Annotated in this window: 47 protein-coding genes, 1 tRNA gene and 1 pseudogene (1 of these 49 running past the window's edge); 39 read left to right on the forward strand and 10 right to left on the reverse strand. The window is 62.7% G+C overall.

Going from position 1 to position 57,671, the window contains the following annotated elements; genetic code table 11:
- The 3 genes from ASN89_RS12515 to dsbD all read left to right on the forward strand — a co-directional run.
- Positions 1–669 (forward strand): DNA-directed RNA polymerase subunit alpha (locus ASN89_RS12515; RefSeq protein WP_058049472.1); only part of this gene is annotated, 669 nt, incomplete at its 5' end.
- A gap of 142 nt (positions 670–811) precedes the next feature.
- Entirely contained in the window at positions 812–1,204 is a 393-nt protein-coding gene (rplQ, locus tag ASN89_RS12520; protein WP_034753219.1) for a 50S ribosomal protein L17, read from the forward strand.
- A 170-nt stretch (positions 1,205–1,374) separates the two neighbouring features.
- Positions 1,375–3,318: a protein-disulfide reductase DsbD gene (dsbD, locus tag ASN89_RS12525; protein ID WP_058049473.1), complete on the forward strand. Its 1,944-nt coding sequence runs from the start codon at positions 1,375–1,377 to the stop codon at positions 3,316–3,318.
- Between the two features lie 113 nt (positions 3,319–3,431).
- Here the strand turns inward: dsbD and ASN89_RS12530 are convergent, their stop codons facing one another.
- Positions 3,432–3,953, reverse strand: a complete 522-nt coding sequence (locus tag ASN89_RS12530; protein WP_161911768.1) for a Spy/CpxP family protein refolding chaperone — start codon at positions 3,951–3,953, stop codon at positions 3,432–3,434.
- A gap of 186 nt (positions 3,954–4,139) precedes the next feature.
- On the opposite strand from ASN89_RS12530, the gene ASN89_RS12535 reads away from it, so the two are divergent.
- The 5 genes from ASN89_RS12535 (at position 4,140) to ASN89_RS12555 (ending at position 11,761) form a co-directional block, all read left to right on the forward strand.
- Positions 4,140–4,868 (forward strand): response regulator, encoded by a 729-nt coding sequence (locus ASN89_RS12535; RefSeq protein ID WP_034753223.1) that lies wholly within the window; start codon positions 4,140–4,142, stop codon positions 4,866–4,868.
- Positions 4,865–6,223, forward strand: a complete 1,359-nt coding sequence (locus ASN89_RS12540) for an ATP-binding protein (protein WP_046681669.1) — start codon at positions 4,865–4,867, stop codon at positions 6,221–6,223. Before ASN89_RS12535 ends, ASN89_RS12540 begins: the two co-directional genes overlap by 4 nt.
- Before the next feature lie 90 nt (positions 6,224–6,313).
- Positions 6,314–7,486 carry an efflux RND transporter periplasmic adaptor subunit gene (locus tag ASN89_RS12545; protein ID WP_058049475.1) on the forward strand — a complete coding sequence of 391 codons (1,173 nt, stop codon included), beginning with the start codon at positions 6,314–6,316 and terminating at the stop codon, positions 7,484–7,486.
- Positions 7,483–10,593 carry an efflux RND transporter permease subunit gene (locus ASN89_RS12550; RefSeq protein ID WP_058049476.1) on the forward strand — a complete coding sequence of 1,037 codons (3,111 nt, stop codon included), beginning with the start codon at positions 7,483–7,485 and terminating at the stop codon, positions 10,591–10,593. Before ASN89_RS12545 ends, ASN89_RS12550 begins: the two co-directional genes overlap by 4 nt.
- 259 nt (positions 10,594–10,852) lie before the next feature.
- Positions 10,853–11,761, forward strand: coding sequence for a hypothetical protein (locus ASN89_RS12555; protein WP_058049477.1), 909 nt, complete (start codon positions 10,853–10,855; stop codon positions 11,759–11,761).
- Positions 11,762–11,837: 76 nt separating this feature from the next.
- Here the strand turns inward: ASN89_RS12555 and yihA are convergent, their stop codons facing one another.
- Positions 11,838–12,581: a ribosome biogenesis GTP-binding protein YihA/YsxC gene (gene yihA, locus ASN89_RS12560; RefSeq protein WP_058049478.1), complete on the reverse strand. Its 744-nt coding sequence runs from the start codon at positions 12,579–12,581 to the stop codon at positions 11,838–11,840.
- Positions 12,582–12,767: 186 nt separating this feature from the next.
- Between yihA and ASN89_RS12565 the strand changes: the two genes are divergently transcribed.
- The 5 genes from ASN89_RS12565 to ASN89_RS12585 all read left to right on the forward strand — a co-directional run bounded on the left by ASN89_RS12565 (position 12,768) and on the right by ASN89_RS12585 (position 18,648).
- Positions 12,768–13,439: a c-type cytochrome gene (locus ASN89_RS12565; RefSeq protein ID WP_046681673.1), complete on the forward strand. Its 672-nt coding sequence runs from the start codon at positions 12,768–12,770 to the stop codon at positions 13,437–13,439.
- Positions 13,440–13,622: 183 nt separating this feature from the next.
- Positions 13,623–15,719: a cytochrome c biogenesis protein ResB gene (locus tag ASN89_RS12570; protein WP_058049479.1), complete on the forward strand. Its 2,097-nt coding sequence runs from the start codon at positions 13,623–13,625 to the stop codon at positions 15,717–15,719.
- 64 nt (positions 15,720–15,783) lie between these two features.
- Complete coding sequence (ccsB, locus tag ASN89_RS12575) at positions 15,784–16,935, forward strand: c-type cytochrome biogenesis protein CcsB (RefSeq protein ID WP_034753239.1); 1,152 nt, start codon at positions 15,784–15,786, stop codon at positions 16,933–16,935.
- A gap of 72 nt (positions 16,936–17,007) precedes the next feature.
- Positions 17,008–17,985, forward strand: a complete 978-nt coding sequence (gene msrP / locus ASN89_RS12580; RefSeq protein WP_058049480.1) for a protein-methionine-sulfoxide reductase catalytic subunit MsrP — start codon at positions 17,008–17,010, stop codon at positions 17,983–17,985.
- Between the two features lie 9 nt (positions 17,986–17,994).
- On the forward strand, positions 17,995–18,648 hold the full coding sequence (locus tag ASN89_RS12585) for a sulfite oxidase heme-binding subunit YedZ (RefSeq protein ID WP_058049481.1): 654 nt from the start codon (positions 17,995–17,997) through the stop codon (positions 18,646–18,648).
- Here the strand turns inward: ASN89_RS12585 and lptM are convergent.
- A complete protein-coding gene (gene lptM / locus ASN89_RS12590; RefSeq protein ID WP_034778304.1) occupies positions 18,645–18,827 on the reverse strand; it encodes an LPS translocon maturation chaperone LptM in 183 nt (60 codons plus the stop codon). The two genes, ASN89_RS12585 and lptM, sit on opposite strands and share 4 nt — an antisense overlap.
- Positions 18,828–18,867: 40 nt before the next feature.
- Between lptM and cyaY the strand changes: the two genes are divergently transcribed.
- A complete protein-coding gene (gene cyaY, locus ASN89_RS12595) occupies positions 18,868–19,197 on the forward strand; it encodes an iron donor protein CyaY (protein WP_035824041.1) in 330 nt (109 codons plus the stop codon).
- 66 nt (positions 19,198–19,263) lie between these two features.
- On the opposite strand, the gene ASN89_RS12600 is transcribed toward cyaY, so the two are convergent.
- On the reverse strand, positions 19,264–21,609 hold the full coding sequence (locus ASN89_RS12600; protein WP_046681678.1) for a penicillin-binding protein 1A: 2,346 nt from the start codon (positions 21,607–21,609) through the stop codon (positions 19,264–19,266).
- A 300-nt stretch (positions 21,610–21,909) separates the two neighbouring features.
- On the opposite strand from ASN89_RS12600, the gene pilM reads away from it, so the two are divergent.
- The 10 genes and pseudogenes from pilM (at position 21,910) to ASN89_RS12650 (ending at position 36,079) form a co-directional block, all read left to right on the forward strand.
- Positions 21,910–22,542 (forward strand): pilus assembly protein PilM, encoded by a 633-nt coding sequence (pilM, locus tag ASN89_RS12605; RefSeq protein ID WP_058049482.1) that lies wholly within the window; start codon positions 21,910–21,912, stop codon positions 22,540–22,542.
- Entirely contained in the window at positions 22,539–23,099 is a 561-nt protein-coding gene (locus ASN89_RS12610; protein ID WP_058049483.1) for a PilN domain-containing protein, read from the forward strand. Before pilM ends, ASN89_RS12610 begins: the two co-directional genes overlap by 4 nt.
- Positions 23,100–23,114: 15 nt before the next feature.
- Positions 23,115–24,149 carry a pilus assembly protein PilP gene (locus tag ASN89_RS12615; protein WP_058049484.1) on the forward strand — a complete coding sequence of 345 codons (1,035 nt, stop codon included), beginning with the start codon at positions 23,115–23,117 and terminating at the stop codon, positions 24,147–24,149.
- Between the two features lie 92 nt (positions 24,150–24,241).
- Positions 24,242–25,567, forward strand: a pseudogene (locus ASN89_RS12620) (type IV pilus secretin PilQ); the annotation flags it as partial.
- 46 nt (positions 25,568–25,613) lie between these two features.
- Complete coding sequence (locus tag ASN89_RS12625) at positions 25,614–27,890, forward strand: Ig-like domain-containing protein (RefSeq protein WP_082654545.1); 2,277 nt, start codon at positions 25,614–25,616, stop codon at positions 27,888–27,890.
- Between the two features lie 61 nt (positions 27,891–27,951).
- On the forward strand, positions 27,952–29,613 hold the full coding sequence (gene aroKB / locus ASN89_RS12630) for a bifunctional shikimate kinase/3-dehydroquinate synthase AroKB (protein WP_321166331.1): 1,662 nt from the start codon (positions 27,952–27,954) through the stop codon (positions 29,611–29,613).
- Between the two features lies 1 nt (position 29,614).
- Positions 29,615–30,763, forward strand: a complete 1,149-nt coding sequence (locus ASN89_RS12635) for a deoxyguanosinetriphosphate triphosphohydrolase (protein WP_058049487.1) — start codon at positions 29,615–29,617, stop codon at positions 30,761–30,763.
- Positions 30,764–31,026: 263 nt separating this feature from the next.
- Complete coding sequence (gene dsrO / locus ASN89_RS12640) at positions 31,027–31,737, forward strand: sulfate reduction electron transfer complex DsrMKJOP subunit DsrO (protein ID WP_058049488.1); 711 nt, start codon at positions 31,027–31,029, stop codon at positions 31,735–31,737.
- Between the two features lie 3 nt (positions 31,738–31,740).
- Positions 31,741–32,847 carry an NrfD/PsrC family molybdoenzyme membrane anchor subunit gene (gene nrfD / locus ASN89_RS12645; protein ID WP_058049489.1) on the forward strand — a complete coding sequence of 369 codons (1,107 nt, stop codon included), beginning with the start codon at positions 31,741–31,743 and terminating at the stop codon, positions 32,845–32,847.
- Positions 32,848–32,857: 10 nt separating this feature from the next.
- Positions 32,858–36,079, forward strand: a complete 3,222-nt coding sequence (locus ASN89_RS12650) for a molybdopterin dinucleotide binding domain-containing protein (protein WP_058049490.1) — start codon at positions 32,858–32,860, stop codon at positions 36,077–36,079.
- A gap of 53 nt (positions 36,080–36,132) precedes the next feature.
- Here the strand turns inward: ASN89_RS12650 and ASN89_RS12655 are convergent, their stop codons facing one another.
- The 5 genes from ASN89_RS12655 to mutM are packed head-to-tail and all read right to left on the reverse strand — an operon-like array spanning position 36,133 to position 42,469.
- A complete protein-coding gene (locus ASN89_RS12655) occupies positions 36,133–36,747 on the reverse strand; it encodes a response regulator transcription factor (protein WP_058049491.1) in 615 nt (204 codons plus the stop codon).
- On the reverse strand, positions 36,744–38,534 hold the full coding sequence (locus ASN89_RS12660; RefSeq protein WP_058049492.1) for a sensor histidine kinase: 1,791 nt from the start codon (positions 38,532–38,534) through the stop codon (positions 36,744–36,746). Before ASN89_RS12660 ends, ASN89_RS12655 begins: the two co-directional genes overlap by 4 nt.
- Positions 38,534–39,697: an A/G-specific adenine glycosylase gene (gene mutY, locus ASN89_RS12665; RefSeq protein WP_058049493.1), complete on the reverse strand. Its 1,164-nt coding sequence runs from the start codon at positions 39,695–39,697 to the stop codon at positions 38,534–38,536. Before mutY ends, ASN89_RS12660 begins: the two co-directional genes overlap by 1 nt.
- A gap of 23 nt (positions 39,698–39,720) precedes the next feature.
- Positions 39,721–41,622: a dynamin family protein gene (locus ASN89_RS12670; protein ID WP_058049494.1), complete on the reverse strand. Its 1,902-nt coding sequence runs from the start codon at positions 41,620–41,622 to the stop codon at positions 39,721–39,723.
- A 10-nt stretch (positions 41,623–41,632) separates the two neighbouring features.
- A complete protein-coding gene (gene mutM, locus ASN89_RS12675; protein WP_058049495.1) occupies positions 41,633–42,469 on the reverse strand; it encodes a bifunctional DNA-formamidopyrimidine glycosylase/DNA-(apurinic or apyrimidinic site) lyase in 837 nt (278 codons plus the stop codon).
- Between the two features lie 167 nt (positions 42,470–42,636).
- Between mutM and ASN89_RS12680 the strand changes: the two genes are divergently transcribed.
- The 7 genes from ASN89_RS12680 to pth all read left to right on the forward strand — a co-directional run bounded on the left by ASN89_RS12680 (position 42,637) and on the right by pth (position 48,806).
- Positions 42,637–44,427, forward strand: coding sequence for a tetratricopeptide repeat protein (locus ASN89_RS12680; protein WP_058049496.1), 1,791 nt, complete (start codon positions 42,637–42,639; stop codon positions 44,425–44,427).
- 117 nt (positions 44,428–44,544) lie between these two features.
- Positions 44,545–45,195, forward strand: a complete 651-nt coding sequence (locus tag ASN89_RS12685) for an outer membrane lipoprotein LolB (protein WP_058049497.1) — start codon at positions 44,545–44,547, stop codon at positions 45,193–45,195.
- On the forward strand, positions 45,192–46,076 hold the full coding sequence (gene ispE / locus ASN89_RS12690; protein ID WP_058049498.1) for a 4-(cytidine 5'-diphospho)-2-C-methyl-D-erythritol kinase: 885 nt from the start codon (positions 45,192–45,194) through the stop codon (positions 46,074–46,076). The genes ASN89_RS12685 and ispE overlap by 4 nt, the downstream gene beginning before the upstream one ends.
- Before the next feature lie 78 nt (positions 46,077–46,154).
- Positions 46,155–46,231 (forward strand) — tRNA-Gln (locus tag ASN89_RS12695).
- 150 nt (positions 46,232–46,381) lie between these two features.
- A complete protein-coding gene (locus tag ASN89_RS12700) occupies positions 46,382–47,332 on the forward strand; it encodes a ribose-phosphate pyrophosphokinase (RefSeq protein WP_034753270.1) in 951 nt (316 codons plus the stop codon).
- 164 nt (positions 47,333–47,496) lie between these two features.
- Entirely contained in the window at positions 47,497–48,105 is a 609-nt protein-coding gene (locus ASN89_RS12705) for a 50S ribosomal protein L25/general stress protein Ctc (protein ID WP_035824067.1), read from the forward strand.
- 116 nt (positions 48,106–48,221) lie between these two features.
- Positions 48,222–48,806 (forward strand): aminoacyl-tRNA hydrolase, encoded by a 585-nt coding sequence (pth, locus tag ASN89_RS12710; protein ID WP_058049499.1) that lies wholly within the window; start codon positions 48,222–48,224, stop codon positions 48,804–48,806.
- On the opposite strand, the gene ASN89_RS12715 is transcribed toward pth, so the two are convergent.
- Positions 48,807–49,904, reverse strand: a complete 1,098-nt coding sequence (locus ASN89_RS12715; protein WP_058049500.1) for a serine hydrolase domain-containing protein — start codon at positions 49,902–49,904, stop codon at positions 48,807–48,809. It abuts the gene before it with no gap.
- 123 nt (positions 49,905–50,027) lie between these two features.
- Here ASN89_RS12715 and ASN89_RS12720 point away from each other — a divergent pair, with 123 nt between their 5' ends.
- From ASN89_RS12720 to ASN89_RS12755, 8 genes are all read left to right on the forward strand, one after another.
- Positions 50,028–50,603, forward strand: a complete 576-nt coding sequence (locus tag ASN89_RS12720; protein WP_058049501.1) for a DUF2975 domain-containing protein — start codon at positions 50,028–50,030, stop codon at positions 50,601–50,603.
- Complete coding sequence (locus ASN89_RS12725) at positions 50,603–50,836, forward strand: helix-turn-helix domain-containing protein (RefSeq protein WP_034778346.1); 234 nt, start codon at positions 50,603–50,605, stop codon at positions 50,834–50,836. Before ASN89_RS12720 ends, ASN89_RS12725 begins: the two co-directional genes overlap by 1 nt.
- Positions 50,837–50,990: 154 nt before the next feature.
- Positions 50,991–52,082, forward strand: coding sequence for a redox-regulated ATPase YchF (gene ychF, locus ASN89_RS12730; protein ID WP_034753282.1), 1,092 nt, complete (start codon positions 50,991–50,993; stop codon positions 52,080–52,082).
- 196 nt (positions 52,083–52,278) lie between these two features.
- On the forward strand, positions 52,279–52,797 hold the full coding sequence (locus ASN89_RS12735; protein ID WP_058049502.1) for a sigma-70 family RNA polymerase sigma factor: 519 nt from the start codon (positions 52,279–52,281) through the stop codon (positions 52,795–52,797).
- Between the two features lie 3 nt (positions 52,798–52,800).
- On the forward strand, positions 52,801–53,769 hold the full coding sequence (locus tag ASN89_RS12740; RefSeq protein ID WP_058049503.1) for a FecR domain-containing protein: 969 nt from the start codon (positions 52,801–52,803) through the stop codon (positions 53,767–53,769).
- Positions 53,770–53,872: 103 nt separating this feature from the next.
- Complete coding sequence (locus tag ASN89_RS12745; protein WP_058049504.1) at positions 53,873–55,639, forward strand: ABC transporter ATP-binding protein; 1,767 nt, start codon at positions 53,873–53,875, stop codon at positions 55,637–55,639.
- Positions 55,633–57,399 (forward strand): ABC transporter ATP-binding protein, encoded by a 1,767-nt coding sequence (locus tag ASN89_RS12750; protein WP_058049505.1) that lies wholly within the window; start codon positions 55,633–55,635, stop codon positions 57,397–57,399. The genes ASN89_RS12745 and ASN89_RS12750 overlap by 7 nt, the downstream gene beginning before the upstream one ends.
- Positions 57,399–57,671, forward strand: partial view of an ABC transporter permease gene (locus tag ASN89_RS12755; RefSeq protein WP_058049515.1) — the beginning only. It continues 699 nt past the right edge of the window; the window shows 273 of its 972 coding nt (coding positions 1–273); it begins with the start codon at positions 57,399–57,401; the stop codon falls past the right edge of the window. Before ASN89_RS12750 ends, ASN89_RS12755 begins: the two co-directional genes overlap by 1 nt.

A 57,671-nucleotide genomic window follows, 5' to 3' on the forward strand; every position in this document is an offset into this window, starting at 1 on the left:
GAAGGCGCGATCCTGGCCTCCGACATCGACCTGCCGCATGACGTCGAACTGATCAACCCTGACCACGTGATCGCCCACCTGACCGCTGGTGGCAAGCTGGACATGCAGATCAAGGTTGAAAAAGGCCGCGGCTACGTTCCTGGTAACGTGCGTCGCCTGTCGGAAGACACGAACAAGACCATCGGCCGCATCATTCTGGATGCGTCGTTCTCGCCAGTGCGCCGTGTATCGTACTTCGTTGAGTCGGCACGCGTTGAACAGCGTACCGACCTGGACAAGCTGATCATCAACATCGAAACCAACGGCGTGATCTCGCCGGAAGAAGCGATCCGCCAGTCGGCCCGCGTTCTGGTGGACCAGTTGAATGTGTTCGCTGCCCTGGAAGGCACGGAAGCCGCCGCCGAAGCGCCATCGCGCGCTCCGCTGGTCGATCCTATCCTGTTGCGTCCAGTCGACGATCTGGAGTTGACCGTGCGTTCGGCGAACTGCCTGAAAGCGGAAAACATCTACTACATCGGCGACCTGATCCAACGTTCGGAAAACGAACTGCTGAAAACGCCAAATCTGGGCCGCAAGTCCCTGAACGAAATCAAGGAAGTGCTGGCATCGCGCGGCTTGACCTTGGGCATGAAGCTGGAAAACTGGCCGCCTGCCGGCCTGGAAAAGTAATCGCTGTCAAAGCATTTTGTAGCAAACTGCCTGGGACAGGTGTCCCAGGCTTTTATTTTGTAGTACCAAACCGGCCCGCGATGAAGCTTCTGCCTCATTGATCGAAGAGCTGGAATTTAAACACTCACCGAAAGGATTTATCATGCGTCACGGTCACGGCCTCCGTAAACTGAATCGTACCTCGTCCCACCGTCTGGCAATGCTGCGCAACATGACAGTATCGCTGCTGCGTCACGAAGCGATCAAAACCACCCTGCCAAAAGCAAAAGAACTGCGCCGCGTTGTCGAGCCAATTCTGACCCTGGGCAAAACCGACTCCCTGGCAAACAAGCGTCTGGCCTTCAACCGCCTGCGCGACCGTGAAATGGTCGTCAAACTGTTCGCTGAACTGGGCCCACGTTTCGCCAACCGTAACGGTGGTTATGTACGTATCCTGAAAATGGGTTTCCGCGTCGGCGATAACGCTCCTATGGCGTTCGTTGAACTGATGGATCGTCCAGATACGACCGAAGCAGTTGAAGTTGCTGGCGAGTAATCCCAGTAATTGCATCTGAGAAGCCAGGCCTAGCCTGGCTTTTTTGTTTTCTGCTGCAGCTATCCTTGCTGCGGTGTACTATTCTTCTTTCGCGCCAGCCCTGCAGCCACTGCACGCCCCGCGCGTCTCTTGTTGAATGGCACAGCTGATGCCGCAGAAAAAGGTCGTTCATGTCCCGTTTCCCTTCCAGCGCCACCGCGCGCGCCGCCCCACTACGTCAACTGCTGCTCTGGTTTGCCACCTGTCTGCTGCTGGCCATGGCCGTCTTTGGCGCCAGTCAGGCCCGTGCCGACGATGAGTTCCTCGATCCGGAACTGGCCTTCAAGTTTTCCGCCCGCATGCAGGATCCGTCCACCATCGCCGTCACCTATGTGATCGCCGATGGCTACTATATGTACCACGAGCGCTTCAAGTTCGAGGCCGTGGGCGCCAAACTGGGCACGCCCGTGTATCCGGCTGGCAAGGTCAAGTTTGACGAGACTTTCCAGAAGAACGTGGAAACCTTCCGCAAGACCCTCACCATCACGATACCCGTGGACGCGGCCGGGGCCTTTACCCTGAAGGCGACGGGCCAGGGCTGCTCCGACAAGGGCCTGTGCTATGCGCCGCAGGATGCCACGGCCCAGCTGGTGGGTGGTGGTGGCCAGAGCATGGTGCCGGGCGGCTTGCCGTCGAAGTTTGCGCTGCCAGCCGCGCCGGCAGTCGACACGGCGGCCGTCAACGGCCCGCAGGCGCAAGCGTCGCCTGGCGTGTCCGTGATGAGCATTCCCCGGGCCGATATCACCAGCACGCCCGAGCCGGTCGCGGCGGCCCCCGTGGCGGCAAGCGCGGCGCCGGCGCAAAGTGAAATGGGCAAGATCGAAGCGGCACTGAAGGGGGGCAAGCTGCTCGTCATCGTGCCCCTGTTCATGCTGCTGGGCCTGGGCCTGGCATTTACGCCGTGCGTGCTGCCGATGGTGCCGATCTTGTCGTCGATCATCATCGGCGATGGCGCCAAGGTCAGCCGTTCGCGCGGCTTGCTGCTGTCGCTGACGTACGCGCTGGGCATGGCCATCGTCTACACGGCGTTGGGCGTGGCGGCCGGCCTGGCGGGTGAAGGCTTGGCGGCGCAACTGCAAAACCCGTGGGTGCTGGGTTTCTTTGCCCTGCTGATGGCGGGCCTGGCCCTGTCGATGTTCGGTTTTTATGAGCTGCAAGTACCGGCCTTCCTGCAAGGCAAGCTGACGTCCGTATCGAACCAGCAATCGTCGGGCCGCCTGGCGGGCGTGTTCGTCATGGGCGCCATTTCCGCCCTGATCGTGGGGCCATGCGTGGCCGCGCCGCTGGCCGGCGCCTTGCTGTACATCAGCCAGACGCGCGACGTCGTCATCGGCGGCAGCGCCCTGTTTGCCATGGCCGTGGGCATGAGCGTGCCGCTGCTGCTGGTGGGCGTGTCGGCGGGCACCTTGCTGCCGCGCGCCGGCGCGTGGATGGATACCGTCAAGCGCTTCTTTGGCGTGCTGCAGCTGGGCGTGGCCTGGTGGCTGGTCTCGCCCGTGCTGCCGGGCGCCGTGCAGATGCTGGGCTGGACGGTGCTGTTTGTCGGCTACGGCATGTATCTGCTGGTGGGCAAGAGCGGCGCGAAGAACGCCTGGGTGGCCAAGGCCTTCGGCCTCGTATTTGCCGTGCTGGGTGCGATGCAACTGGTCGGTGTGGCCAGCGGTGGCCGCGACCCGCTGGCGCCGCTGGCGCACCTCGGTGGCGGCCAGGTCCATGCGCAACCATTTACGCGTGTAAAGACCGTGGCGCAGCTCGACGCGGCGCTGGCACAACTGAACGGGAAGCCGGCCTTGCTGGACTTTTATGCGGACTGGTGCGTGTCGTGCATCGAGATGGAAAAACTGACCTTCGTCGATCCCGCCGTGCGCGAGAAGATGGGACGAGCCGTGCTACTGCAAGTGGACGTGACGGCCAATGATGCGGACGACAAGGCCATGCTGAAACGTTTCCAGCTGTTTGGCCCGCCGGGCATCATCATGTTCAACCCGCAAGGGCAGGAAATCGCCCAGTCGCGCGTGATCGGCTTCCAGAACGCTGCCACCTTTCTGACCTCGTTGCGCAAACTTGACGAGTAGGACGGTGGGTCGGGGTAGGTCGGGTTAGCCCGCCAGGGCGTAACCCGACACCACTGCACACGTCAACAAGGTCGTCGGATTACGCCGCGTTCCGCCGCTAACCCGACCTGCGCTCAGCCTGCTTTATGGTGCGCACCATGACCACGATGGTGGCCGCGCATTCCACCATCTTTGCCGCCAGGCACGCTGTCGTCAAACACTTTCTTTTGCTCCGGCGTCAGCACGGCGTAAAAGGTTTTCAGCGAGGCCAATCGGCTTTCCTGGTCGGCGATGCGTTCCTTCGACATGGCGATCCATTGCTCCATGCGTTCCGGCGCCGACAGCTTGGCCATCGCTTCATGCTTGGCTTTCCAGTCGCCCATCGGTTTTTTCGGCGCATTGGCGGCCGTGAACGTGGCCCAGGCCGGTTCCTGCGCGGCCGTCAGCTTCAGCTTGTCGTGCAGGCGGGCCTGGTATTTGGCCATGCGTTCGGCGGGATTGCCGCCGCGGTGGCCTTCATGTTGCATCTTGGTGCTGGCGGCAGGCGCGCTGGCGGCCGCTTCCTGGGCGTAAACGGTCAGCGATGCCGCACCCATGCCGAGTACGCTCATGGCGATGATCAAATTCTTGCGTAAAGTCTTCATTGAGGCGTTCATCTGGATTCCTTTGTAAAAGTGAGGGATGTACATGTTGCTGCACATGAATCCATGGTGGACGCGCCATGTTTCCCCGAAGTGTCCGCTGCCAGACAGTTTGTATCTATATGTTTCTTCGGGTCTTCTATATACAAGACGATACAAATGCGTTGTGCAAGGCCGGGGGAAGTGGGGATAATTCGTACCATGGAACCCACTTCTACAATTCTCATCGTCGACGATGACCGCGATATCCGCAGCTTGCTGGCGGACTACCTGGAAACGAACGCTTACCGCACCCTGGGCGCGGCAGATGGCACGGCCATGTGGAAAATTCTCGATGAAACGCGGCCCGATTTGATCGTGCTCGACTTGAACCTGCCTGGCGACGACGGCCTGACCTTGTGCCGCAAGCTGCGCGCGCAGTCAACCGTGCCGGTGATCATGCTGACGGCGCGCAATGAGCCGCTCGATCGCATCCTGGGCCTGGAAATGGGCGCCGACGATTACTTGCCGAAACCGTTCGAGCCCCGCGAATTGCTGGCGCGCATACGCAGCGTGCTGCGTCGCAGCCATGCCATGCCGTCGAACGTGCCGTCGGACAAGGCGCAGCAAATCCGCTTTTCCGGCTGGACCCTGGACTTGACGGCGCGCCACCTGCTCAATCCCAGCGGCCTGGTGATCATGCTGTCGGGCGCGGAATTCCGCCTGCTGCGCGTCTTCCTGGAACACCCGAACCGCGTGCTCAACCGCGACCAGCTGCTGAACCTGACGCAGGGCCGCGACGCCGATCCGTTCGACCGCTCGATCGATATCCAGATCAGCCGCCTGCGGCAAAAGCTCGGCGAAGATGCCCGCTTGCCGCAAATCATCAAGACCGTGCGCAACGGCGGCTACGTGCTGGCTGGCCAGGTCAATGTGGAGCCGCACGCGTGAAGGCCTTCCTGGGCTCGATGACGGGCCGGGTCTTCATGTTCTTGCTGATCGGCATCGTCGCTTCGGCCGCGCTGACGCAGTGGCTGGCCGTGGGCGAACGCCAGCGCGCCATTGAACAATACCGCGACTACCACGCCGTCGAGCGGGCCGAGCAGCTGGTGATGGCGGCCGACGTGGTGCCGCTGGCCTCGCGTGCCGCCTACCTGAAAGTGGCCAACAAGGGCAGCGTGCGCCTGGAATTGCGTCCCGACGTCGAGCATGTGCCGGGCAAGCCAACGGAATTTTCCACCGCCCTGCAAGCCAAACTGGGCGAAGGCTTCAAGGTCAGCGCGCTGGCCGAACGTCCGGCCGCCTGCGTCAAACCGCGCCAGACGCCGGGCATGTTTTCCGCCAAGCCATGGGGCGGCACCTGCGAAAACCTCGACGTGCGCATGCAGGATGGCCACGTGCTGCGCCTGATGGTCTTGCCGCCACGCCAGCAGCCGCCATTCAATGAACATAACGACTGGATGACCTTGCTGCCTTTCCTGATCAGCATCGCCATCCTCGCCTACCTGGTCACGCGCATGACCATGCGCCCGCTCAAGCAACTGGCGCAGGCGGCGAAAGACCTGGGCAACGACATCAACCACCCGCCGCTGACCCTGTCGGGCGCCAGCGAGATCCGCCAGGCCAGCGCCGCCTTCAACGCCATGCAGGCGCGCATCCGCCAACATATTTCTCAGCGGACACAGATGCTGGCCGCCATCACGCATGACTTGCAGACGCCGCTGACGCGCTTGCGCCTGCGCCTGGAAAAGGTGGCCGATACGGAATTGTATGACCGCCTCGTGGGCGACCTGTCGGCCATGCAAAGCATGGTCAAGGAAGGGCTGGACCTGGCCCGCTCGATGGACAGCACGGAAGCGATGCAGGCGCTCGATCTCGATTCCCTGTTGGATAGCGTCTGCTCCGACGCGGCCGATGCCGGCCAGAATGTCACCTTGTCCGGGCAAGCCAGCATGGCCTTGATGGCGCGCCCCATCGCCATGCGGCGCTGCCTGGTGAACCTGATCGACAATGCCGTCAAATATGGCCAGTACGCGCAGGTCACGGTCGAGCGCATCGCCGGCGCCGCGCGCATCCGCATCCGCGATGGCGGGCCGGGGATTGCGCCAGATCAACTGGCCAAGGTGTTCGAACCGTTTTACCGCATCGAGACGTCGCGTTCGCGCGAATCGGGCGGCACGGGCCTGGGCCTGACCATCGCGCGCAATATCGCCGAGCAGCACGGCGCCACGGTTTTGCTGTCCAATCACGTCGACGGTGGACTGGAAGTCACCCTCATCGTGCCAGAGTATTACGCAGGAAAGTGAGCATTTCCGTGCGACAATATTGTGCTTTATGCCCCCTGGCAACTACTACATTCAACCTGCAGCCCTGCGCTGCGACAGCGTGACAGAACAATGAAAAAGACTAGTCTGGCAATCCTCGTGGGTGCTGCCCTGTGTATCGGTGGCGGCATCTGGTATTTCAATCATCAGCCAGGCAAAGCGGCCGGTGGGCAGGATGGCAAAGGGGGCAAGGGTGGACAGGCGCCGACGACGGTGAGCGTGGTCGCGCCCGTGCGCCAGGATGTGCCGATGCTGCTGCAAGCCAATGGCAGCGTGATGCCGATCAGCAGCGTCGATTTGCACCCGCAGACGACCAGCACGATTACCAAGGTGCATATCCGCGAAGGCCAGTTCGTCAAGCAGGGCGAGCTGATGTTTACGCTGGACGCGCGCAGCGAGCATGCGAATGTCGACAAGGCGCAGGCGCAGGTCTTGCGCGACCGCGCCTCGGTACAGGACTTCGAGCGCCAGCTCAAGCGCAACCAGGATTTGCTGAGTAAGAATTTCATCGCCCAGGGCGCCGTCGACACCCTGCAAAGCCAGCTCGACGCGGCACGCGCCTTGCTGGCCGCCGACCAGGCCGCCTTGCGCGCCGCCCAGGTCGACTCCAGCTACACCGTCCTGCGCGCGCCGCAGGCGGGCAGGGTGGGCGCCATCAATGTCTACGCGGGCAGCCTCGTGCAACCGACCACGTCGCTGACCAGCATCACCCAGCTCGACCCGATCGATGTGGTCTTTACCTTGCCGGAAAGCAGCCTGTCGGGCTTGCTGGCGGCGCAAAAGGCGGGCGAGGTGGCCGTCAAGGCGCTGCTGTCGGACGCGGGCGGCAAGCAGCTCGACGGCAAACTGAACTTTATCGACAATGCCGTCGATCCCGCCACGGGCGTGATCAAGATCAAGGCCCGCTTCAATAATGGCGGCACCGATTTGTGGCCAGGCCAGTACGTGAATACGCAACTGACCGTGCGCACCCTCAAGGATGCGCTGGTGATCCCGCAAAACGCCATCATCACGAGTACCGCCGGCACCTTCGTGTACTCGATGGAGGCGGACAGCACGGCCAAGATGCGCAAGATTACCCGCGTATATGCGTTCGGACCGAACGCCGTCGTCACCGGCCTGGCGGGCGATGAAAAAGTCATCGTCGATGGCAAGCAGAACTTGCGTCCGGGTAGCAAAGTGCGCCTGGCGGAAAAACACAAGGCAGCCGATGGCGCCGCCACAGCGCAGGGCAAGCCAGCATGAACCTGTCCGAACTGAGCATCCGCCGCCCCGTCATGGTGGTGCTGCTGTCCCTCTCCATCATCCTGGCCGGCGTGCTGGCCTACCTGCAAATTCCCGTGGCGGCCTTGCCGAGCTACAACACGCCCGTCATCAACGTGAGCGCCGACCTGGCCGGCGCCAGCCCGGAAACCATGGCCTCGTCCGTGGCTTTGCCGCTGGAAAAACAATTTTCCACCATTTCCGGCCTCAGCCTGATCACCTCCACGAGTACCCTGGGCAATACTTCGCTGACCCTGGAGTTTGACGCCAGCATCAATGTCAACGAGGCGGCCGTTGACGTGCAGGCGGCCCTGCTGCGCGCGCAGCGCCAGTTGCCGACGGAAATGACGGACTTGCCGTCCTACCGCAAGGTCAATCCGGCCGATGCGCCCGTGCTATTCATCCAGATGACGTCGCCCTCGCTGAACTTGTCTGACCTCAACGATTATGCGGAAAACCTGATCGCGCCGAGCCTGTCGACCTTGCCTGGCGTGGCCCAGGTCATCGTCAATGGTCAGAAGCGCTTTGCCGTGCGCGTGCGCGCCCGTGCCGACCTGATGAACGCGCGCAACCTGACGATGGACGAACTGGCCACCGCCTTGCGCACCTCGAACACGAATTCCCCGCTGGGCATCCTTGACGGCCCGAGCCAGACCCTGACCATCCAGGGCAATCCGCAAATGATGAAAGCGGCCGACTTTGCCGAACTGATCGTCGCCAGCCGCAACGGCCAGCCCGTGCGCCTGAAAGACGTGGCCGAGGTGGAAGACAGCTTTCAATCGATCAAGGCCGTCGGCAGTTTCAATGGCGAGCGCTCGATCAGCCTGATGGTGCAGCGCCAGCCGGATGCCAACACCGTGCAAGTGGTCGATGGCGTGCGCCGTTTGCTGCCGGGCTTCAAGGAGCAATTGCCCCAGTCGATACAGATCAGCCTGGTCAACGACCGTTCGCTGTCGATCCGCGAAGCCATCCACGACGTGAATCTGACCCTGGCCCTGACGGTGGTGCTGGTGGTGCTGGTGATCTTTTTGTTCCTGCACCGCGCGGCCGCCACCTTCATTCCTGCCGTCACCATGCCGATCTCGCTGCTGGGCGCCCTGGCCCTGCTGTACTGGCTCGGCTACAGCCTCGACAACGTGTCCCTGCTGGGTATTACCCTGGCCGTGGGCCTCGTCGTCGACGATGCCATCGTGGTGCTGGAAAACATCGTGCGCCATATCGAGATGGGCAAGAAACCGATACGCGCGGCGCTGGAAGGGGCGAAGGAGATGGGCTTTACCATCATCTCGATTTCCGTTTCGCTGGTGGCCGTGTTCATCCCCATCTTCTTCATGCCGGGCGTGATCGGCTTGCTGTTCCATGAGTTCGCCGTCGTCGTCTCGCTGGCCGTGCTGGTGTCCGCCGTCGTGTCGCTGACCCTGGTGCCGATGCTGGCCAGCCGCTTCCTGCCGGCCGACTCGCGCGAGCACAATGACAGCGACCCCAGCCATGGCGAGAAAACCTTTATCGGCCGCCATTTCGAGGCCGGTTTCACGGCATTGCGCAACGGCTATGTGCATCTGCTCGACAAGGCCCTGGCGCACCGCAACGTGGTGCTGTTTGTTGCCGTGTGTACTTTCGCGCTGACGGTGCTGCTGTACGCGACCATTCCGAAAGGTTTCTTCCCCGAGGAAGACCTGGGCCAGATCCAGGTGAATACGGAAGCGTCGGAAGACATCTCATCTGCGGCACTGCAGGATTTGCAAGCGCGCGTGGCGGCCGTGCTCAAGGCGGATCCGAGCGTGCAGGACGTGACCTCGTTCGTCGGCGGCGGCAACACGGGCCGCATGTTCATGGTCTTGAAACCGCGCAGTGAGCGCCCGAAAATGCCCGTGGTGCTGGAAAACCTGCGCCGCGCGGCGGGCACGGTGCCCGGCATGGCCGTGTATTTCCGGCCCGTGCAAAACTTGCAGCTGGGCGGGCGCCAGAGCAAGAGCCGCTACCAGTACACCTTGCAAAGCGTCAGTCCCGACGCCTTGAATGACTGGGCGGAAAAGTTTATTGCTGGTATGCGCACGGATCCCGCCTTCCGCGACGTGACCAGCGATTCGCAGATCAAGGGCTTGCAGGCGTCCCTCAGGATCGACCGCGACAAGGCCAACCTGCTGGGCGTGCAAATGTCCGATATCCGCACGGCCTTGTACAGCGCCTTTGGCGAGCGGCAAGTGTCGACCATCTACTCGTCGGCAGCCAGCTATTACGTGATCCTGGAAGCGGCCACGGCAGACCGCCAGTATGACGATGCGCTCACGCGCGTGTCCGTGCGCAGCAAGACGGGCGAGCTGGTGAAACTGTCGAGTATTGCCTACGTGGAACGCACGATCGGGCCCACGTCCGTCAACCACCAGGGGCAGTTGCAGGCCGTCACCATCGCCTTCAACCTGGCGCCGGACGTGCCGCTGGGTATCGCCACGGGCAAGATCGACGCGATGGCCAAGGACATGAGCTTGCCGGCCTCCATCATCACGCGCTATGGCGGCGACGCGGCCGTGTTCCAGAGTTCGCAATCGAGCCAGATCATCCTCATCATTGCCGCGCTGGGCGTGATCTATGTGCTGCTCGGCGTGTTGTATGAAAGCTATATCCACCCGCTGACCATCCTGGCTGGCTTGCCGTCGGCGGCCGTGGGGGCGCTGTTGACCTTGCGCCTGTTCGGCATGGACCTGACCATGATCGCCATCATCGGCATTTTGATGCTGATCGGCATCGTCAAGAAAAACGCCATCATGATGATCGACTTCGCCCTGCATGCGCAGCGCAACGAGGGGCTGGCACCGGCAGAGGCGATCCGCCAAGCGTGCATCCTGCGTTTCCGTCCCATCATGATGACGACGGCGGCAGCCTTGATGGGCGCCTTGCCGATCGCCCTGGGCCTGGGCGCCGGCGCCGAGCTGCGCCAGCCGCTGGGCCTGGCCGTGGTCGGCGGATTGCTGTTTTCGCAAGTGATTACCCTGTTCATCACCCCCGTCATCTATTTGTTCCTGGATAAGTACAGCGGCACGGGGCCGATGACGGACGAGCAACTGGTGGCGCTCGATAACAAGGCTTGATTACTTGAGCACTTGCGTGACCCGTGACCGGCGTTTCCTTCCTGCGTGAATGGGGCGCCGGTTTTGTATGGGCAGTGATACATACGGTAACAACCGTCAAGGGAGGGCTCGGGTACTCTGGTCAGCGCTGCAAGGAATGTCGCTATCCTGTACGCTTCGGGTTGGAAAGGCCGAGGAAGTGTTCCCAAAAGCAAGGGACTCTGGCACTATGGCTGCCCTGTAATGTTATTTCTTCGCTACACAGAAAGCACGATTCATTTTGCATGACACGACCCATTTGTTGGCTGCCGATTCCGATGTTTGCCCCACCTGCGGGCAAGTAATCCAGCCACCACCGGCCTACGGGTCCAAGACCAGCACGACGCGCAAGGTGGCGCTCGGCGTGTCCGTCTTGCTGCACGTGCTGCTGGCGGCGTATGTCCTGTTTCGTAGCGACAAGATCGAAAAGATCCCGCCGCCGAAGAAGGAAAGCGCGATGGTCTACATCGCGCCGCTGAAAGACAAGCCGCAACCGAAACCGCAACCGAAACCCACGCCGAAACCGAAGGACACGAAAGTGGCCAAGGTAAAACCGCCGCCGGCCCCGAGCAAGCGCGTGGTGACAAAAGACGTGCCGCGCGACAAGCCGAAACTGGAAACCTACACGCCGCCGCTGGTATCGAAAGTGCCGTTGCCGCCGCCGCCGGCTGAAGACATGAGCTCGATGATCGAGCAGCGCCGCAAGCAGCGCGAGGCGCAAAATCCCACGCCACCGGCCGAGGAAAGCGAAAACGACCGCGCCATGCGCGTGGCCAAGGCGAATATCGCCGGCGCCCAGGGGCGCAATGCCGGCAGCGACCGCGAGGATTCGGGCGGCGTGTTTTCCATCGTCAACCAGACCTCGTTTAGCGCGGAAGTCAAGTTCAAGGGCTGGAATGGCAACTTCAAGCGCAACTGGCTGAAGCAGGAAAAAGTGGAACTGGGCAATGAGCCCGATATCGAAACGGCCATCATCAAGAAGATGATCCAGTTGATCCGTGCGGAAAAACCCGGCGATTTCGTGTGGGAATCGCGGCGCCTGGGGCGTAACGTCAACCTCAGCGCCAGGGTGGAAGATACGGCCGAGCTGAGCGCCTTCCTGCGCCAGGAATTCTTTTCGGAGAAGCGGCCAGGGCCGGGACGACGCTAGGAGGCAGGATTCTCTGCCATAAAAAAAGGCTGCGCCGTGTGAACGGGCAGCCTTTTTTACGCAGCGTTGATTTCGATCAAGCCGGGTTGTCGGTTCCCGCTTCCGGCTCGACGTCGTCTTCCATGTCGATCAGTTCGACCATCTGGGCCGCGCCGTCTTCGCTGATGCCGGCCAGTTCCATGATCTTGTCGTTGGCTTCGTCGATGCCGACACGTTTCAAGGCCGAGAACAGTTGCACGGTGAACGGGAAGCCGACGCCGTCTTCATCCACATAGCTGTCGAGCTTGGCTTTCGCCTGGCGCAGTGCGTTGACCGACTCATTGCGGTTCAGCTTATCGACTTTCGTCAGGATGCAGTGGATCGGTTTACCCGTCGGGGCGAACCATTCCAGCATCTGGATGTCCAAGTCGGTGAACGGGCGGCGCGAATCCATGATCAGGATCAAACCGGCCAACTGCTCGCGGCGCTGCACGTAGTCGCCCAGCAGGCGCTGCCAGTGCAATTTGGCCGAGCCCGATACTTCCGCGTAGCCGTAGCCCGGCAAGTCGACCAGCAGGCATTCGATCTCTTCGACGATGGTGGCATCCTTGCGGTGCTGCGCCACATGGGCGCCGCCGATGGAGAAGTAGTTGATGTGCTGGGTACGGCCAGGTGTCTTGGAGGCGAACGCCAAGCCTTTCTGATTACACAAGATGTTGATGGCGGTCGATTTACCGGCATTGGAGCGGCCGGCAAAGGCGATTTCCGGCACCGTGGTATCGGGCAGGTCACGCAATTGGTTGACGGTCGTAAAGAAGCGGGCTTGCCAGAGTTTTGACATGGGAGTAGTAAAGCAACAAAAGGGAGCGATAAGGGAGCGATAACGCCAAGAAGCTATTGTACAATAAGGGGTTGTTTATTGTTGCCGGCGTAGCAGCGATGCGGCTTGCGGCCCTGAAAATAAAGCAAAAATCCACAGGGCGCGGCAATGTCCACCACTAATTTCTCACTGTCTCAGGGTGCCTGAATGAATCGTGCGTTTTCACCGTTGTTCAAATCCATGCTGCTCGCTTTGCTGGCTGTATCGGCAACTGCCTCCGCGGTCGAAGCACCGAAACCGGCCGTCAAGGCCGACGCTGCCAAGGGCGCTACCCTGTACGCCGATGGCGATGCGGCGCGCGGCTTGCCTGCCTGCGTCTCCTGCCATGGCGCGGCCGGCAATTCGACCATCACGGTCAATCCGAAGCTGGCCGGCCAGCACGAAAACTATATCTACAAGCAACTGGTCGACTTCACGACGCCGCAGCGCAACCAGCCCGTCATGACGACGTACGCGAAGATGCTCAGCGATGCCGACAAGAAGAATATCGCCGCCTACCTGGGCGCGCAGCTGTCCAAGCCGGGCGCCGCGAAAAACAAGGACACGATCGACCTGGGCAAGAAAATCTACCGTGGTGGCATTGCTTCCAAGCAAGTTGCCGCCTGCGCCAGCTGTCATGGCGCGACGGGCAATGGCATTCCCGTCCAGTATCCGCGCATCGCCGGCCAGCACCAGGATTACACGGTGGCCCAGCTGACGATGTTCCGCAGCACCAAGGCGGATGCCCGCAAGAACAGCGCGGAAATGCACACCATCGCCGCCCGCATGTCGGATGACGAGATCGCCGCCGTGGCCGATTACATTGCCGGCCTGAAGTAAGTTTTCATAGAGGCAAGAGATTGCCGGCGCACCAGCGCGCATGATCAAGGGCGGCCGTTTCAACAGGCTGCCCTTTTTTATGGCAGGGGCCAAACAGGAGTATGCTGCCGCCTTGCGCGGAGAAACTATCTGCTCCATGCCACATTTTCTTGAAGATTGCATATCCCGTATGAGTATTCACGTATGAGCACAGGCACGACCGGAATCGAGTTAAAGACCCAACGCCGCAGCCTGGCTGAATTCGTCGAGCTGGTCTCGTCGATGCGCTTTGCCATCAGCCTGCTGACCCTGATCGCCGTCGCATCCATCATCGGCACCGTGCTCAAGCAAAACGAGCCCATGCCCAATTATGTCAACCAGTTCGGTCCGTTCTGGTTCGCCGTTTTCGACAAGCTGAGCCTGTATTCCGTGTATTCGGCCTGGTGGTTCCTCGTCATCATGGGTTTCCTCGTCGCCTCGACCTCGCTGTGCATCGTGCGCAATGCGCCGAAGATGCTCAAGGACATGCGCAGCTGGCGCGAAACCGTGCGCGAGCAATCGTTGCGCAATTTCCACCACAAGATGGAGTGGCAGGTGTCGCTGCCGCGCGCCGTGCTGGCGCAGCAGATGGTGATGCGCCTGAAAGACAGCGGCTACGCGGCCAAGGTGGTCGAGAAGGACAACGCCACCCTGGTCGCCGCCAAGCGGGGCGCGGCCAATAAATGGGGCTACATCTTTGCCCACGGCGCCATCGTCATCATCTGCGTGGGCGGCTTGCTCGATTCGGAAATGCCGATCCGCGTACAGCAATGGTTCTTCGGCAAGACGCCGTTTTCCGGCAGCGGCGTGATCGCCGACATTCCCGCCCAGCACCGTTTGAGCCTGTCGAACCCTACTTTCCGCGGCAATACCATGATCCCGGAAGGCTCGTCGAGCAACACGGCCATCATTCCCCAGGCCGATGGCGTGCTGATCCAGGATCTGCCGATCACCATCCTGCTGAAGAAATTCCATATCGATTTCTACAGCACGGGCATGCCCAAGCTGTTTGCCAGCGATGTCGTCATCACCGACCATGCAACGGGCGAGACCTTCCCTGCCACCATCAAAGTCAACCAGCCGCTGCTGTACAAGGGCCTGGCCCTGTACCAGTCCAGCTTTGAGGATGGCGGCAGCAAGCTCAAGTTGACGGGTTTTCCCATGACGGGCAAGACGACGAAACGCTTCGATATCGGCGGCGAAGTGGGCGGCAGCACGCCGCTTGAGCGCAGCGATGGCAATTCCTTCACGGTGGAATGGTCGGGTTTCCGTCCGTTTAACGTGGAAAACCTCAGCGCGGGCCAGGATGTGCGCGCCGTCAGCAAGGCGGAAAGTTTCAACGAGAAATTCTCCGTCGGCCTGGACAAGCGCCTCGGCTCGGCCGCGAAGAACGCGAATAACAAGGATCTCAAGAACGTCGGCCCCTCGGTGCAATATAAATTGCGCGACAAGACAGGCCAGGCGCGCGAGTACCAGAACTACATGCAGCCCGTCACCGTCGATGGCACGACGGTGTTCCTGGCCGGCATGCGCGTCAACCCCAGCGACCCGTTCAGCTATTTGCGCATTCCCGCCGATGACAATTACAGCGTGAACGAATGGATGCGCTTGCGTGCCGCGCTGCAAGATCCGGCGTTGCGCCAGCAGGCGGCCACGCGCTATGCGGCGCGCGCCATGCCGCAGGCGAACGCGGAAGCCTTGCGCGGCCAGCTGCAGGAATCGGCCGCGAAAAGCTTGGGCATCTTTGCCGGCAATGGACAAGAGGGCGGTTTCCTCGCCATTTCGCGTTTCTTGGAGAAAATTCCTGCCGCCGAGCAAGAAAAAGCGGCCGATATCTTCATGAAAATCTTGAATGGCAGCCTGTGGGACTTGTGGCAGGCGGCGCGCGCCCAGGATGGCTTGAAAGCCATCGAGGCCGATGACAAGCATGGCCGCTTCCTGCAGCTGGCCACGAATGCCTTGTCCGACAGCTTCTTCTATGGCGCACCCGTGTATCTGCAGCTCGACGACTTTACGGAAATCAAGGCGTCTGTATTGCAGGTGACGCGTTCGCCGGGCAAGAGCGTCGTCTACCTCGGTTGCCTGTTCCTTGTGATCGGCGTATTTTCCATGTTCTATATCCGCGAACGCCGCCTGTGGGTGTGGATCAAGGATGGCGAGGGCGGCAGCGAAGCCTTGATGGCCATGAGCACGCAACGCAAGACCCTGGATTTTGAAAAAGAATTTGAGACTTTGAAGGCAAAGCTGCCGCAATCGGCGTAAGCTGCGCTGAGTTGGATTGGCTGAGTTTCGGGACGCTGTGGCGTCGCCGGGAATGGAGAAAATGATGGAATTGGCAAACAAGCAAATATATACGCAGGAACCGGGATTTTTCAAGCGCCTGAGCCTGATCGATTGGCTGTATGGCGCCGGCTTGCTGGCCGCCTCCCTGTTCGGCCTGATGCGTTTTGGCGCCTTCATGGATATCTATGAAAAAGCCATCCTGCTGGCGGCCGCGCCCACCTTCGCGTGGCTGGGCTGGTACTGGAAGCCGGTGCGCTGGCTGATCCCCGTGGCGGCCGTGCTGTCGCTGTTCGCCATCGAGCTGTACGCGGGCCACCTGGAGATGGCGAACCAGAAATTCTTCCTGAAATACATCTTGTCGAGCCAGTCCGCCATCCTGTGGATGGGCACGCTTTTCGTGCTGTCGACCCTGTTCTACTGGATCGGCCTCGTGGCGCGCTCGGAATTCGGTTCGTCCGTCGGCTCCCTGCTGTGCTGGGCCGGCGTCGTGCTGGGCCTGACGGGCATGCTGGTGCGTTGGTACGAGTCTTACCTGATCGGCGCCGACGTGGGCCATATTCCCGTGTCGAACCTGTATGAAGTGTTCATCCTGTTTTCCCTGATCACGGCCATGTTCTACCTGTACTACGAGCAGCATTACGCGACGCGCCAGCTGGGCGCCTTCGTCATGCTGGTCATTTCGGCGGCCGTCGTCTTCCTGATGTGGTACACGGTCACGCGCGACGCGGCCGAAATCCAGCCGCTGGTGCCGGCCCTGCAAAGCTGGTGGATGAAGATCCACGTGCCGGCCAACTTCATCGGCTACGGCACGTTTGCCCTGTCGGCCATGGTGGCGGCAGCCTACCTGCTCAAATCGAGCGGCTACCTGGTCGACCGTTTGCCGTCGCTGGAAGTGCTCGACGACGTCATGTACAAGGCCATTTCAGTCGGCTTCGCTTTCTTCACGGTAGCGACCATCCTGGGCGCCCTGTGGGCGGCCGAAGCATGGGGCGGCTACTGGTCGTGGGACCCGAAGGAAACGTGGGCGCTGATCGTCTGGCTCAACTATGCAGCCTGGCTGCACATGCGCCTGATGACGGGCTTGCGCGGCCGCGTCGCCTCGTGGTGGGCGCTGGTGGGATTGCTGGTGACGACGTTCGCCTTCCTGGGCGTGAATATGTTCCTTTCCGGCTTGCATTCTTACGGAAAACTTTAATGACAGAAGCGTCATGAACGGCCCGGAAAAACTGGTGTAAGGTATATCCAATCACCTTTTTCCGGAGCCGCCATGTTGATCAAGCGCAGTCCCAACGGCATTGAGTTGCCGTATTCTTCCGAAATCACGCCGCGTGCCGTGTTTGAATCGCGTCGTAGCTTCATCAAGCAAGTGGCGCTGGGCTCGATGTCCAGCGCGGCGTTGCTGGAAATGGCCAGCCGCGAAGCGTTCGCGCAAGGCACCAATCCCAAGCTGGCTGCCAAGCTCAATCCCGCCTATTCGGCGCTGGAAAAGCAGACGGCGTATAAAGACGCCACCACGTACAACAATTTCTACGAATTCGGCACGGACAAGAGCGACCCGGCGCAAAACGCGGGCACCCTGCGCACACGGCCGTGGACGGTCAGCATCGAAGGCGAAGTCAAGAAACCGATGACCCTGGACCTCGATGCGCTGCTGAAGCTGGCGCCGCTGGAAGAGCGCGTCTACCGGCTGCGCTGCGTGGAAGGCTGGTCGATGGTGATCCCGTGGGTCGGTTATTCCTTCTCGGAAATCATCAAGAAGGTCGAGCCGACTGGCAATGCCAAGTATGTGGAATTCATCACCCTGGCCGACAAGAAGCAAATGCCGGGCGTGGGCAGCCGCGTGCTGCAGTGGCCTTATACGGAAGGCTTGCGTATCGATGAAGCGAACCATCCGCTGGCGCTGCTGACCCTGGGCATGTATGGCGAAACCTTGCCGAACCAGAACGGCGCGCCCGTGCGCATGGTATTGCCGTGGAAATATGGTTTCAAGTCGGCCAAATCCATCGTCAAGATCCGTTTCGTCAAGGAACAGCCGCGCACGTCCTGGAACCTGTCGGCGCCGTCCGAATACGGTTTTTACTCGAACGTGAACCCGAACGTCGATCATCCGCGCTGGTCGCAAGCTTCCGAGCGGCGCATCGGGGAAGACGGTTTTCTCGCGCGCAAGCGCAAGACCCTGATGTTCAACGGCTACAACGATGTCGCTTCCTTGTACGCGGGCATGGACCTGAAAAAGTTCTTTTAAGGAAAGACCATGGCCCTCAACCCCACGAGCAGGCAGTTATCGCTGCTGAAAAGCCTGATCTTTTTGCTGGCGCTGCTGCCATTTGGACGCATGGTCTGGCTGACGTACACGGGGCAGCTGGTGGAGCCGCTGGAATTCATCACGCGCGGCACGGGCGACTGGACCCTGTATTTCCTGTGTATCAGCCTGGCAGTGACGCCCTTGCGGCGCTTTACGCAATGGAATTGGCTGATCAAGCTGCGGCGCATGCTGGGCCTGTTCGCGTTTTTCTATGCGGCGCTGCACTTCACCACGTTTTTATGGTTCGATCACTTTTTCGATGTGCAGGAAATGTGGAAGGATGTGCTCAAGCGGCCATTCATCACGGTAGGCTTTATTGCCTTCGTCTTGCTCATTCCGCTGGCCGTGACAAGCACGAACGGCATGGTGAAACGCCTGGGAGGCAAGCGCTGGCAGTGGTTGCACCGGCTCATCTATATCATCGCGCCGCTGGGCATCTTGCACTTCTGGTGGATGAAGGCGGGCAAGAATAATTTCGCGCAACCGATCCTGTTCGGCAGCATCGTCGCGCTACTGCTGCTAATACGCGTTTATTTTGCCTGGAGCAAGCGCGAGAAAAGCGCCAGGGCGGCCAAGGCTGCCACCCCGGTACGCTCGACTTAGGTTGCCGGCACGATCACCGGTGGCGGCGGCACGGGCGCTGGTTCGACGGGGCCTTTGGCTGGCGCGCCCTTGGCCGCTGGCGGCTTGGGCAGGTACAGGGGACCGGGCTGGCCGCAGCCGGCCAGGACGCTAGAAACCACAATGGCGGTGCCGATATAAAACGCTGAGGATGACTTCACGATTAGAATCACGGTTTGATTAAGATCTTTGGAGTGTAGCATGAGCGAATCGGAATTCCTGGCCCTGGCCGAAGCCACCCTGACCCAGATCGAGGCGGCGCTGGACCGGCTGAACGATGAAGACGTGCTCGACGTCGAATGCAGCCGCAGCGGCAATGTGCTGGAAATCGAATTCATCGATAACGGCACGAAAATCATCGTCAACAGCCAGGCTCCCATGCGCGAAATGTGGGTGGCCGCCCGTTCCGGCGGTTTCCACTACAAGCGCGTGGGCGACGAGTGGATCAACACGCGCGACGGCTCGGAACTGTTCGCGGCCCTGTCGGCCATGGCCAGCGAGCAGGCGGGTGCGCCGGTGGTCCTGAAGTAATTCTGACTGCCGTGGCAATAAAAAAAGGGCAGCCTTTGCAGGCTGCCCTTTTTGCATGATTACCGTTTAAAATAACTCGTTCTTCACGGCTTCTTTCGCCTTTTCTTCCTCCGGCGTGCCGCGCGCCGCGCCTTCCAGGCTGCCTACGCCAGTGCCCGGTGGGTTTTCAGCATAGTAATACTCGTCGCCCACGTGGATCAGGCCTTCCGGCACGGCGCGTTCCTCGACGGGAATGCTTTTCAGGGCTTTCGCCATGTAGCTGATCCAGATCGGCAAGGCCAGGCCGCCGCCCGTTTCGCGGTTGCCCAGGTTGCGCGGCTGGTCGTAGCCGATCCAGGCGATACCGACCAGCTTGGCCTGGTAACCGGCAAACCATGCGTCGATGGAATCGTTGGTCGTGCCCGTCTTGCCGGCCAGGTCGGGGCGCTTCAATGCCATGGCTTTATTGGCCGTACCGAAGCGCACGACGTCGTTGAGCATGCTGTTCATCATGAAGGCATTGCGCTCGTCGATGACCCGGTTGGCTTCCTCGCCCGCCAGGTCCGGCTTGGCTTGCGACAAGACATTGCCGTCGCTATCGGTGACCTTGGCGATCAGATACGGGTTGATCTTGTAGCCGCCATTGGCGAACACGGCATACGCGCCCGCCATCTGCAGCGGCGTCACGTTGCCGGCGCCCAGGGCCAGGGTCAGGTATGGCGGGTTCTTGTCCGCGTCAAAGCCGAAGCGCGTTGCATATTCCTGGCCATATTTGGCGCCGATCTTGTGCAGGATGCGGATGGAAATCATGTTCTTCGATTTCATCAAGCCCTTGCGCATGGTCATCGGGCCATCGTATTTGCTGTCGTAGTTTTTCGGTTCCCACGCCTGGCCGCCAGTCTGGCCAGCGTCGAACGAGATCGGCGCATCGTTGATGATGGTGGCCGGCGACAGGCCCCGTTCCAGCGATGCGGAATAGATGAAGGGCTTGAAGGCCGAACCTGGCTGGCGCCACGCCTGCGTGACGTGGTTGAACTTGTTGCGGTTGTAATCGAAGCCGCCCACCATGGCGCGGATGGCGCCGTCCGTGGTGCTGGCCGAGACGAACGCCGATTGCACTTCCGGCATCTGCGTCAAGACCCAGGCATTGCCTTCTTGCATGACGCGGATCACGGCGCCGCGCTTGATGCGGCGGTTCGGCGCCGCTTTTTCCGACAGCCAGGCCGCGCCGAAGGTCAGGCCGGGGCCGGTAATGGTGATTTCCTCGCCGGCCGAGGTGACTGCCTGCAACGATTTTGGCGAGGCCTGCAGCACCATGGCGGCGATGATGTCGTCGCTGTCCGGGTGGTCGGCCAGTTCCGTCTCGATCGCGTCATCCGCTTCGGCCTTGGTTTTCGGAATTTCGATATACGCTTCGGGGCCGCGGTAGCCGTGGCGTTTCTCGTAATCCATCACGCCCTTGCGCAAGGCGATGTAGGCGGCGTCCTGGTCGGCCTTGGTGATGGTGGTGTAGACGTTCAGGCCGCGCGTATAGGTGTCTTCCTTGAATTGCTCGTAGACGAGCTGGCGCGCCATTTCCGACACGTATTCCGCATGCACGCCGAAGGCGCTGCTGTCGGTTTTCACTTTCAGCTCTTCATTCTTGGCTTCCGTGTATTGCTCTGGCGTGATGTAGCCCAGCTGCGCCATGCGTTGCAGGATGTATTGCTGGCGCATGCGCGCGCGTTTCGGATTGACGACGGGGTTGTAGGCCGACGGCGCTTTCGGCAAGCCGGCCAGCATGGCCGCTTCGGCCACGGTCAGGTCCTGGATGTTCTTGCCGAAATAGATTTGCGCGGCCGAGGCAAAGCCGTAGGCGCGCTGCCCCAGATAAATCTGGTTCATATACACTTCGAGAATCTGATCCTTGCTGAGGTTTTTCTCGATCTTCCAGGCCAGCAAGACTTCATACGCCTTGCGTTTCAAGGTCTGTTCGCTGGACAGGAAGAAATTGCGCGCCACCTGCTGCGTGATGGTCGAGGCGCCTTGCTTGGCGCCGCCCGTCAGGTTGTGCAGGGCCGCGCGCGTGATGCCCAGGTAATCAACGCCGCCATGTTCATAGAAGCGGTCATCTTCGATGGCCAGCACGGCTTTCTTCATGACATCGGGAATATCCTTGATGTGCACCATGTTGCGGCGCTCTTCGCCGAACTCGCCGATCAGCACACTGTCGGACGTGAACACGCGCAGCGGCATCTTGGGCTTGTAATCGGTCAAGGTATCGAGCGCCGGCAGGTTCGGATAGGCCATGGCCAGGCCGAATACCACCAGCAGCACGCCGACGATGCCCAGGCCCAGCAGCGATGCCAGGGCCATCAGCAGGAAACGTTTGGGTTTGCTGCCCTTGGTGGGCGGCTTCGAGCCAGCGGGGCCAGCGGATTTTGAAGATGTCATGCGTCGTATGTCTTTCGGTTAATTATGCGGGCCAATTATAAGCGAGCTTGCCGGGGTGGCAGCGCGCCGTGGCGCTTGCCGGGGGAGTGTCGAAACTTGCCGATACTCTATATAAGCGTGTATTGGCCCGCTGGCAACCAAGATTTGGTAACAATTATCCTGCGCCAGATCACGGCCCCGCCAGATAGGCGCCGCGCGCCGCAGACACGAGCGTGAAATCCATTTACAAGCCAGCGCTGCCGGGACTAGGCTTTCGGATGGCAGGACCTCCTTCCACGCTGACGTTTCTCTATGAAAAACATGTCCATCAGTAGTTTTCTTGGCACCGGCTTGCTGGGCGTCGACATCGCGGACGATGCCGTGCGCGTGGTCGAGTTGAGACGCCGGCGGGGGAAACTGTCGTGCCGGCATTGCGGCAGTTCTGCGCTGGCAGCAGGGGTGATGCTTGAAGGCAATATCGAAGATCTGCAGGGCCTGGCCGATGCCGTGCGCCAGGCTTATCGCGACAGTGGCAGCGGCTGCACTCGCGTGGCGCTGGCCATGCCGGCCACGGCCCTGATCACGCACGCGATCCGCCTGCCTGCCGGATTACCGGAGGAGCAGCTGGAAATCCTCGTGGAACTGGAGGCGGCGCAATACATGCCGTTTCCGCTGGAAGACGCCAGCCTGGATTTTTTCATTCTCGGCCCCGCGCCGCCGCTTGCCGGCCAGGCCGGCAGCGAGATCGACGTGTTGCTGGTGGCGGCGCGGCGCGCCAGCGTGCAGCGCCGTCTGGATGCGGCCAAGGCAGCCGGCTTGACGCCCGTCATCATGGATAGCGAGGCCCTGGCCTTGCAGGCGGCGCTCGCGCAAGGTGGCTGGCAAGCCTTGCCCGACGGCGGTCTGAGCTACCAGTTGGCCTGGGGCCTGGCCATGCACCGGTACGCCCGATGAAAGCCGTGGCGGAAGTGCCATGTATCAACCTTTTGCCGTATCGCCAGGCGGTACGCCGCAGGCGCATTCAGTGGCTGCTGTGGCAACTGGCGGGCGGGGCGCTGCTGGGACTGCTGCTGGCCCTGGCGGCGGGCGTCTGGCTGCAGTACCGGCTTGACGCGCAACTGCGCCGCCAGGAGGACTGGCGTCATGTCATGCAGCAAGTTAATGCCGTCCTCGCCGCCGGCAAGCGGGTGCAGGGGGAGACGGGGGCGCTGCTGCAGCGTCAGCAAGCCATTGCCAGTTTGCAAGAGCAACGCAATGCCTGGGTGCGCATGCTGGCGGTTCTGGCCCAGGCGATGCCGGCCGGCGTGGCCTTGCACAGTGTGCACCAGGAAACGGCGATGGTGCGCCTGCAAGGGCAGGCTGTGTCGCAGGACAAGGTCGCGGGATTGCTGTTGGCGCTGGAGCAGGCCGCGCCCTGGTCCCGCCCGGAAGTGCTGGAAGTGCGCGGCGTGGCCGATGGCGCCGTGGAATGGACGATACGGCTGGCTTTGGCACCCGCTGGGCAATCTTAGTCGTGGAGGTTGATCATGCTGAGCTTGAAGACCGCGTCGCTGTGGCCGCTACCGGCGCGCCTCGCTTGCGCCGCCCTTGCCGGTGCGCTGGTGGCCACGCTGCTGCACCTTGCATGGCTGGCTGGACTGATGACCGCCGTGCAGGTGGCGCAAAGTGAGGCGGCCCGCTTGCGCGCCGACTATCTGGCGGCACAGGCCAGGGCGAAGCAGTTGCCGCAGTGGCGTGCGCAGCAGCGTCAGGCCGGCGCTGAGCTGGCCTTGCTGGAACAGCAATTACCGGACCAGCAAGCGATGGCCGTGCTGTTGACGGACATTAACGCCGCAGGCCAGTCGCGTGGGCTGCAATTTTCCCTGTTCAAGCCGGGTGTTGCCCGGCCGCAAGCGCCGTATGTCGCCTTGCCGATCGCGATACAGTTGCGCGGCGGTTACCACGCCATGGGCGCGTTGCTGGCGGACCTGGCGCGTCTGCCGCGCATCGTCACGGTGCACGAGCTGGTCTTGACCCTCGGCAAGGATCGCTTGCTGACCCTTGACGCCGTGCTGCAGGCGTATCGCTTGCCCGAAGCGGGAGAGCTGGCGGCGCAAGCGACATTGCCGCCCAAGGCGGGCGCGCCCGCAGTGACACCAACTTGGCGTCCGCTTGCCGCTGTCGCGCCGCATCCCTACGAAGCGGCTGCCTTGGCCGATCCATTTAATGTCTTGCCGCCGGCGCCCGTGTCCGGTCAGCGGGGCGGTGTGGCGGGGCCCGACCTGCGGCGGATGCGCGAACCGCTGGAAAGCGTAGCCTTGCCCGCCATCAGCATGGTTGGCAGCGTGCAACAGGACGGGCGCCTGAGCGCGCTGCTGCTGGCGGGCCAGCGCGTGTACCGGGTAACGGTGGGCCAGTACCTGGGGCAAGATCACGGCGTGGTGACGGACATCAGCGAACGAGCGCTGCAGTACAGGGAGTTGCTGCAGGACGGGGGAGGCGGGTGGCGCGAGCGGCGCGGCAGCCTGTCGTTGAGCAAGGCGGGCGACGCCAAGGCCAGCCTGCCCGAGGCGGCGCCATGAGGCCGCGCCGCATGTTCCTGGCCGCCATGCTGTGTCTGCATGCCAACGGTCTTGCCCAGGAGGCCGTGGTGCAGGTGACGGCGCCACGGCTGTATGCGGGCGACAGAATCTCCGTCGATTTTCAGAACGTAGGCGTGCGCGCGGCCCTGCACATCCTGGCCGATGCATCGGGGCAAAACATCATCGCCAGCGACAGCGTGGCGGGCAATGTGACCGTGCGCCTGCGCGACTTGCCTTGGGACCAGGCGCTCGACGTGCTGCTGCAGGCCAAGGGCCTGGACATGCGGCGCAATGGCAACGTGCTGTGGATCGCGCCGCGCGAGGAAATCCTTGCGCGCGAAAAGCTGGAACTGGAACAGCGCGCGCAGATCGCGGAACTGGAACCCTTGCAATCAGCCATCTTCCAGCTCAATTACCAGAAGGCCGAAGCGTTCCGCACCGTGTTCGGCCTGGACGCGGGGGAAGGGCGCAGCCGGCTGCTGTCGCGCCGTGGCAGTGTGCTGATCGAGCCGCGTACGAATCAGCTGTTCGTCACCGACGTGCCGGCGCGCCTGGAACAGATCCGCCAACTGATTGAGAAGACGGATATTCCAACGCGCCAAGTGATGATCGAGGCGCGCATCGTCGAGGCGAACGACAGTTTCAGCCGCAACCTGGGCGCGCGCCTGGGTTTTACGGACCAGCGCCTGGCGGCGGGCCAGTTGCCCGGTTTTTCCCTGGGCGGCAGCGGGCGCCGCGCGGCTGTCGGCGGCAGCTACCAGGGCGTGGGCGAGGCGACGGGGCAAACGGTGGCCGGCAGCGGCGCCTTCGTGCCGAACACGCAATTCGTCAACTTGCCGGCCGCCAGCATCAATGGCTTGCAGCCGGCCAGCTTCGCCCTGAGCCTGTTTTCGGCGGCCGCCAACCGCTTCCTGAACCTGGAATTGTCCGCGCTGGAAGCGGACGGCCGGGGCAAGATCATTTCCAGCCCCCGCGTGGTGACGGCCGACAAGGTGCTGGCGCTGATCGAGCAAGGCATCGAGCTGCCGTATCAGGTGGCCACCAGCAGCGGCGCCACGTCGATCACGTTCCGCAAGGCGAACTTGCGCCTGGAAGTGACGCCGCAGATCACGCCGGATGGCAACGTGGTGCTGGAAGTGGACGTCAACAAGGATAGCGTGGGCCAGGAAACCCGTTCCGGCTTCGCCATCGACACCAAGCACGTGCGCACGCAAGTGATGGTGGAAGACGGCGGCACGGTGGTGCTGGGCGGTATTTATCAGCAATCCGAACGGGGCACGGACAGCAAGGTGCCAATTCTTGGCGACATCCCCGTGCTCGGTGTTTTTTTCCGCAGCACGGGCCGCAGTCAAGAAAAAACGGAACTAATGGTGTTTATTACGCCGAAAATAGTGGCAGATCGGCCAGCAACACGTTAATGTCACATCTTTACGTTTAAGTAACAATGCACACGAAAGCGGACTGATGGCGACTATGCGGAATGTATCTTGGGGCAACACTTATTGGAGTCGGGTATCGAATTGGCTGGTCTTGCTGGTCATTAGCTCTGTACTGGCCGCGTGTGGCGGCGGTGGCGGTGACCCGACCATCGATGGCGGCAATGGTGGTGGGACGACGGGCGGCGTGGCCGCGACGGTCACGGTGAGTCTGTTGAACGTCGCTGGCCAGCCCAGCAATGCATTGAGCAGCACGACGCCGTTGACTGCCAAGGCGCTTGTGAACGATAAAAATGGCGTTCCTGTCAGCAATGCCGTGGTCACGTTTTCGGCCGACGCCGCGTTGGTAACGTTGTCATCGACCAACGGCACGGCGCTGACCGACGCCAAGGGCTATGCCAGCATCACTGTCTCGGCCTTGAATGCGACGGTCGCTGGTGCCGGTAAGCTGACGGCCACTGTCGGGGCAGGCACCGCCACGGTCACCGGCGAGGCGAGCTATGAAATCAAGACGGCGCAGGCATCTGGCGCCAAAATGACGCTTTCCTTGCTGAGCGGAGCGAACGCCAGCAATGCCTTGTCGAGCGCCACGCCGCTGACGGCCAAGGCGTTGGTGACAGATTTGAACGGAAAACCGATCAGCGACGTGCTGGTGGCATTTTCGACGGACAATACCATGGCAGTGATGTCACCATCGGTAGGAACGGCACTTACCGACGCAACAGGCACGGCGAGCGTCACGTTGCGCCCTTTCAGTCTGTCGGCCAGCGGCGCTGCCACGTTGAGGGCGACTACGACGGCCAATGGTGCCGTTGCCAGCAGTCAAATCAATTATGTTCTGGGGGCCACCAATCTGGAGCCCGCCAATATGACATTTTCGCCCAACAGTATTCCTGCTTATGGCACCGCGGTCGTGTCGGTCGACATCATGTCTGGCGGCAGGTTGTACACCGGGCCCGGAACGACTGTGAATTTTGGATCGAACTGTGTCTTTATGGGCAAGGCCAGCGTGACCAGCGGCGTGCCGGCCGTTAATGGCAAGGCATCGGCAGTGTATCGCGACCTCGGTTGTGGTGGTGGTGACATGGTCTTTGCCGCGGTAGTGGGTGGCGACAGGGCTCTTCACGCCTCCTTTGCGATCGAACGTGCCGCGCCGGCGTCGGTCCAGTTTTCTGCCGTCAGCCCGGTTGGCAAGTCCCTCGTCATTCAAGGCCAGGGTGGTCTGTCGCGCACGGAAACGGCGACCTTGACCTTTCGCGTCTTCGACACCTTCAATAAACCTTTGCCTGGACAGGACGTCACGTTTTCTCTGCTCAACGGTCCCGGCATGACTTTGAATAAATTGAAGGACACCACGGACGCCAACGGCGAAGTCATTACCACGGTCAATTCCGGTACTATGCCGACCACCTTCCGCGTCAAGGCCAGCCTGGCATCAGGTGTTTCTACCCTGTCGGACTCCATCCTTGTGACGACGGGCTTGCCCGTGCAAACGGCGTTTTCGCTCAGTTCGGTCAAGTCCAGCGTGGAAGGTTGGTCTTATGATAGCGCCGTAGGAATCCCTGCCACGACCGTCACTATTTTGCTGGCAGATCAAGCGGGCAACCCCGTTCCCGATGGCACGCCGGTCGCATTCCAGAGCAACTTAGGCGCCGTCGGCTCGTCCAGCATGGGTGGTTGCACCACCATCAACGGCGGCTGTTCAGTCGACTTCCGCAGCCAAAACCCGCGCGTGGTGACCAATCCACCTGTCACACCTTGCAATGATGTTAACAATGGTGGCACGGCCGACAGCCAGTGGCCCGGTCTTGCCACTGTCTGCGCCAGCACTTCGGACGGCAGCAAGACGTTGTTCGCGAAGATCGCCATTTTCCTGAGCGGCAGCCGTCCCGAAAATGTCACGCTGTTCGATCAGTCGGCCCAGGTCAGCCTGGATCGCAGCACCTATGATCTTGGGAGCGTTTCGGCCGCAGCAGTACGTCAATTCAGCTTGAGATTCAGCGATTTGCATCAAAACCCCATGCCCTCCGGAACTACGGTCGCGATCACGAATATGATCAATGGAGTTGGATCCATCACTCCGGAGAGCATACAAAATATCTATCCGCACAACACGCTAGGTGTGGATGACCGTACCGGAGGCAACATTCAAGGTAACCAGGGAGGCCGGCATGCCGTTACAATTAATAGCCTGACGCCGGTGAATTGTGTAGCGAATGTGATCAGCACGTTTAATGTGACAGTGACGACGCCGCAGGGCAACGCCACCAGCTACCCGTTTAGACTGACATTCTCCTGTCCTTGACGTAAGGGGAAACGGGCGCCGTAGAGGCGGTGCCCGCTTATTTTCTGATTGATATAAAAAAGTGTCCGAAATTTCCAACAGTAATATCTTTCTTGTCGGCCTCATGGGCGCAGGCAAAACCACGATCGGGCGCATCCTGGCCCGCAAGCTGGGCTTGCGCTTTGTCGATTCCGACCACGAAATCGAGGCACGCACGGGAGCGACCATCCCGTGGATCTTTGAAATCGAGGGCGAGGCCAGCTTTCGCCGGCGCGAGGCCGAGGTCATCCGGGACCTGAGCGCCCAGGAAGGCATCGTCATGGCCACGGGCGGCGGGGCCATCCTCAACGCCGACAGCCGCGCCTATCTGAAGGAGCGGGGCACGGTCGTGTACCTGCGCGCCAGCGTCAGCAACATCCTCGCGCGCACCAGCCACGACAAGAATCGTCCCCTGCTGCAGACGGCCGACCCGCGCAGGAAGCTCGAAGAGCTGACGTCGCAGCGCGAGCCCCATTACCTGGAAGTGGCCGACATTGTGATCGACACGGGCCGTCCTAACGTACAATCGATGGTCCAGACCATCCTGATGCAGCTGGCCAGCCTCGAATGCGAGGCCTCGCCCAACTGCGTCATTTATGCAGAGCCTTCGATGAACGAGCAATCCAAAATGTTGTTGAGTGTAGACCTCGACGAACGCAGTTATCCGATCGCCATCGGCCCTGGCCTCCTGGCCGACGCCGATGCGCTGCTACGCCATATCAGCGGCCACAAGGTGGCCATCGTCACCAATACCACCGTCGCGCCCCTGTACCTGGGCCGCCTGCAGGCGGCGCTGGCCAGCGATGGCCGCGAAGTGATCAGCATCGTCCTGCCGGACGGCGAGGAATATAAAAACTGGGCCAGCCTGATGCAGATCTTCGACGCGCTGCTGGCGAATAAATGCGACCGCAAGACCACCCTGGTGGCGCTGGGCGGCGGCGTGATCGGCGACCTGACCGGCTATGCGGCGGCGAGCTACATGCGCGGCATCGGCTTCGTGCAGGTGCCCACCACCCTGCTGGCGCAGGTCGATTCCTCCGTCGGCGGCAAGACGGGCATCAACCACCCGCTGGGCAAGAACATGATCGGTGCCTTCTACCAGCCGCGCGCCGTGATCGCCGACACATCGACCCTGGAAACCCTGCCGGCGCGTGAGCTGTCGGCGGGCCTGGCCGAAGTGATCAAGCATGGCGCCATCATCGACGCCGCGTTCTTCGACTGGATCGAAGCGAACATGGCCAAGCTGATGGCGCGCGACAAGGGCGCCCTCGCGTATGCGATCGCCCGCTCGTGCGAAATCAAGGCCGACGTGGTGCGCCAGGACGAACGCGAAGGCGGCTTGCGCGCCATCCTGAACTTCGGCCACACCTTCGGCCACGCCATCGAGGCGGGCCTGGGCTACGGTCACTGGCTGCACGGCGAAGCCGTCGGCTGCGGCATGGTGATGGCGGCCGACCTGTCGTGCCGCATGGGCTATATCGACCAGGCGGCCGTCGAGCGCGTGCGCAAGCTCGTCGCCGCCGCTGGCTTGCCCGTCAAGGCGCCGGACCTCGGTGTCGCGCGCTGGCTGGAACTGATGGAGGTCGACAAGAAGAACGAGGGCGGCGCCATCAAGTTCATCCTGTTGAAACCCCTGGGCAGTCCGAGCATCACGTCCGCGCCGCACGAACTGGTGCTGGCCACCCTGGCCGCCGGAGTGCAATAACATGCTGCCCGAAGACTTCCTTGCCCCCTACGCGGCCCATTCGGCACAGGGTCAGGGACGTCGCTTTGCCGAGGCGCCGCACGCCTCGCGCAGCCAGTTCCAGCGTGACCGCGACCGCATCATCCATTCCTCGGCCTTCCGCCGCCTCGAATACAAGACCCAGGTGTTCCTCAACCACGAGGGAGACCTGTTTCGCACGCGCCTGACGCACAGCCTGGAAGTGGCGCAGGTGGGACGTTCGATCGCGCGCAACCTGCGCCTCAATGAAGATCTGGTGGAAGCCATCGCGCTGGCGCATGACCTGGGCCACACGCCGTTCGGCCACGTGGGCCAGGACGTGCTCAATGAATGCATGCAGGAGCATGGCGGCTTCGAGCACAATCTGCAAAGCCTGCGCGTGGTCGACACGCTGGAAGAGCACTACGGCGCCTTCGACGGCTTGAACCTGATGTTCGAGACGCGCGAAGGCATCTTGAAACACTGCTCGCTGGCGCATGCGCGCGAACTCGGTCCCGTGGCACAGCGCTTCATCGACCGCACGCAACCGACCCTGGAAGCGCAGCTGACCAACCTGGCCGATGAAATCGCCTATAACAGCCACGATATCGACGACGGTTTGCGTTCCGGCCTGATCACCATCGCGCAGCTGGAAGAAGTGGAATTCTTCGGCCGCCTGTGGCGCGAGGTGCAGCAGGCGTTTCCCGGCCTGTCCGGCCGGCGCGCCATCTATGAAACCCTGCGCCGCCTGATCACGGCCCTGGCCGACGATCTGATCGTCACCTCGACCGGCCTGATTGCCGATGCCGCGCCGCGCGACGTGAACGAAGTGCGCGCCAGTGCCCCGCTGATCCGTTTTTCGGACGCCATGCGCAAGGACGCGACGGACCTGAAGCGCTTCTTGCGGGCCAACCTGTACCGTCACTACCAGGTCAACCGCATGCGCGTAAAGGCCAGCCGCATCGTGCGCGAACTGTACGACAGTTTCATGGCCGAACCGGCCCTGCTGCCGCCCGACTATCAGCTGATTGGCCACGATAAGGATGGCGACGTCACGCAGCAGGCGCGCAAGATCGCCGACTACATCGCCGGCATGACGGACCGCTACGCGATCCGCGAGCACCGCAGGCTGTATTCGCTCGACGAGCTGTAACGGTCACTGCGGGCACTGATCTGCCCGCGCGACGCTGCGTGTCGGGTTACGCCGTGCCGGCTAACCCGACCTACCAATGCAAGCGCTCATGGGGAGTCCGACAACATTGTTGGCGCGGCCCCGTTACTCCGCATTGCCGATCCTGTCAATTGGCATGATCATCTAGGTCCCCACCTGATCACCCCAATACCCCCGCAGCACCTTCTTTTCTATCATGGCAGCAAGTCAACAAGGGCTTGCCGCCCATAGTCAAGGAGAGAGTCATGATTGAATCGCGCCGCAGTTTCTTGCGCGCCTTGCCAGCCGTAACCATCGGGGCGGCCATCGCGCCGCTGCCCGGCAAGGCGGCCACGAAGGGCGAAGGCGGCCAGCGCTGGGCGATGGTGGTCGACGTGCAGAAGTGCATCGGCTGCCAGGCTTGCACGGTCTCCTGCATCATGGAAAACGCCGTACCGGAAAACAGCTTCCGCACCGTCGTTTCGACCTATGAAGTGAAGGAAGAGAACCGCTGCGGCACCTACATGCTGCCGCGTCTGTGCAACCACTGCGCCAATCCCCCCTGCATTCCCGTCTGTCCCGTGGGCGCCACCTTCCAGCGCAAGGATGGCGTCGTCGTCGTCGACGGCGACCGCTGCGTGGGCTGCGCCTACTGCGTGCAAGCGTGTCCGTACGACGCGCGCTTCATCAACCACGAGACGGGCAAGGCCGATAAATGCACGTTCTGCGCGCACCGCGTCGATGAAGGCTTGCTGCCGGCCTGCGTGGAAACCTGCGTGGGCGGCGCGCGCATCTTCGGCGACCTCAATGACCCCGAAAGCCTGGTGCACCAGCTGCTCACCGAGAATAAGGTGAAGGTGCTCAAACCCGAGCAGGGCACCCAGCCCCACGTGTTCTACCTGGGACTGGACACGCGCTTCGCCGGCCACGTCGAAGGCGAAGCGACTCTTTGGCAACCGAGCAAACACGGGAAATAAACCATGGACAGCCACATCACCGAAATTGTCAACGTCACGCGCGAAGCGGCATGGCTGCCGTGGGCGGTGCAGTATTTTTTCCTCATCGGCCTCAGTTACGGCAGCTTCATGCTGACCTTGCCGTACTTCGTCTTCGGCCGCAAGGCGTATGAACGCCTGGGGCGCATCGCGCTGCTGGCGTCGCTCGTGTGCGGCATGACGGCGCCCGTGGCGCTGCTGGCCGACTTGCACGGGCCGGGCCGCTTCTACCATTTCTACATTTACTTCCAGCCGCAGTCGTGGATGTCGTGGGGTTCGTTCTTCATTCCCCTGTATCTGGGCTGTCTGATGCTGTACGCGTGGCTGGCGCTGCGCGTGGATTTTGCCACGCGGGGGCATGGCCAGGACCGCCTAGCCTTTGCCTACCGCCTGCTGGGGCGCGGTGGCGCCGCCTCGCGCAAGGCCATCGTCACCGCCGCCGCTTGCACCTTGCTGGCCGCCTTTGTCGTGGGCCTGTACACGGGCATGGAAGTGATGGTGGTGCGCGCCCGTCCCCTGTGGTTTACGCCCTTCCTGCCGGCGCAATTTGCCGCCACGGCCTTTGTCGGGGCGGTGGGCCTGGCGCTGCTGTTCAACCGTTTCCTGCCGGGCCGCGACCAGGCCCTGGAAGTATCGCTGAACCGGGCGCTGGCCCTGTCGCTGGCGCTGGTGCTGGCCCTGGGCGGCGGCTGGCTGTTCGTCAGCCTGTCCGGCGTGAGCGCCAGCCACAGCATGGCATTTACGCAGGTGGCCGGCATGCCGCAATGGCAGTTCACGGCCGTCTGGGCCGTGCTGTCGGCCATCGTGCCGATGGCCCTGGCCATCTGGCGCCCGGCCACGAGTGGCCTGGTCAACGGCCTGATCGCGCTGCATAGCGCCTGGATGATGCGCTGGACGATATTCATCGGCGGCCAGACGATCCCGAAAACGGGCGCGGGCCTGTACGACTACCACCTGCCGATGGGGAACGATGGCTTGATGGGGATTATCGGCACGGCGGGCCTGTGGATCGCGCTGCTGTTGCTGATGCTGGAATTTTTGCCATGGGCCGGACGCATGCTGCGCAACCGTCCCGCCATGGCCACGCACTGAGGAGTCAAAAATGAACGAACGCAAAAACAACGACGACCGCAACGACGTCCCCGAAGACGAAAATGAAAAACGCCGCAAGCTGCTGCGCTACGGCGCCATCGGCGGCGGACTGGCCGCGTTTGCCGCCAGCTTTTCCACCACGGCTGGTCGCATGGTCGACCACGCGCTGGGCAAAGATAAACCTGTGCAGAAACTGCATGGCAATTCGCTGCCGCCCGAGTTTTCCGTCGACACGGCCACGGGCAAGCTGACCGTCAATCCGGACCAGCAAGTGAGCTACACCATGTGCATGGGCTGCACCACGTTTTGCGGCGTGCGCGTACGCCTGGATAAAAATAGCGGCAAGGTCTTGCGCGTGGCGGGCAATCCCTACAGCCCCCTGTCGGCCGATCCGGCGCTGCCATACCAGACCTCGATACGCGACAGCTTTGTCTCGCTGTCGCGCTTCCAGGAAAAGGGCTTGAAGGGCCGCTCGACGGCTTGCGGCCGGGGCAACGGCGTGCTGGAACAGATGGAGTCGCCGTTCCGTGTGCTGGCGCCGATGAAGCGCGTGGGGCCGCGCGGCGGCGGCCAGTGGGAACCGATCGCTTTCGATCAACTGGTGAAGGAAGTGACGGAAGGCGGTGACCTGTTTGGCGAAGGCCACGTACAGGGCTTGCGCGCCTTGCGCGAGCTGGAAAAACCGATCGATCCGGCGCAGCCGGAACTGGGTCCGCAAGTGAACCAGGTTGGCCTGATGTGCAGCACCGACGATGGCCGCCTTGCGTTCGGCACGCGCTTTTTCAAGCAGTCGTACGGCAGTCTGAACCTGGTCAACCACGGCTCGTATTGCGGCGGCGCCTACCGCAGCGGCTCGGGTGCCATGTTCGGCGACATGAAGAAAATGCCGCATGCGAAAGTGGATCTGGAAAACACGGAGTTCTGCATTTTCGTCGGCACGGCGCCGGGCAATGCGGGCAACCCGTTCAAGCGCCAGGGTACCCTGATCGCCAAGGCACGTTCGGGCAAGCGCGAATTCAGCTACGTCGTCGTCGATCCCGTGCTGACGAATGCGGACAGCCTGGCGGCGGGCGACCGCAGCCGCTGGGTGCCGATCAAGCCGGGCACGGACGGTGCGCTGGCCATGGCGATGATCCGCTGGATCATCGAGCACGAACGCTATGACCGCAACTTCCTCGTGCAGCCGAACCTGAAGGTGGCGGAAGCGGCGGGCGAGGCCGCCTGGTGCAACGCCACGCACCTGATCATCAACGAAAAGGGCCATCCGCGCGATGGCCGCTACCTGCGTGCGTCCGACATCGGCGCGGTGGAACTGGCGGAAGAAGAGCGTTACAAGGATGGCGACGCCTTCTGCGTGATCGACGCCGCCACGCAAGCCATCGTGCCGCACAACGCGGCCAAGGGCGAGGCGCGGCTGTTCTTCGACGGCCTGCTGGAAGTGGCGGGCGCGCCGCTGCAGCTGAAGACAGCGATGACGATGCTCAACGAGGAAGCGCAGCGCCACAGCATGGAGGAATACGCAAGCGCCTGCGGCATCGGGCGCGACATCATCGAAGGCCTGGCGCAGGAACTGACCAGTCACGGCAAGCGCGCGGCCGTCAATGCGCACGGCGGCATGATGTCGGGTGCAGGCTTTTACAACGCGTACGCGCTGGTCATGCTCAATACCCTGATCGGCAATTTGAACCGCAAGGGCGGCACCCTCGTCAATGGCGGCAGCTTCAAGGATGCGGGACCCGGTCCGCGCTATAACCTGGAGAGTTTCGACGGCGAGATCAAGGCGGCCGGCATGCCGATCGGACGCAATGTGCCGTATGAAAAAACCTCGGAATTCAAGCTGAAGAAAGAAGCGGGCAAGGCCTATCCGGCCAGGGCGCCGTGGTATCCGAACGCGCCCGCGCTGGCGACCGAGTGGCTCACCAGCGCCATGAACGGCTATCCGTACACCTTGAAGGCGCTGATACTGTGGAGCTGCAATCCCGTCTACGGCATCACGGGCTTGCGCGCGCAGATCGGCAAGGAACTGGCCGATCCGAAGAAGATTCCCCTGATCGTCGCCATCGACCCCTTCATCAATGAAAGCTCGGCGTTTGCCGACTATCTGCTGCCCGATACCTTGCTGTATGAAAGCTGGGGCTGGGCCGGCGCTTGGGGCGGCATGCCCGTCAAAATGAGCACGGCGCGCTGGCCCGTGGTCGAACCGCGCGTGCAAAAAACGCTCGACGGCCAGACCATCTGCATGGAATCGTTCTTCATCGCGCTGGCAAAAACGATGGCCTTGCCCGGCTTCGGCCCGGACGCCCTGCAAGACATGGATGGCCAGCGCTTCCCCCTGCAGCGCGCGGAAGACTGGTATCTGCGCGGCGGCGCCAACATCGCCTGGCAAGGAAAAACGTCCGTGCCTGACGCAAGCGACGACGATATCGACCTGTCCGGCGTGGCGCGCATCCGTTCCGAACTGGAGCGCACCCTGAAGCCGGAAGAGTGGCGCAAGGTGGCCTTCATGCTGGCGCGGGGAGGGCGCTACCAGAGCTATGGCGAGATGTTCGGCCTGCGCCTGCCGCCACCCGTGAATGCCAAGGCGCCGGCAGTTCCCGTGCCGGTGGCCGATGAAACGCCGTATCCGCAGGACTGGTCCACGCACCGCTATCTGAAACCGATGATGCTGTACAACGAGGGCCTGGGTGTGAGCAAGAACAGCTTGAGCGGCAAGCGTTTCCCCGGTACGCCCGCGTGGCGGGTGGCGGCGTTTGCCGATGGCACGCCCGTGCGCAAGGCCTATCCGGCCAGCGAATGGCCTTTCGAGCTGATCAGCTTTAAATCGGCGCTGCAAAACTCGTACAGCATCGGCGCGCGGCGCTTGCGCGGCATCCATCCGGACAACCCGGTCGCCGTGCACCCCGACGATGCGGCCCGCTTGAAGCTGCAAAATGGCGATGAAATTTATTTGGAAACGCCGGGCGGCAAGGCCAGGGCCACGGTGATGCTGCGCCACGGCGTGCAGCGGGGTGTGATCGCCGTCGAACATGGTTTCGGCCACAAGGAACACGGTGCGCGCGCCCACCGCATCGGCAAGCTGCGCCAGCCCGACGAACCGGCCATCGGCGCGGGCATCAACTTGAACGACCTGGGATTGACGGACCCGAGCCGCGGCGACAAGAACGTGTTTGTCGATCCCGTCTCGGGCACGGCGGTGCGGCAGGGGCTGCCGGCGCGCATCGTGCGGACTTAGATTTGTCCACTAGTTGGTAGGTCGGATTAGCGTAGCGTAATCCGACAGACAGCCTAAATTGCCCCACCTGCCATCAGCAGCCGGGCTACCTCGGCTGCTGAATGCAGGCCCAGTTTTTCCATCGTGTTATGGCGGTGCACCTGCACCGTCTTGTCGCTGATGCCCAGCTCGCGGGCGATGACTTTCGACGCTTTGCCTTCGGCCATCAAGAGCGCCACTTCGCGTTCGCGCGCCGTCAATGTCGCCAATACTGCCTGTGCCGTATTGGTGCTGGCGGCGCTGCGGCTTTCTTCCACGCTGCGGGCCACGGCGCGCGAGACGGCGTCCAGCAGCACCTGATCCTTGCACGGCTTTTCCAGAAAGTCGCAAGCGCCCGCCTTCATCGTCTGCACGGCCATGGCCAGGTCGCCGTGGCCGCTGAGGAAAATCACGGGTAGCGCAATGGCATGGCGTGATAGTTCCTGCTGCAGTTCCAGCCCGCTCATCAAGGGCATGCGCACGTCGAGCAGCAAGCAGCCCGGCGCATGGCCATCATAGCGCTGCAGGAAATCGCGCGCCGATTCGAACGTCTGCACTTTCCAGCCGGCCGAATCGAACAGATAGGCCAGCGAGCGGCGCATGGCGGCGTCGTCGTCGACGACAAAGATGATCGCATCGCTTTCATTCATGGTGTTTCCTTGTTTGCTTCTATGCCGGTATCTTCAGGCAGGCGGAACCAGACCGTCAAGCCTGGCGCATCGGCATTGGCGTGCGCCGACAGGCTGCCGCCGAACGATTCGATGATGCTTTTGCTGAGCGACATGCCCAGGCCCAGGCCTTCGGCCTTGGTGGTAAAGAACGGTTCGAACAATCGCGCCATCTGCGCCGTTGGCAAGCCGCATCCCGCGTCGCGTACGGCCACCGTGCAGGCGCCGTTTTCACGGTGCAGCAGCACGCCGATGGGCTGCTGCGGATTGCCGTTTTCCACCTGCGCATCGAGCGCATTTTTCAGCAGATTGAGCAGCACCTGCTGCACTTGCTGCGGGTCGGCCAGCACGCGCGCGTCAAGATTGCTGCCTTCGTGGTTCCAGCTGATATGGGCGTGCGGATGGGCTGCGCGGAACAGTGCCACGGCTTGCTCCACGGCGCCGGCCAGGGCGAAGGCCGTGCTGTGGGCGGGACGTTTTTGCGCCATGGCGCGGATGTGCCGGATGATGGCGCCCGCGCGCTCGCTTTGCGTGGCGATTTCCTGCGCCCCATCGAGCAGGGGCGCCGCGTCGAGCCGGCCCGCCGTGATGCGGCGCGCCATGCCGCGCGCGAAATTGCCGATGGCCGCCAGCGGCTGGTTCAATTCGTGCGCGATGGCGCTGGCCATCTCCCCCAAAATCGCCAGGCGCGCCGTGTGGTCGAGCGTGGCCTGGCGCTGGCGCGCCTGCTCTTCCAGCGCGCGCTGCTGGTGCTGCGCCGCGCGCAATTGCTCCGTGCGCCGGCTGACCAGGTATTCCACGCGCACCGTGTGCACGGCCCAGGCGACCAGCAGGGCCAGCACGAGCAGCATCCAACCCCAGTAGCGGCGCAGCGCCGTCTCGAACGTCAGCTTGTCCAGGTAGGCGTAAGGGCCGATGCGCAAGTCGCGGAACAGTTCATCGACGATCTGGTAATCGCTGGGCACCGTCCAGCTATAACCCTCGGCCGTGCGCGGCATGGCCAGCAGGGCCTGCGCCACTTTTTTCGCCAGCGCGGGCGGCGTCTGGCGCAGGGCCACGAAGGGCCAGTCCGGATACAGGCGCGACGAGCTGGCACAGCGAAAGCCGGGAATCGGGCGCGTGGTGATCACGCGCAGTTCCTCGGCCCGCACTTCGCCGCGCGCCACCATTTGTTCCAGCAAACAGGTGCGCACGATGCCCGCATCCATGTGCCCGGCCCGTACGGCGTCGACGATCTGCTGCGAGGGAAAACCGCTGTAGCGCAGGCTGGCAAAATCGTGCGTGGGATCGATGCCCGCTTCGCGCAGTTCGCGCGCGGCGATCTGGTAGCCGCCAAAGGCGTCGGGCGCCACGGCCATCACGTTCTTGCCCGCAAGGTCGGCCAGGTCATGCAGCGGCGACGCGCTGCGCACGACGATGGCCGAACCGATGGCCTGGCGCGGCGAGTCCGTCCACGGCGATTCCAGCGTGGCGATGCGGCTGGCGCCGTCGCTGTGTTCGAGCGCCACGTAATGGCCGCTGCTGGTGATGGCAAAGGCGATCGTTTGAGACTGCACGGCGCGCGTCAGGCCCGCCTGGTCGTAATCGGCCAGGATGAAACGGATGCCGGGAATGCTGGCCTGCAGATGGCGCGTCACATACGACCAGTCCTGCTGCACGGCGTCGCCGCCCTTGTAGGCCAGCACGCCAATGCGGACCTCTGGCAGTGCGTCATCCGCTTGCGCGCCGTGCAGACACAGCGCCGCCAACGCGAACAGTAAAAAACGCACTAAAACATGCTGCGCTGTGCCGAACGCGCATCGCCGAACAGGTCCAGCAGCAGTTTCTTGATGGGGGCGGGCAGCGGCGCATCCGCGATTTTCGCGCCGTCATACCAGACGTGCGTCGCTTCCCCGGCCATTGCCAAACGGCGCGCCAGGGTGATGCGGCAGGGGACGATGTGCAGCTTGTAGTGGGTGAAGACGTGGACGATGGGCAGCAACCGTTCCTGCGATTCGATTTCGCCGAACGGCGCCACGGCGCGCGCCAGCGCATCCTGGTCGATGGCACGAGGAGAGTCTTCATTGGCCAGCACGTGGCCATCGAGTTCGGGTAGCGACAGCAGGCCGCCCCAGATGCCCGAGCCGGGACGCTGCTCCAGCAGCACCTGGCCATCGTCGATGACGACCAGCATGACGGCGTGTTTTTCCGGGCTGGTTTTCTTCGGTTTGCGCACAGGCAGATCCTTGGTGCGGCCCGTGGCGTAGGCCACGCAGCGCGGCTGCAAGGGGCAGCGGCCGCAATCGGGGCTGCTGCGCGTGCACAGGGTGGCGCCAAAGTCCATCAGGCCTTGCGTATAGGCTTCGATGCCCGTCTCAGGCAGCAGTGCTTCGGCGCGGCGCCACATGGCTTCCTCGACCCGTTTTTCGCCTGGATAGGCGTCGATGCCGAATGTGCGCGCGAACACGCGCTTGACGTTGCCGTCCATGATGGCCGCGCGCGTGCCGCTGGAAAACGCGGAAATGGCGGCGGCCGTCGAGCGGCCGATGCCGGGCAGGTCGGCCAGCAGGGCCGGGTCGCTGGGGAACACGCCGTCGTATTCGGCCACCACGCGCTGCGCGCACTTGTGCAGGTTGCGCGCCCGCGTGTAGTAGCCAAGGCCGCTCCACTGCGCCATCACGTCTTCGACAGGCGCGCTAGCAAGGTCGCGCAGGGTGGGGAAGCGTTCGAGGAAGCGCGCGTAGTAGCCGAGCACGGCGGTGACCTGCGTTTGCTGCAGCATGATTTCGGACAGCCAGATCAGGTAGGCGTCGCGCGTGTTTTGCCAGGGCAGCGCGTGGCGGCCATGCTGCTTTTGCCAGGCGATGACGGTGGCGGAAAAAGTCGGGTCGATATAGTCTTCAAAAGACGCCGCGCCCGTGGCGGGCGAGAGCGGATGCAGCAAACGTTTCATGCAGGGTTCCAGTATTCTGTTGTCTATGTTGCGCTGGCCGCGCGCAAGGCAGCCAGCAATTGCGCCAGCTGCGCCTTGTCGCGTTCGAGCGCCGCCAGGCTGGCCTCGAAGCCGGCGATTTTCTGTTCCAGGCTGCCCGTGGCGTCATGGATGCGCTGGATCGAGGCGAAGCGCAGTTTCAGTTGTTCCTTGTACTCGACGATCTGCGCTTCGAGCGGCGCCATGATGACCTTCAGCCAGGCGCTGGCGTCGTCATTGGCATTGGTGAAACTGCGGCGCACGCGCGAGGCGATGGTGTCGAAGAATTTTTCCATCAGCACGACGCGGCTGGTGGTGAGCAGGGTCGCCGTGCCGAACTGCTTATGGTAGACGGCTTCGATGTCGGCGATCTCCTGGCGGTAGCGGGCCAGTGAAAACGGCATCGGCAAGGCCAGCGCCAGGCCATGTTCGGAAGCGAATTTGCGGTACATCACGTTCATCATTTCCGTGATCTCGGCCGTCTTGCCTTCCGAGCGGTCCAGGTTGCTGGCGATGCGCTCGAAATACTGGCGCACGGCTTCGCGCAGGCCCGTGAAAAAGCGGCTGCGCTGCATGGCGGCGCGTACGCCGTCGATATCGTCGCGCACGATGTCCATGCCCAGGCTTGTGTACAGTTCCGTCGACAGGCGGGTAAACACGGCGCGCGTCGCTTGCAGCTTGAACAGGCTGCTGTCGAATTCCTTCTTCTCGATGTCGATGCGCCGCATCATGTGCGCGATCACGCTCTGGTTCTTGCCGCGCAGGCTGTGCAGCTCGTGCAGCTGCTCGGCGATGCCGCGCGCGCGGGCCGCCGCCTGCACCTGCTGCGCCGCTTCGATGGCATCCAGGTCGAACGCCAGCTGGCGCCGGATGATGTCCTTGCGTGCGGGGATCAGCTCCTCGAACAGGGCCGTCTCCAGCGGCAGCAAGCGGCTCTTTTCCAGCAGCGCCGCATCGTCGTTGATCTTGCCCACCAGGGCCTTTTGCGCCGAGACGGGGAACACCTGGCTCGCGTCCAGTGTCAGCAGATGCGCCACGCTGGCCTGCTGGCGCTCGATCGCTTGCGCCACCTCGGCATCGCCGCGCAATTCGTCCCACATGCTGTCGATCTTGTTGAGCACCACCAGGCGCCCCGCGCCGGCGCCGATATGGTTGCGCCATACCTCGATATCGCTGCGCGTGACGCCCGTGTCGGCCGCCAGGATGAACAGCACCGCGTGCGCATTCGGGATCAGGTTCAGGGTCAGTTCCGGCTCCGTGCCGATGGCGTTCAGGCCCGGCGTGTCGAGGATGACCAGGCCCTGTTTCAGCAGCGGATGGGGGAAGTTGATGATGGCGTGGCGCCACATGGAGATTTCCACCTGGCCGTCCTCGTCGAGCATGGCGGGGGCATCCGCATCGTCGGCGTCATACAGGCCGTAGCGCGCCGCTTCTTCCACGCTGACTTTTTTCGTCAGGCTGACCTGGCGGATCGCTTCCTGCATGTCGCCGCCCGCCTCGATGTTCAGGGGCAGGACGGTCCAGGCGGCGGGCAGCTCGCGGTAGTCGCTGGTCGACAGGTTCTGCGCGCGCGTCTCGATGGGCAGCAGCCGGATCGAGGGCGGCCAGGCCGCGTCGTACAGCAGCTCGGTGGGGCACATGGTGGTGCGGCCCGCGCCCGAAGGCAGGATGCGCTGGCCGTAGCCGGCAAAAAAGATGGCGTTGATCAGCTCGGATTTTCCGCGCGAGAATTCCGCCACGAAGGCAACGGATAAACGGTCGTCGAGCAGGCGGGAACCACAGCGCGCCAGGCGCAGCGCGGAGGCGCCGTCGACCAGGCCCGCCGCGCTGGCGGCTTGCCGGTATGCCTGCAAGGCGGCCTGCACGTCCTGCCGCCATGCGCTGTATTGTTCCAGGTCTCTGACCATCTGCTCCCCTTTATTTTTGACAGTTCACGCAGTAGAACGTGGAACGCTGCCCCTGCACGATCTGGCGGATAGTCGCGCCGCAGACGCGGCATGGCTTGCCCGCGCGGTTGTACGTGAAATACGTCTGCTGGAAGTAGCCGGACTGGCCGTTCACGCCGATGAAGTCGCGCAGGGTGCTGCCACCTTGCACGATGGCTTCGGCCAGTACGTCGCGGATCGCTTGCGCCAGTTTCTCATAGCGGGCCAGGCCGATGCGCCGGGCTGGCGTCTTCGGGTTGATCCCCGCGCGGAACAGGCTTTCGGAACAATAGATATTGCCCACGCCGACGACGATGTCGCCCGCCATCAGCACCTGCTTGATGCTGGTGCCCTTGTTGCGCGTTTTCTCGAACAGCAGCTGGCCCGTGAAGCCGCCTTCCAGCGGTTCCGTGCCCAGGCCGCGCAGCAGCGCGTGGCCATCCAGCGGGCCGTCGGCATCGTCGTGCCACAGCACGGCGCCGAAGCGGCGCGGGTCCGTCATGCGCAGCACCTGGCTGCCGCCTTGCGCATCTTCCACGACGAGGTCGAAATGGTCGTGCTTTTGCGCTTGCGTCCCCGTCGGCAGCACGCGCAAATGGCCCGACATGCCCAGGTGGATGATCAGGGTGCCGTGGCGGAAGTGGATCAGCAGGTATTTGCCGCGCCGCCCCGTCAGGCCGATGGTTTGCCCGGACAATTGCTCGCCCAGGGCAGGGGGAAAGGGCCAGCGCAGGCCGTCGCGGCGCAGCACGACGGAGCGTACGGCGCGCCCTTCCAGGTGGGGCGCGACACCGCGCCGTGTGACTTCGACTTCTGGCAATTCTGGCATAGGGCTCGAATGGTTGAAAACCGGATAAAAAACAGGCGGGTTGCCGGCCGAGGGCTGGCCCTGGCAGGCCACGCCGCCACGACGTATATATTTCGTTACATACGTGAAGTACGCGATAGCCGCGTTGGGCGTAGAATCAAACTTTGCCGTTTAGCCAGGATCAGCCTTTGAAAAACGCTTTCGCCATTGTAACCTTGTCCGCCCTGATGGCCACGCATGCCATGGCACAGACCCCTGTCGCCCCTGCCGATGCCGCGACCAGCCCCTCTGCGGCCGCGCCCGTCGCGCCGCAGGAAGAGGGCGCAGAGTCCAAGGTGGACGCCAAGGCGGAGGGTTTGCCCAAGGTCGAATTGAGCAGCGACCTGCTGTACAAGCTGACCCGCGCCGAAATGGAATTCAAGAGCGGCCAGTGGCAAGGGCCGTACGTGACGATGATGGTGGCGGCGCAGCAGACGCGCGACCCGCGCCTGGCGCGCCGCGCTTCCGAAATGGCGCTGGCCGCCAAGCAGGGCGGCGAAGCGCTGGCGGCCATCCGCCTGTGGCGCGAGCTGGCGCCCGAATCGGACGAGGCAACGCAGTTCTTCCTCGGCTTCGTCGTATTGACGGACAAGATCGAGGAAGCGGAACCGATCTTCGCCGAGCGCCTGGCCAATGCGCCGGGTGGCGCACGGGGCGTGGCCCTGTTCCAGATGCAGCAGATTTTGTCGCGCTCGAATGACAAGCTGTATGCCTATTCGATGGTGACGCGCCTGGTGCAGCCTTACCTGGACATGTTTGAAGCGCACCTGGTGCTGGCGCAGGGCGCCTTGTCGATCGGCGAGCGTGAACGCGCCATCGGCGAAGCGAACAAGGCGCTGGCGATCAAGCCGAACTCCGAGCTGGCCGCGCTGACCCTGGCGCAGGTGACGGGCGAACCCGAGGCGGCAAACAAGGTGCTGGCCACGTTCCTGCAAAAGAATCCGGACGCCGTCGAAGTGCGCGGCGCGTACGCGCGCCTGCTGGTCGAGCAAAAGCAGCTGGAGCCGGCGCGCGAGCAGTTCCTGCTGCTGCTGAAAAGCCAGCCCGATAACGTGGGCGCCCTGTATGCGCTCGGCATCGTGGCGCTGCAGCTGGAAGACACCAAGGGCGCGGAGCAGTACTTCAAGCGCTTCCTGGCCGTGCTCGAAAAATCCCCTGGCGACACGCGCGATCCGTTCAAGGCCCTGATGATACTGTCGCAGATCGCCGAGACGCGCGGCGACACGGCGGGCGCCATCGCCTGGTTGGACAAGGTCGACAACAGCGCGTCGGCCGGCTATGTCGAGGCGCGCTTGCGCCGCGCCCAGCTGATCGCCCGTGGCGGCAATCTCGATGCGGCGCGCAAGGCGCTGACGGAAATCGAGACGGACGATCCGGCAAGCCAGGCGCAGGTGCTGCTGGTCGACGCGCAATTCCTGCGCGATGCCGGCTACGTGCAAAGCGCGTACACGGTGATGGAAAACGCCTTGCTGCGCTTCCCCGACAATCCGGAACTGCTGTACGACTACGCCTTGCTGGCCGAACGTCTGGACAAGTTCGAGCTGATGGAAGCGAGCTTGCGCCGCGTGATGGCGCTGGCGCCCGACAACCAGCACGCATACAACGCGCTCGGTTATTCGCTGGCCGAACGGGGCCTGCGCCTGGAGGAAGCCCATGCGCTGATCGAGAAAGCCTTGCAGATGGCGCCGGGCGACCCGTTCATCATGGACAGCATGGGCTGGGTGCAGTTCCGCATGGGTAACCTGGCCGCCGCGGAAAACGCGCTGCGCCGCGCCTATGCCGTGCGCAGCGATCCGGAAATCGCCGTCCACCTCGGCGAAGTGCTGTGGCAGAAGGGCGACAAGGCCGAAGCGCAAAAGTTGTGGCGCGAAGCGCAAGGCAAGGACCCGAAAAACGATGCGTTGAAAAGTACCTTGGCGCGCTTGAATGTCAGTTTGTAGCGCAATGTTAACTAAAATCAGGGGTCAGACCCGCCGGGGGAATGCTTTCCAGTGGAACGCATTCCGATCCCGTAGGGACTGACCCCAGCTTTACGCTGCTGGTTCTTTATAATTCCCATGCCAAAAAACCTCTTTGCTCTCACCGCCCTTTGCCTGTCCCTCTCGGCCTGCTCGACCCTGACTTCCCCCTTTTCGTCCGGCGCCGCACCCTCCGCTCAAACCGTCGCACCCTACCGCGAACAGGTCGAACTGACGGGGCGCCTGAACGTCGTGTACCAGAAGGATGACAAGCCCGAATCGGCCACCGTCAATTTCAACTGGCAGCAGACGGCGCAGCGCACGGACGTGACCCTGTATTCGCCCGTCGGCAGCACCCTGGCGACGATCGCCGTCACGCCGCAGCAAGCCGTGTTGACGCAAAGCGGCAAGGCGCCGCGCAGCGCGCCGGACGTCGATACCCTGAGCGCGCAGATGCTGGGCTGGTCCTTGCCCGTGTCGGGCTTGCGCGACTGGCTGCAAGGCCATGCCGTGGGCGCCGACGGCAAGCGTTTCGTCGCTTCCCCGGCCAATGACAGCGTCACGACGAAAGACGGCTGGCGCTTGCGCTATGTGTCGTGGCAAGAAGTAGGGCAAAATGCGGCCGACAATACACCGGGCGCCTTGCCCCAACCGCGGCGTATCGATGCCGAACGCAATGCCAGCGCGCAGGCCGATGCCGTGTCGCTGCGCATCGTGCTCGATCCCGCTCCATCGGCTCAAGCACAATGACGTTGACGACCCTGAATAACTGCCCGGCCCCGGCCAAGCTGAACCTCTTTTTGCACGTCAACGGCCGCCGCGCCGACGGCTACCATCTGCTGCAGACGGTGTTCCAGTTGCTCGACCATGGCGACACCCTGCACTTCGCGCTGCGCGACGACACGCTGATCCGCCGCGTGACGGCGCTCGCCGGCGTGCCGGAGGAGCAGGACCTGATCATCCGCGCCGCCAGGCTGCTGCAGGCGGAAGTGCTGCGCCGTACTGGCGCCTTGCCGCGCGGCGTCGATATCGCCATCGACAAGGTGCTGCCCATGGGCGGCGGGCTCGGCGGCGGTTCGTCCGACGCGGCGACGGCCCTGATGGCCTTGAACCGCCTGTGGCAGGCGGGGTTGACGCGCGAGGAATTGATGGCGCTGGGCTTGCCGCTGGGCGCCGATATCCCGTTTTTCATCTTTGGCGAGAATGCCTTTGCCGAAGGCGTGGGCGAAGCCCTGCAACCCGTCGCCACGCCCGAGTGCTGGTATGTCGTGATCGAGCCGGGCGTGCAAGTACCGACCGCCGCAATTTTTTGCGCGGAAGGCTTGACGAGAAATACCGAACCCGTCACAATAGCGGACTTTTCCAGGTACCTCGCAGAAGGAAACGATGCGGGCGGGTTTGGTAAGAATGATTTACAGCAAGTAGCATGCAGTCTTTTCAAGCCGGTAGCAGATGCGGTAGAATGGCTGGGTGCTTACGGTGAGGCCAGGATGACTGGTTCCGGTGCTTGTGTGTTTGGTACGTTTGGCAGTCAGGAAGAAGCGGATGCGGTGCTCAGAAATGTGCCACCAGTCTGGATCGCCTGGAAGGCAAAAGCGCTGGATCGCCACCCGATGCTCACCATGTTGTAGAGAGCAAAAAAAGATTTTGCTTAGCGTCAAATAGTCGGTATAATACTGGCCAACATGACGGCAAGCAGTCAGTAACGTAGGGGAATCGCCAAGCTGGTTAAGGCACTGGATTTTGATTCCAGCATGCGAAGGTTCGAATCCTTCTTCCCCTGCCACCCTTTCACCGTAGTCTGTCGATGCGAAGTTGGCGTCCAGTGCGGGAAAAAGCAGATGTGTCGCCACGCGGCATATTCTAAACAATGACTGACCGGGCCTATGCCCGGTTAGTGCTTTTCAAGACTTCTATATCACCTCTTGGGACTCCCATGGCTTACGAAAACCTGATGGTTTTTACCGGCAACGCGAATCCAGCGTTGGCAGAGGGGGTCGCAAAAAACCTCGGCATCCCTCTCGGTAAAGCAAACGTTTCGAAATTCTCCGACGGCGAAGTAATGGTCGAGATTAACGAAAACGTACGCGGCAAGGATGTTTTTGTTTTGCAATCCACCTGTGCTCCAACCAACGACAGCCTGATGGAAATCATGCTGATGGTTGATGCCTTGAAACGTGCTTCCGCTGGCCGCATCACCGCCGCGATTCCTTACTTTGGCTACGCCCGCCAAGACCGTCGTCCACGCTCCGCGCGTGTGGCGATTTCGGCCAAGGTGGTGGCGAACATGCTGGAAGAAGCCGGTGTCGAGCGCGTCCTGATCATGGACTTGCACGCTGACCAGATTCAAGGTTTCTTCGATATCCCAGTCGACAATATTTACGCTTCGCCAATTTTGCTGGGCGACCTGCAAAAGAAAAACTACCAGGATCTGCTGGTAGTGTCGCCGGACGTCGGCGGTGTGGTACGTGCGCGCGCCCTGGCAAAACGCCTGGGCTGCGACCTGGCCATCATCGACAAGCGTCGTCCAAAAGCGAACGTGTCCGAAGTGATGAACATCATCGGTGAAGTCGAAGGCCGCAACTGCGTGATCATGGATGACATGGTCGACACGGCAGGCACCCTGACCAAGGCTGCCGAAGTGCTCAAAGAGCGCGGCGCGAAAAAAGTCGTGGCGTATTGCACGCACGCGGTGCTGTCGGGCCCGGCGATCGACCGTATTTCGGCTTCGCCACTCGATGAGCTGGTCGTGACCGATACGATCCCCCTGTCCGAAGCGGCCCTGGCCTGCGGCAAGATCCGTCAATTGACGTGCGCGCCTTTGCTGGCCGAGACGTTCAAGCGCATCATCAAGGGCGATTCGGTTATTTCCCTCTTTATCGATTAATTCGATAATAGAAACAGACGTATGCCTGCGGCGCGACCGGCTTTTTGCCTGTTGCGCCGCAGTGTTTTAATTTTCGGGGTGTTTTGCACCCCATTTTCGAGGATTCCTGGTCGCGGGTATCCTCATAACACAAGGCGCAAGCCTTGTTCTTCTTGGAGTTTCACATGAAAGTTATCGCATTTAAACGCGAATTGCAAGGTTCCGGAGCGAGCCGCCGCCTGCGCATTTCCGGCCAAACCCCTGGTATCGTCTACGGTGGCGCTGAAGCCCCTGTGCTGATCTCGCTGGATCACAACGCCCTGTACCACGCGTTGAAAAAAGAAGTGTTCCACTCGTCGATCCTGGATCTGGAAATCGACGGCGTTTCCCAGCAAGTTCTGTTGCGCGACTTCCAAGTCCACGCATACAAACAACTGGTTCTGCACGCTGACTTCCAGCGCGTTGACGCATCGCAGCCTATCCACGTGAAAGTGGCTCTGCACTTCATCAACGCTGACGTTTCCCCGGCAGTCAAACTGCACGGCGCGACCATCAGCCACGTTGCCAATGAAATCGAAGTCGCTTGCCTGCCAGGCAAACTGCCAGAATTCATCAACGTTGACCTGTCGAACATCGACGTTGGTCACTCGCTGCACGTAGGCGACCTGGTTCTGCCAGCTGGCGTGACCGCTGTCACCCACGGCGCCAACCTGACCATCGCTACCGCTTCGGTACCGGCTGGCCACGTTGCTGCTGAAGCCGCTGCTGCTGAAGTTGTTGCTGACAAGAAGTAATTTTTGCCGCCGCAGCAATGCGGTAGTCGCAAGGAAAAACCCGCCAGGTTCGCCGCGCGGGTTTTTTTCTGCCTGTTTTCACCGATAATGCTTTCTTTTACATTGCAGACACAGCCATGCCCATACGCCTGATCGTCGGCCTCGGCAACCCGGGACCCGAATACGAACAAACCCGCCACAATGCCGGCTTCTGGCTGGTGGACAATCTTGCCAACAGCTTGCCCGGCACGCGCTTGCAGCGCGATTCGCGCTACAACGCCATGCTGGCCAAGAGCTCCATCGGCGGCAACGAAGTCTGGCTGCTCGAACCGCTGACCTTCATGAACCGCTCGGGCCAGTCCGTGGGTGCGCTGGCGCGTTTCTTCAAGATCGCCGCCGATGAAGTGCTCGTCGTGCACGACGAACTCGACCTGATGCCCGGTATCGCGCGCCTGAAAAAGGGCGGCTCGGCCGGCGGCCACAATGGCTTGAAGGACATCACGGCTGCGCTGGGCACGCAGGACTACTGGCGCTTGCGCCTGGGCATCGGCCACCCGCGCACCCTGAGCCTGCAGCAGCAGGTGGCCGACTTCGTGCTGCACCGTCCGCGCCGCGAAGACCAGGAGCTGATCGAGCAAGCCATCGACAAATCCTTGCAGGTGATGCCGCAGATCGTCGAAGGCAAGTTCGAAGCGGCCACCATGAAGCTGCATACCGTCTAGTTATTTCCCCGCCTTGCCGAAGCCGGCCATGATGGTTTTCGCCATCTGCTGCTGGCTGGCTTGCGCGCTGCTGCCTTCACCCGCGTTGGCGGCAATCAGCAAGCCGTCGCCGCTGCCGGGCGCCAGCGCGATCAACGCGTGCCAGTAGCCGTTCGAGCCCAGGTGCGTGAGCACTCGCTGCGGCGCCTGCGGCGGGAAGTGCATCACGCCCCAGCCCAACGCCGCATTCGTGTCGCCCTGCGCCGTGTGCAGCAAGACATACGTTTCCTGTTTCAGCAGCTTGCCCTTGCCTTGCTCGCCATGCAGTTGATCGAGTGCAAACTTGGCCCAGTCAGCCATGCTCAGGTGAATCTCCCCATCGGGCGCCATCATCAGCGGATTGCTGGCCATCAGGCCGGCAATCGGCTTGTTTTCCTTGTGCCCCAGATTCTGCCCGCGCACGGTGGGGCCGAACGCGGCCTGCATGCCGAGCGGGCCGAACACTTCGGCTTGCATCAATTCTTCATACGTCTTGCCCGTGGTCTTTTCCGCGATGGCGGCGGCGATCATGGCGCCGCTGTTCGAATAATGCGATTCGCCGCGCGGCGGGGCCACCGGAGCGTCGGCCAGCGCGCGCTGCGCGTATTCCTGGCGCAGCAGCGGCAAGGGGCGCGTGTCCGCGTATGTGGATTCGATCCATGCCTCATCCGGATTGGGCGGCAGGCCGGCGCGGTGCGACAGCAGATCCATCAGGTTGACGTCGCGGTACTCGGCGCGCATGCCGCCGGCCAGCGCGGGCAACATGCTTGACAGTGGCGTATCCCATGACAGCACGCCCCGTTCCACCAGCCGCGCGATCAGGGTCACCGTCATGGCCTTGCCGTCGGAGCCGATATTCCACACGTCGTTGGCGCGCACGGCGTCGTGGCCGTCATTGGCGCGCACACCCGCCTGCGCCTGCGCATCGATCTTGCCGTCGCGAATCACGAGTATGGCCATGGCCGGCACGCTCTTGTCGGCCAGCGCCTGTTGCAGCATGGCGTTCAAGTCATGGGCGCGGGCGCCCCCGCTGAGCAAAAAGGCGGTGCTGCAAACGAGCGAGGCAAGCAGGGTTTTCATGGTGTCTCCAGTCGATAGGGGTGGGTGAATATGTTAAAATGGTCGCAAAACATGATTTAATTATTGTTTTACGATAATTTATTCTAACGGCACTAGCCGCTTTCGTATACTTTTCTTTTAACTATGAAAAAAAATCAGACGGCGCCCGCGGCGCTGAGCCGGCGCGTGCGTTACGGCGTTTCGGGATTCTTTCTGCTGTACCTGCTGCTGACGGTGCTGGGCTGGCTGGCGCCCGCGCCGGCCGTGCAGGGAGCCGTGGGCGGCGCCGGCATGTATGAACTGTTGCTGCAATTGCAGAGCCAGCCGTTCGAGCGCCTGGCCGCCATGCCCTTGTGGCAGCGGGGACTGGGCCTGGCGCTGGCCTTGCCGGCCTTGTGCGTGCTGGGCGACGCCGTGCGCCAGCTGGCCGCGGTCTTGCGCCAGTTCGAGCAGGGCGTGTTCTTTACGCCGCAGGTGGCGCGGCACTTTCGCCGTTTCGCCGGCGGCTTGCTGTTGGGAACGGTGCTGACTTTGCTGGAACCGACCGTGCGCGGCATGCTGTTCGGCTTGCTGGAAGAGGGAACGGGCCAGTTGCGCGTGGTCATCGATATCACGGGCGGCGACCTGTGGACCTTGCTGCTGTGCTCCGTGTTCTTTGCGCTGGCGCAAATCCTCCATGAAGGCCAGCGCCTGGCCGATGAAAACAGCGGGTTCATCTGATGGGTATCGTCGTGCGCCTCGATCTGGTACTGGCCAGGAAAAAAGTGAAATCGAAGGAACTGGCGGCCTTTATCGGCATTACGGAACAGAATTTATCCCTCTTAAAATCGGGCAAGGTGCGCGGCGTGCGTTTCGATACCCTGTCGAAAATTTGCGAGATGCTCGAATGCCAGCCCGGCGACATCCTGGAATTCGATGCGTCGCAGCCGGACGACGGGGATGGCGACAGTTAGCGGCACAGAGGGCGGTTTTTTTGAAGAGTAGGGTGCATAGAGGTACAATTGACCCTTACGAGCATTTATACAGCAAGATTATCCAGAAAACGCCTGTACAGGCCGTTTTTGCACCAGCCGCTTGCCGGCAATATTGATTAATTAAAGGTTTTCCATGAGTCTCCAATGCGGTATCGTCGGCTTGCCGAATGTCGGCAAGTCCACCCTGTTCAATGCACTGACGAAAGCCGGCATCCCGGCTGAAAACTATCCGTTCTGCACCATCGAGCCGAACGTCGGCGTCGTTGAAGTGCCGGATCCGCGCATGGATGCGCTGGCCGCCATCGTCAAGCCGGAACGCATGGTCAACGCCATCGTGGAATTCGTCGACATCGCCGGCCTGGTGGCTGGCGCATCGAAGGGCGAGGGCCTGGGCAACCAGTTCCTGTCGCACATCCGCGAAACGGACGCCATCGTCAACGTCGTGCGCTGCTTCGAAGATGACAACGTCATCCACGTGGCCGGCAAGATCAACCCGCTCGACGATATCGAAGTCATCCAGACCGAACTGGCGCTGGCCGACATGGGCACCGTGGAAAAAGCCATCCACCGCGAAAACAAGAAAGCCCGCTCGGGCGACAAGGATGCGGCCAAGCTGCTGGCCATCATGGAACGCATGATGCCGTACTTGAACGATGCGAAACCCGTGCGCGCCATGGGCCTGGACGCCGACGAAATGGAACTGATCAAGCCGCTGTGCCTGATCACGGCCAAGCCGGCCATGTTCGTCGCCAACGTGTCCGATTCGGGTTTCACGGACAACCCGCTGCTGGACCAGCTGACGGCCTATGCGCAATCGCAAAACGCGCCCATCGTCGCCATCTGCGCCGCGCTGGAAGCGGAAATCGCCGACCTGGACGACGCCGACAAGGGCGCTTTCCTGGCAGACATGGGCATGGAAGAGCCAGGCCTGGACCGTCTGATCCGCGCCGGCTACAAGCTGCTGGGCCTGCAAACCTACTTCACGGCAGGCGTGAAGGAAGTGCGCGCCTGGACCGTCCCCGTGGGCGCCACGGCGCCGCAAGCGGCCGGCGTGATCCACACCGACTTCGAACGCGGCTTCATCCGCGCGCAAACCATCGCCTATGACGACTTCATCGCCTACAAGGGCGAAGCGGGCGCCAAGGAAGCGGGCAAGATGCGCGCCGAAGGCAAGGAATACGTGGTCAAGGATGGCGACGTGCTGAACTTCCTGTTCAACGTCTAATTCCCCACCCGCTCCTGTACGGAGCCGCCACGAACCCTGCAAGTCATTGATTTGCAGGGTTTTTTATTGCCTGCATGGCCAAGCCGACATGCGAGATGGTTGCTGCTGTCCTGTTTTTCACTATATAATGAGAATAATTCTCATTTATATTGATGCGTCCGCCAGTCCGCTGGCCATCGACCACAGGAAGGGTATCGTGAGCACCGCCGAGTTAGCGCTTCAGCAGCAAGTCAGCAGTCTGTACACCGATCACCATGGCTGGCTGCGGGGTTTGCTGCGCCGCAAACTCGGCAATGCCTTCGATGCGGCCGACCTGGCGCACGATGTGTACCTGCACCTGATGAAGACGGGCAGGGTGCCGCCGGCAGGGGAGTCGCGCCGCCACCTGACGCAGATCGCCAACGGCATGGTCATCGACCTGTACCGCCGCCGCCAGATCGAGGCCGCCTACCTGGAAGTGCTGGCCCTGGTGCCCGAAGCGCTGGCGCCGTCCGAGGAAGAGCGCGCGCTGGTGATCGAGGCGCTAACGGAAATCGACGCCGTGCTGCTGCAGTTGCCGGCCAAGGCGCGCACCGCCTTGCTGCTGTGCAAGCTCGATGGCCTGAGCTACCGCGACATCGCCGCCGAATTGCAGGTGTCCGTCTCGTCCGTCGAAAAATACATCGCCGCCGGCTTGCTGGCCTGCTACCAGGCCATGCACGCCCAAGGCGCCTGAACCATGGATGTGGTGATTGCACCGGCCATCGTGCAGCAGGCGGCCCATTGGATGGCGCGCCTGTGGTCCGACGACGCCAGCGATGAAGACCAGGCCGATTGCGCCCGCTGGCGCGCCGCCCATCCGCACCACGACCTCGCCTGGCAGCGCCTGCAGGCGTTCGAAGGCAAGCTGCACAGCGTGCCGCGCGACGTGGCCCGCCATGCGCTGCGCGAACCGGCCCCGGCCGCCTACCTGAACCGCCGCCGCGCCCTGAAACTGCTGGCCGTGCTGCTGCCCGTGGGCGGCATGGCGTATATGCTGCGCGGCACGGATGCCTGGCAAGTGGCTACGGCAGGGCATGGCACGGCCACGGGCGAGATCCGCGAGATTACCTTGCCGGACGGCACGCGCGTGATGCTCGCTTCCGCTTCCTCCATCGACGTGCGCTTCAGCGCCAGCGAGCGCTTGCTGATCCTGCGCAGCGGCGAAATCCTCGTCACGACGGCGCATGATCCCGACCCGGCGCGGCGGCCTTTCCGCGTGCAGGGCCGCCATGGCACGGTGCAGGCGCTGGGTACGCGTTTTACTTTACGGCAAGACGAATACACGTCGCGCGTGGCCGTCTTCGAGGGCGCCGTCGAAGTGCGCCTCGCGCATGCGCCTGGCCGCCCCGTGCGCCTCGACACGGGCTACAGTGCCATCTTCTCGGCTGACATCGTGCAGTCAGGCGCACCCGCGTCCGCCAGCGCCGCGGCCTGGGCCAAGGGCGTGCTGGTGGCCGACAATATGCGCCTGGACGACCTGCTTGCGGAACTGGCCCGCTACCGCCCAGGCCTGCTGCGCTGCGACCCGGTGGTGGCCAGTCTCACCGTCAACGGCGTGTTTTCCTTGCGCGACACGGACCGCGCGCTGCACAACCTGGCGCTGGCCTTGCCCGTGCAAATCGTTGCGCGCACGCGCTACTGGGTGACGGTCCAGGCCGCTGCCTGACAATTTCGCGGACCCGATTGAGGGTTTTGCATTCTCGTTCGGGATATAGGGTGAGAGCCACCCTTATCCATTGAATTTATGCACGCTTTTTCCCGTTTTTCCCATGAGTAGCCCAAGCCGCCAAGTCGGCCCGATCAGCCGGATACTGCAGCCCATCCGCGCACGTTTAATCGCCGCCGCCGTGCTGGCCGGCACGGGTTCCATGCTGACCCTGGTGCCGCTGGCCGGCATCGCGCAGATCGCGCGCATCGCCCTGAACCCCGCGCTGGCGCGGGGCGATATGTGGCAAATCATCATCGCCAGCGTCGCCTGCCTGTTTGCCGGCATGGCCCTGATCACGCTGGGCGAGCTGGCCGCCCACCTGGCCGACAACCGCCTCACCCATCAATTGCGCCTGCAGGCCGTGCAGCGCCTGGGACAGGTGCCGCTGGGCTGGTTCACCAGCCGCGCCTCGGGCGAGGTCAAGCAGGCGATGCAGGACGACATCAATACCCTGCACAGCCTCACCGCGCACTTCTATACGACGACGGGGCGCGCCGTGGGCGCCATCGCCATCTCCGTCATTTACTTGTTCGCCATGGACTGGCGCCTGGCCCTCATCGCCATCCTGCCATTTCCCGGCTTCTTCCTGTTCTTCGGCCGCGCCATGAAGGCCAGCAGCGGCAATATGGAGCAATTTGCCGCAGGCATGGGACGCATCAACAATGCCGTAGTGGAATTCGTCAACGGCATTCCCGTGGTCAAGGCCTTTGGCGCCACGGGCCGCGCGCACGGCAGCTACCGCGCCGCCGTCGATGCGTTTGCGGATGCCTTTGCCGCGTTTACGCGCCCCCTGGTCGGTTCGATGGCGAATGCCAACGCGCTGATCGCGCCCGTCGCCGTGCTGGGCGTGGTGGTGCTTGCCGGCACCGTTTTCGTGGCGCTGAAGGCGATGGCGCCTATCGACATCCTGCCGTTTGCCCTCGTGGCGCCCGGTATTTCCGCACCGATGCTGTTGCTGCACTACCTCACGCATGACCTCAACAATGCCACGGGCGCGGCCCAGCGGGTGCAAGCCTTGCTCGATACGCCCGTGCTGGCGCAGCCGGCGCCCGGCCAGCAGCAGTTGCCGAACGGCACGGAGATCCGCATGGAGCACGTGGGCTATGCCTACGATGGCCAGAACAAGGTGCTGTCGGACATCACGCTGACTTTGCGTCCTGGCACGGTGACGGCCATCGTCGGCGCTTCCGGTTCCGGCAAGTCGACCCTGGCGCGGCTGCTGTTGCGCTTTTTCGACCCGACAGAAGGGCGCATCACCCTCGGCGGCGCCGACTTGCGGCACATCGCCACGCCCGAGCTGTACCGGCGCATCGGTTTTGTACTGCAGGAAGTGCGGCTGATCCACGCCAGCGTGCGCGAGAACATCGGGCTGGGCCGGCCATCGGCCAGTACGCACGAGATCGAAGAGGCGGCGCGCCTGGCGAACATCCACGAGCGCATCCTGGCCTTGCCGCGCGGCTACGATTCCGTCATCGGCGAGGATGCGCAGCTGTCCGGCGGCGAGTTGCAGCGCGTGAGCATCGCCCGCGCCGTGCTGCTCGATCCGTCCGTGCTGGTACTCGACGAGGCGACGGCCGCGGCCGACGCGGAAAACGAAGTGGCGATCCAGGATGCCCTGTCGCGCTTTGCCCAAGGCCGCACCCTGCTGGTGATCGCGCACCGGCTCGACACGGTCATGCATGCCGACAATATCGTCGTGGTCGAGAACGGCGTCATCGCCGCGCAGGGCAGCCATGTCGGCTTGCTCGCCCATCAGGGCCGCTATGCGCAACTATGGGCGCTGGGCGGCTATCAAGATTCCCAGGAAGATGCGGTGCTCCCATGCTGAAAACGTTTATTCAACTGCTGGGCGACGATGCGCCCGTGTTCCGCCGCTACTGCGCCATGGCGCTCGCGTATGGCGTGCTGAGCGGGCTGACGATCACGGTGCTGGTATTGGCCCTGGGGCGGCTGCTGACCGGCGATACGGGCGGCGCGGCCCTGTGGCTGATCGTGCTGCTGGCCGGGCTGGTCGCTTGCTGGGCCTGGCGGCGCCAGGTGGAGAAAGCGGGCGTGCGCGTGGGCGTGACGGTCTTGCAAGGGGCGCGCCAGCGCCTGGGCGACCACGTGGCGCGCTTGCCCGTCGGCTGGTTTACACCGGAGAATACGGCCAAGCTGGGCCACGTCATCACGCAAGGCATGATGAACGTCGCGCAGCTGCCGGCACACGTGCTCACGCCCGTGATTTGCGGCGCCGTCACGCCCGTGGTATTGCTGGCCGCGCTGTTTGCGCTGCATTGGCAGCTGGGCGTGGTCGCGCTGCTGGCGCTGCCCTTGCTGGCTGGCGCCTTGCGGCTCACGGCGCACCTGGGCCAGCGCGCCGACGATGCCTACCACCATCACTTTGCCCAGACCAGCCAGCGCCTTGTGGAGTTTGCACAAGTGCAGTCGGTGCTGCGCGCATTCGGTGGCGCAGCTGACGGCGGCACGCGTTTCCTGCAGCAAGCCATCGACGAGCAGCGTCACGCGGGCACGCGGCTCATTTATCTGTCGGCGCTGTCGTCGGTGCTGAACGCCTGGACCGTGCAAGCCATCTTCGCCGTCTTGCTGGCCGTTGCCGCGAGCCTGCTCGGTACGGTAGCGGCGGCAGACGCCATCGCCGTCATCGTGGCATTAGTGCTGGTGGTGCGCTTTGTCGACCCGCTGCAGGAAGTGGCCAGCTATGGCGAAGTGCTGCGCGGCGCGCGCGGTCCGCTGGACGCAGCGCGCGATATTTTCGCCGTGCAGCCCCTGCCGGAAGGAAACAAGCCGCAAGCGCTGCGCGATGCTTCGGTCGAATTGCGTGGCGTGCACTTCCGCTATGCGCCGGACCAGCCCGATGTCTTGACGGACATCAACCTGCAGATTGCGCCGGGCAGCATGACGGCACTGATCGGCGCTTCCGGTTCAGGCAAGACGACCCTGGTGCGCCTGATTGCGCGCTTCTTTGACGCCAGTGCAGGCACGGTGCTGGTGGGCGGCGTCGATGTGTGCGACATGTCCAGCGAGCAATTGGCCGGCCAGATCAGCCAGATCTTCCAGGACAGTTATCTGTTCCAGGGCAGCATCGCCGACAACATCCGCATCGGCAAGCCGGCCGCCAGCGATGCCGAGGTGCTGGAAGCGGCGCGCCAGGCGGGCGTGGCCGAGATCATCGCCCGCCTGCCGCAGGGACTTGCGACACCGGTGGGCGAGGGCGGCGCGCGCCTGTCCGGCGGCGAACGCCAGCGCATCGCCATCGCGCGCGCGCTGATCAAGGATGCGCCGATTCTGCTGGTCGACGAGGCGACGGCCGCGCTCGATGCGGAAAACCAGGCCGCCATCGCCGAAGCGCTGGCGCGGCTGCGCGGCAAGCGCACACTGATCGTCATCGCCCATCAGTTGTCGACGGTGGCCATGGCCGACCAGATCGTCGTGCTCGATGGCGGCACTCTGGGCGAGCAGGGGGCGCCAGCCACCTTGCGCGCGCAGGGCGGCCTGTATGCGCACTTCCTGGCCCAGCGCCAGGCGGCCAAGGGCTGGCGCATCGCCGCGCCCGCGCGCCCGGCTGGAACGGAGTCCGGCATTTGATACACGCGCGTTTGTTTTTCCTTTTCGTGCTGCTGTGCTGCGCCTCCTTGCTGGTCGGCGCCAGGCAGATGGAGTGGGTACAGCTGCTGTCGCCATCGTCTTCCGGCGAGCTGTCCGACGCGCTGTCCGCTGATGCCTGGCTGACCTTGACGGCCAGCCGCCTGCCCCGTTTGGCGGCGCTGGTGCTGACGGGCGTGGGCCTGTCCGTGTGCGGCGTCATCCTGCAGCACATCGTGCGCAACAAATTCGTCGAGCCGGCCACTTCGGGCGGC

The organism is Janthinobacterium sp. Ant5-2-1, from assembly GCF_001445815.1.
In the GTDB taxonomy this organism is placed as follows: domain Bacteria; phylum Pseudomonadota; class Gammaproteobacteria; order Burkholderiales; family Burkholderiaceae_D; genus Janthinobacterium; species Janthinobacterium lividum_E.

Bases quoted from the DNA above. Each gene is read 5' to 3' on its own strand.
- ASN89_RS12565 (WP_046681673.1), top strand. From the start codon at position 12,768: ATGAATCGTGCGTTTTCACCGTTGTTCAAATCCATGCTGCTCGCTTTG.
- ASN89_RS12650 (WP_058049490.1), top strand. From the start codon at position 32,858: ATGAACGAACGCAAAAACAACGACGACCGCAACGACGTCCCCGAAGAC.
- dsrO (WP_058049488.1), top strand. From the start codon at position 31,027: ATGATTGAATCGCGCCGCAGTTTCTTGCGCGCCTTGCCAGCCGTAACC.
- ASN89_RS12655 (WP_058049491.1), bottom strand. From the start codon at position 36,747: ATGAATGAAAGCGATGCGATCATCTTTGTCGTCGACGACGACGCCGCC.
- rplQ (WP_034753219.1), top strand. From the start codon at position 812: ATGCGTCACGGTCACGGCCTCCGTAAACTGAATCGTACCTCGTCCCAC.
- pth (WP_058049499.1), top strand. From the start codon at position 48,222: ATGCCCATACGCCTGATCGTCGGCCTCGGCAACCCGGGACCCGAATAC.
- yihA (WP_058049478.1), bottom strand. From the start codon at position 12,581: ATGTCAAAACTCTGGCAAGCCCGCTTCTTTACGACCGTCAACCAATTG.
- ASN89_RS12610 (WP_058049483.1), top strand. From the start codon at position 22,539: ATGAAAGCCGTGGCGGAAGTGCCATGTATCAACCTTTTGCCGTATCGC.
- msrP (WP_058049480.1), top strand. From the start codon at position 17,008: ATGTTGATCAAGCGCAGTCCCAACGGCATTGAGTTGCCGTATTCTTCC.
- ispE (WP_058049498.1), top strand. From the start codon at position 45,192: ATGACGTTGACGACCCTGAATAACTGCCCGGCCCCGGCCAAGCTGAAC.
- ASN89_RS12720 (WP_058049501.1), top strand. From the start codon at position 50,028: ATGAAAAAAAATCAGACGGCGCCCGCGGCGCTGAGCCGGCGCGTGCGT.
- ASN89_RS12625 (WP_082654545.1), top strand. From the start codon at position 25,614: ATGGCGACTATGCGGAATGTATCTTGGGGCAACACTTATTGGAGTCGG.
- pilM (WP_058049482.1), top strand. From the start codon at position 21,910: ATGTCCATCAGTAGTTTTCTTGGCACCGGCTTGCTGGGCGTCGACATC.
- ASN89_RS12635 (WP_058049487.1), top strand. From the start codon at position 29,615: ATGCTGCCCGAAGACTTCCTTGCCCCCTACGCGGCCCATTCGGCACAG.
- ASN89_RS12545 (WP_058049475.1), top strand. From the start codon at position 6,314: ATGAAAAAGACTAGTCTGGCAATCCTCGTGGGTGCTGCCCTGTGTATC.
- ASN89_RS12705 (WP_035824067.1), top strand. From the start codon at position 47,497: ATGAAAGTTATCGCATTTAAACGCGAATTGCAAGGTTCCGGAGCGAGC.
- cyaY (WP_035824041.1), top strand. From the start codon at position 18,868: ATGAGCGAATCGGAATTCCTGGCCCTGGCCGAAGCCACCCTGACCCAG.
- ASN89_RS12550 (WP_058049476.1), top strand. From the start codon at position 7,483: ATGAACCTGTCCGAACTGAGCATCCGCCGCCCCGTCATGGTGGTGCTG.
- mutM (WP_058049495.1), bottom strand. From the start codon at position 42,469: ATGCCAGAATTGCCAGAAGTCGAAGTCACACGGCGCGGTGTCGCGCCC.
- ASN89_RS12585 (WP_058049481.1), top strand. From the start codon at position 17,995: ATGGCCCTCAACCCCACGAGCAGGCAGTTATCGCTGCTGAAAAGCCTG.
- ASN89_RS12715 (WP_058049500.1), bottom strand. From the start codon at position 49,904: ATGAAAACCCTGCTTGCCTCGCTCGTTTGCAGCACCGCCTTTTTGCTC.
- dsbD (WP_058049473.1), top strand. From the start codon at position 1,375: ATGTCCCGTTTCCCTTCCAGCGCCACCGCGCGCGCCGCCCCACTACGT.
- ASN89_RS12600 (WP_046681678.1), bottom strand. From the start codon at position 21,609: ATGACATCTTCAAAATCCGCTGGCCCCGCTGGCTCGAAGCCGCCCACC.
- ASN89_RS12570 (WP_058049479.1), top strand. From the start codon at position 13,623: ATGAGCACAGGCACGACCGGAATCGAGTTAAAGACCCAACGCCGCAGC.
- ASN89_RS12670 (WP_058049494.1), bottom strand. From the start codon at position 41,622: ATGGTCAGAGACCTGGAACAATACAGCGCATGGCGGCAGGACGTGCAG.
- ASN89_RS12740 (WP_058049503.1), top strand. From the start codon at position 52,801: ATGGATGTGGTGATTGCACCGGCCATCGTGCAGCAGGCGGCCCATTGG.
- ASN89_RS12615 (WP_058049484.1), top strand. From the start codon at position 23,115: ATGCTGAGCTTGAAGACCGCGTCGCTGTGGCCGCTACCGGCGCGCCTC.
- ASN89_RS12685 (WP_058049497.1), top strand. From the start codon at position 44,545: ATGCCAAAAAACCTCTTTGCTCTCACCGCCCTTTGCCTGTCCCTCTCG.
- ASN89_RS12700 (WP_034753270.1), top strand. From the start codon at position 46,382: ATGGCTTACGAAAACCTGATGGTTTTTACCGGCAACGCGAATCCAGCG.
- ychF (WP_034753282.1), top strand. From the start codon at position 50,991: ATGAGTCTCCAATGCGGTATCGTCGGCTTGCCGAATGTCGGCAAGTCC.
- ccsB (WP_034753239.1), top strand. From the start codon at position 15,784: ATGGAATTGGCAAACAAGCAAATATATACGCAGGAACCGGGATTTTTC.
- ASN89_RS12725 (WP_034778346.1), top strand. From the start codon at position 50,603: ATGGGTATCGTCGTGCGCCTCGATCTGGTACTGGCCAGGAAAAAAGTG.
- ASN89_RS12535 (WP_034753223.1), top strand. From the start codon at position 4,140: ATGGAACCCACTTCTACAATTCTCATCGTCGACGATGACCGCGATATC.
- ASN89_RS12750 (WP_058049505.1), top strand. From the start codon at position 55,633: ATGCTGAAAACGTTTATTCAACTGCTGGGCGACGATGCGCCCGTGTTC.
- ASN89_RS12530 (WP_161911768.1), bottom strand. From the start codon at position 3,953: ATGAACGCCTCAATGAAGACTTTACGCAAGAATTTGATCATCGCCATG.
- mutY (WP_058049493.1), bottom strand. From the start codon at position 39,697: ATGAAACGTTTGCTGCATCCGCTCTCGCCCGCCACGGGCGCGGCGTCT.
- nrfD (WP_058049489.1), top strand. From the start codon at position 31,741: ATGGACAGCCACATCACCGAAATTGTCAACGTCACGCGCGAAGCGGCA.
- ASN89_RS12745 (WP_058049504.1), top strand. From the start codon at position 53,873: ATGAGTAGCCCAAGCCGCCAAGTCGGCCCGATCAGCCGGATACTGCAG.